At 72.3% G+C, this 55,155-nt stretch carries 54 protein-coding genes and 2 pseudogenes (1 of these 56 only partly in view); 30 read left to right on the top strand and 26 right to left on the bottom strand.

The features are described from left to right. A pseudogene (locus ACFYOB_RS15545) lies at positions 1–755 on the bottom strand (hypothetical protein); the annotation flags it as partial. Between the two features lie 163 nt (positions 756–918). Here ACFYOB_RS15545 and ACFYOB_RS15550 point away from each other — a divergent pair. The 3 genes from ACFYOB_RS15550 to ACFYOB_RS15560 all read left to right on the top strand — a co-directional run bounded on the left by ACFYOB_RS15550 (position 919) and on the right by ACFYOB_RS15560 (position 3,184). Then, complete coding sequence (locus ACFYOB_RS15550) at positions 919–1,653, top strand: GPP34 family phosphoprotein (RefSeq protein WP_328926181.1); 735 nt, start codon at positions 919–921, stop codon at positions 1,651–1,653. A gap of 223 nt (positions 1,654–1,876) precedes the next feature. Then, positions 1,877–2,761, top strand: coding sequence for a helix-turn-helix domain-containing protein (locus ACFYOB_RS15555; RefSeq protein ID WP_388560037.1), 885 nt, complete (start codon positions 1,877–1,879; stop codon positions 2,759–2,761). A gap of 213 nt (positions 2,762–2,974) precedes the next feature. Further along, complete coding sequence (locus tag ACFYOB_RS15560; RefSeq protein ID WP_328926183.1) at positions 2,975–3,184, top strand: DUF397 domain-containing protein; 210 nt, start codon at positions 2,975–2,977, stop codon at positions 3,182–3,184. Positions 3,185–3,331: 147 nt separating this feature from the next. Here ACFYOB_RS15560 and ACFYOB_RS15565 read toward each other — a convergent pair whose 3' ends face one another. Next, entirely contained in the window at positions 3,332–4,216 is an 885-nt protein-coding gene (locus tag ACFYOB_RS15565) for a hypothetical protein (RefSeq protein ID WP_388560040.1), read from the bottom strand. Between the two features lie 130 nt (positions 4,217–4,346). Between ACFYOB_RS15565 and ACFYOB_RS15570 the strand changes: the two genes are divergently transcribed. Continuing rightward, positions 4,347–5,573 (top strand): PLP-dependent aminotransferase family protein, encoded by a 1,227-nt coding sequence (locus ACFYOB_RS15570; RefSeq protein WP_388560041.1) that lies wholly within the window; start codon positions 4,347–4,349, stop codon positions 5,571–5,573. A gap of 25 nt (positions 5,574–5,598) precedes the next feature. Here the strand turns inward: ACFYOB_RS15570 and ACFYOB_RS15575 are convergent, their stop codons facing one another. Continuing rightward, positions 5,599–6,489: a CinY protein gene (locus tag ACFYOB_RS15575; RefSeq protein ID WP_388560043.1), complete on the bottom strand. Its 891-nt coding sequence runs from the start codon at positions 6,487–6,489 to the stop codon at positions 5,599–5,601. Positions 6,490–6,805: 316 nt separating this feature from the next. Next, positions 6,806–8,458, bottom strand: a complete 1,653-nt coding sequence (locus tag ACFYOB_RS15580; RefSeq protein WP_388560045.1) for an MFS transporter — start codon at positions 8,456–8,458, stop codon at positions 6,806–6,808. Positions 8,459–8,639: 181 nt separating this feature from the next. Between ACFYOB_RS15580 and ACFYOB_RS15585 the strand changes: the two genes are divergently transcribed. From ACFYOB_RS15585 to ACFYOB_RS15595, 3 genes are all read left to right on the top strand, one after another. Next, a complete protein-coding gene (locus tag ACFYOB_RS15585) occupies positions 8,640–9,422 on the top strand; it encodes an SDR family oxidoreductase (protein WP_388560047.1) in 783 nt (260 codons plus the stop codon). 51 nt (positions 9,423–9,473) lie between these two features. Further along, positions 9,474–12,050, top strand: coding sequence for a bifunctional FO biosynthesis protein CofGH (locus tag ACFYOB_RS15590; RefSeq protein ID WP_388560049.1), 2,577 nt, complete (start codon positions 9,474–9,476; stop codon positions 12,048–12,050). A gap of 549 nt (positions 12,051–12,599) precedes the next feature. After that, entirely contained in the window at positions 12,600–13,727 is a 1,128-nt protein-coding gene (locus tag ACFYOB_RS15595; RefSeq protein ID WP_388560247.1) for an ADP-ribosylglycohydrolase family protein, read from the top strand. Here ACFYOB_RS15595 and ACFYOB_RS15600 read toward each other — a convergent pair. Then, positions 13,724–13,897 (bottom strand): hypothetical protein, encoded by a 174-nt coding sequence (locus ACFYOB_RS15600; protein WP_388560051.1) that lies wholly within the window; start codon positions 13,895–13,897, stop codon positions 13,724–13,726. The genes ACFYOB_RS15595 and ACFYOB_RS15600 overlap by 4 nt on opposite strands. On the opposite strand from ACFYOB_RS15600, the gene ACFYOB_RS15605 reads away from it, so the two are divergent. After that, entirely contained in the window at positions 13,896–14,756 is an 861-nt protein-coding gene (locus tag ACFYOB_RS15605) for a TIGR03619 family F420-dependent LLM class oxidoreductase (protein ID WP_388560053.1), read from the top strand. The genes ACFYOB_RS15600 and ACFYOB_RS15605 overlap by 2 nt on opposite strands. Before the next feature lie 19 nt (positions 14,757–14,775). Here the strand turns inward: ACFYOB_RS15605 and ACFYOB_RS15610 are convergent, their stop codons facing one another. Next, positions 14,776–15,198: an ATP-binding protein gene (locus ACFYOB_RS15610; protein WP_388560055.1), complete on the bottom strand. Its 423-nt coding sequence runs from the start codon at positions 15,196–15,198 to the stop codon at positions 14,776–14,778. Between the two features lie 127 nt (positions 15,199–15,325). Here ACFYOB_RS15610 and ACFYOB_RS15615 point away from each other — a divergent pair, with 127 nt between their 5' ends. The 6 genes from ACFYOB_RS15615 to ACFYOB_RS15640 all read left to right on the top strand — a co-directional run bounded on the left by ACFYOB_RS15615 (position 15,326) and on the right by ACFYOB_RS15640 (position 18,537). Continuing rightward, the gene (locus ACFYOB_RS15615) at positions 15,326–16,159 is read left to right on the top strand and encodes a Scr1 family TA system antitoxin-like transcriptional regulator (RefSeq protein WP_388560057.1); all 834 of its coding nucleotides are present in this window, start codon (positions 15,326–15,328) and stop codon (positions 16,157–16,159) included. Beyond that, positions 16,156–16,407 carry a DUF397 domain-containing protein gene (locus ACFYOB_RS15620; RefSeq protein WP_388560059.1) on the top strand — a complete coding sequence of 84 codons (252 nt, stop codon included), beginning with the start codon at positions 16,156–16,158 and terminating at the stop codon, positions 16,405–16,407. The genes ACFYOB_RS15615 and ACFYOB_RS15620 overlap by 4 nt, the downstream gene beginning before the upstream one ends. Positions 16,408–16,520: 113 nt before the next feature. Then, positions 16,521–16,775, top strand: a complete 255-nt coding sequence (locus tag ACFYOB_RS15625) for a hypothetical protein (RefSeq protein ID WP_388560061.1) — start codon at positions 16,521–16,523, stop codon at positions 16,773–16,775. Positions 16,776–16,817: 42 nt separating this feature from the next. Further along, a complete protein-coding gene (locus tag ACFYOB_RS15630) occupies positions 16,818–17,513 on the top strand; it encodes a hypothetical protein (RefSeq protein ID WP_388560063.1) in 696 nt (231 codons plus the stop codon). 192 nt (positions 17,514–17,705) lie between these two features. Further along, a complete protein-coding gene (locus ACFYOB_RS15635) occupies positions 17,706–18,107 on the top strand; it encodes a hypothetical protein (RefSeq protein WP_388560065.1) in 402 nt (133 codons plus the stop codon). Positions 18,108–18,138: 31 nt separating this feature from the next. After that, positions 18,139–18,537: a VOC family protein gene (locus tag ACFYOB_RS15640; protein ID WP_388560067.1), complete on the top strand. Its 399-nt coding sequence runs from the start codon at positions 18,139–18,141 to the stop codon at positions 18,535–18,537. Here the strand turns inward: ACFYOB_RS15640 and ACFYOB_RS15645 are convergent. Together ACFYOB_RS15645 and ACFYOB_RS15650 are read right to left on the bottom strand one after the other, a co-directional pair. Next, positions 18,501–19,328: a DUF4239 domain-containing protein gene (locus ACFYOB_RS15645; RefSeq protein WP_388560069.1), complete on the bottom strand. Its 828-nt coding sequence runs from the start codon at positions 19,326–19,328 to the stop codon at positions 18,501–18,503. The two genes, ACFYOB_RS15640 and ACFYOB_RS15645, sit on opposite strands and share 37 nt — an antisense overlap. Before the next feature lie 90 nt (positions 19,329–19,418). Continuing rightward, positions 19,419–19,676, bottom strand: coding sequence for a hypothetical protein (locus ACFYOB_RS15650; RefSeq protein WP_388560071.1), 258 nt, complete (start codon positions 19,674–19,676; stop codon positions 19,419–19,421). Between the two features lie 63 nt (positions 19,677–19,739). On the opposite strand from ACFYOB_RS15650, the gene ACFYOB_RS15655 reads away from it, so the two are divergent. Further along, complete coding sequence (locus ACFYOB_RS15655) at positions 19,740–19,952, top strand: type II toxin-antitoxin system RelE/ParE family toxin (RefSeq protein WP_388560073.1); 213 nt, start codon at positions 19,740–19,742, stop codon at positions 19,950–19,952. 53 nt (positions 19,953–20,005) lie between these two features. Next, a pseudogene (locus ACFYOB_RS15660) lies at positions 20,006–20,167 on the top strand (helix-turn-helix domain-containing protein); the annotation flags it as partial. Positions 20,168–20,257: 90 nt separating this feature from the next. On the opposite strand, the gene ACFYOB_RS15665 reads toward ACFYOB_RS15660, so the two are convergent. Next, positions 20,258–21,829 carry an APC family permease gene (locus ACFYOB_RS15665; RefSeq protein ID WP_388560075.1) on the bottom strand — a complete coding sequence of 524 codons (1,572 nt, stop codon included), beginning with the start codon at positions 21,827–21,829 and terminating at the stop codon, positions 20,258–20,260. Positions 21,830–22,115: 286 nt separating this feature from the next. On the opposite strand from ACFYOB_RS15665, the gene ACFYOB_RS15670 reads away from it, so the two are divergent. After that, positions 22,116–22,742 carry a hypothetical protein gene (locus ACFYOB_RS15670; RefSeq protein ID WP_388560077.1) on the top strand — a complete coding sequence of 209 codons (627 nt, stop codon included), beginning with the start codon at positions 22,116–22,118 and terminating at the stop codon, positions 22,740–22,742. Positions 22,743–22,811: 69 nt separating this feature from the next. Here ACFYOB_RS15670 and ACFYOB_RS15675 read toward each other — a convergent pair whose 3' ends face one another. The 5 genes from ACFYOB_RS15675 to ACFYOB_RS15695 form a co-directional block, all read right to left on the bottom strand. Further along, positions 22,812–24,278 (bottom strand): aldehyde dehydrogenase family protein, encoded by a 1,467-nt coding sequence (locus tag ACFYOB_RS15675; protein ID WP_388560079.1) that lies wholly within the window; start codon positions 24,276–24,278, stop codon positions 22,812–22,814. Further along, positions 24,275–26,014, bottom strand: a complete 1,740-nt coding sequence (locus ACFYOB_RS15680; RefSeq protein WP_388560081.1) for an amidohydrolase family protein — start codon at positions 26,012–26,014, stop codon at positions 24,275–24,277. Before ACFYOB_RS15680 ends, ACFYOB_RS15675 begins: the two co-directional genes overlap by 4 nt. Positions 26,015–26,261: 247 nt before the next feature. Then, on the bottom strand, positions 26,262–27,383 hold the full coding sequence (locus tag ACFYOB_RS15685) for an LLM class flavin-dependent oxidoreductase (protein ID WP_388560083.1): 1,122 nt from the start codon (positions 27,381–27,383) through the stop codon (positions 26,262–26,264). Between the two features lie 116 nt (positions 27,384–27,499). Next, the gene (locus tag ACFYOB_RS15690; RefSeq protein WP_388560085.1) at positions 27,500–28,285 is read right to left on the bottom strand and encodes an SDR family NAD(P)-dependent oxidoreductase; all 786 of its coding nucleotides are present in this window, start codon (positions 28,283–28,285) and stop codon (positions 27,500–27,502) included. A gap of 11 nt (positions 28,286–28,296) precedes the next feature. Further along, complete coding sequence (locus tag ACFYOB_RS15695) at positions 28,297–29,244, bottom strand: LLM class F420-dependent oxidoreductase (protein ID WP_388560087.1); 948 nt, start codon at positions 29,242–29,244, stop codon at positions 28,297–28,299. Positions 29,245–29,414: 170 nt separating this feature from the next. Here ACFYOB_RS15695 and ACFYOB_RS15700 point away from each other — a divergent pair, with 170 nt between their 5' ends. Next, positions 29,415–30,329: a hypothetical protein gene (locus ACFYOB_RS15700; RefSeq protein ID WP_388560088.1), complete on the top strand. Its 915-nt coding sequence runs from the start codon at positions 29,415–29,417 to the stop codon at positions 30,327–30,329. A 10-nt stretch (positions 30,330–30,339) separates the two neighbouring features. Further along, positions 30,340–31,038 carry a hypothetical protein gene (locus ACFYOB_RS15705; RefSeq protein WP_388560090.1) on the top strand — a complete coding sequence of 233 codons (699 nt, stop codon included), beginning with the start codon at positions 30,340–30,342 and terminating at the stop codon, positions 31,036–31,038. On the opposite strand, the gene ACFYOB_RS15710 is transcribed toward ACFYOB_RS15705, so the two are convergent. After that, on the bottom strand, positions 31,010–31,846 hold the full coding sequence (locus tag ACFYOB_RS15710) for a hypothetical protein (protein ID WP_388560092.1): 837 nt from the start codon (positions 31,844–31,846) through the stop codon (positions 31,010–31,012). The genes ACFYOB_RS15705 and ACFYOB_RS15710 overlap by 29 nt on opposite strands. Next, positions 31,791–32,129 carry a sensor histidine kinase gene (locus ACFYOB_RS15715; protein WP_388560094.1) on the bottom strand — a complete coding sequence of 113 codons (339 nt, stop codon included), beginning with the start codon at positions 32,127–32,129 and terminating at the stop codon, positions 31,791–31,793. The genes ACFYOB_RS15710 and ACFYOB_RS15715 overlap by 56 nt, the downstream gene beginning before the upstream one ends. A gap of 204 nt (positions 32,130–32,333) precedes the next feature. On the opposite strand from ACFYOB_RS15715, the gene ACFYOB_RS15720 reads away from it, so the two are divergent. Further along, positions 32,334–32,774 carry an NUDIX hydrolase gene (locus ACFYOB_RS15720; protein ID WP_388560096.1) on the top strand — a complete coding sequence of 147 codons (441 nt, stop codon included), beginning with the start codon at positions 32,334–32,336 and terminating at the stop codon, positions 32,772–32,774. Between the two features lie 7 nt (positions 32,775–32,781). Here the strand turns inward: ACFYOB_RS15720 and ACFYOB_RS15725 are convergent, their stop codons facing one another. The 3 genes from ACFYOB_RS15725 to ACFYOB_RS15735 all read right to left on the bottom strand — a co-directional run bounded on the left by ACFYOB_RS15725 (position 32,782) and on the right by ACFYOB_RS15735 (position 35,944). Continuing rightward, positions 32,782–33,621 carry a nucleotidyltransferase domain-containing protein gene (locus ACFYOB_RS15725; protein ID WP_388560098.1) on the bottom strand — a complete coding sequence of 280 codons (840 nt, stop codon included), beginning with the start codon at positions 33,619–33,621 and terminating at the stop codon, positions 32,782–32,784. Between the two features lie 31 nt (positions 33,622–33,652). Next, positions 33,653–34,501 carry a trypsin-like serine peptidase gene (locus ACFYOB_RS15730; RefSeq protein WP_388560100.1) on the bottom strand — a complete coding sequence of 283 codons (849 nt, stop codon included), beginning with the start codon at positions 34,499–34,501 and terminating at the stop codon, positions 33,653–33,655. 216 nt (positions 34,502–34,717) lie between these two features. After that, positions 34,718–35,944, bottom strand: a complete 1,227-nt coding sequence (locus ACFYOB_RS15735) for an amidohydrolase family protein (RefSeq protein WP_388560102.1) — start codon at positions 35,942–35,944, stop codon at positions 34,718–34,720. Positions 35,945–36,076: 132 nt separating this feature from the next. On the opposite strand from ACFYOB_RS15735, the gene ACFYOB_RS15740 reads away from it, so the two are divergent. The 5 genes from ACFYOB_RS15740 to ACFYOB_RS15760 all read left to right on the top strand — a co-directional run bounded on the left by ACFYOB_RS15740 (position 36,077) and on the right by ACFYOB_RS15760 (position 41,853). Then, entirely contained in the window at positions 36,077–39,169 is a 3,093-nt protein-coding gene (locus ACFYOB_RS15740; protein WP_388560104.1) for a BTAD domain-containing putative transcriptional regulator, read from the top strand. 63 nt (positions 39,170–39,232) lie between these two features. Continuing rightward, positions 39,233–39,916 carry a formylglycine-generating enzyme family protein gene (locus ACFYOB_RS15745; protein ID WP_388560106.1) on the top strand — a complete coding sequence of 228 codons (684 nt, stop codon included), beginning with the start codon at positions 39,233–39,235 and terminating at the stop codon, positions 39,914–39,916. A 182-nt stretch (positions 39,917–40,098) separates the two neighbouring features. Next, complete coding sequence (locus ACFYOB_RS15750) at positions 40,099–40,323, top strand: hypothetical protein (RefSeq protein WP_328926217.1); 225 nt, start codon at positions 40,099–40,101, stop codon at positions 40,321–40,323. A 161-nt stretch (positions 40,324–40,484) separates the two neighbouring features. After that, positions 40,485–41,252: a class I SAM-dependent methyltransferase gene (locus ACFYOB_RS15755; protein WP_388560108.1), complete on the top strand. Its 768-nt coding sequence runs from the start codon at positions 40,485–40,487 to the stop codon at positions 41,250–41,252. 28 nt (positions 41,253–41,280) lie between these two features. Continuing rightward, positions 41,281–41,853, top strand: a complete 573-nt coding sequence (locus ACFYOB_RS15760) for a Uma2 family endonuclease (protein ID WP_388560110.1) — start codon at positions 41,281–41,283, stop codon at positions 41,851–41,853. Positions 41,854–41,877: 24 nt separating this feature from the next. Here the strand turns inward: ACFYOB_RS15760 and ACFYOB_RS15765 are convergent, their stop codons facing one another. Continuing rightward, positions 41,878–43,548, bottom strand: a complete 1,671-nt coding sequence (locus tag ACFYOB_RS15765; RefSeq protein ID WP_388560112.1) for a FadD3 family acyl-CoA ligase — start codon at positions 43,546–43,548, stop codon at positions 41,878–41,880. A gap of 92 nt (positions 43,549–43,640) precedes the next feature. Between ACFYOB_RS15765 and ACFYOB_RS15770 the strand changes: the two genes are divergently transcribed. From ACFYOB_RS15770 to ACFYOB_RS15780, 3 genes are read left to right on the top strand one after another with little or no spacing between them, the layout of a single operon-like run. Continuing rightward, complete coding sequence (locus ACFYOB_RS15770) at positions 43,641–44,792, top strand: lipid-transfer protein (RefSeq protein WP_388560114.1); 1,152 nt, start codon at positions 43,641–43,643, stop codon at positions 44,790–44,792. A gap of 11 nt (positions 44,793–44,803) precedes the next feature. Further along, positions 44,804–45,253 carry a Zn-ribbon domain-containing OB-fold protein gene (locus tag ACFYOB_RS15775; RefSeq protein ID WP_388560115.1) on the top strand — a complete coding sequence of 150 codons (450 nt, stop codon included), beginning with the start codon at positions 44,804–44,806 and terminating at the stop codon, positions 45,251–45,253. Then, complete coding sequence (locus tag ACFYOB_RS15780) at positions 45,250–46,026, top strand: enoyl-CoA hydratase/isomerase family protein (protein ID WP_388560117.1); 777 nt, start codon at positions 45,250–45,252, stop codon at positions 46,024–46,026. The genes ACFYOB_RS15775 and ACFYOB_RS15780 overlap by 4 nt, the downstream gene beginning before the upstream one ends. Before the next feature lie 214 nt (positions 46,027–46,240). Here ACFYOB_RS15780 and ACFYOB_RS15785 read toward each other — a convergent pair whose 3' ends face one another. From ACFYOB_RS15785 to ACFYOB_RS15800, 4 genes are all read right to left on the bottom strand, one after another. Continuing rightward, positions 46,241–46,723 (bottom strand): hypothetical protein, encoded by a 483-nt coding sequence (locus tag ACFYOB_RS15785; protein WP_388560119.1) that lies wholly within the window; start codon positions 46,721–46,723, stop codon positions 46,241–46,243. 401 nt (positions 46,724–47,124) lie between these two features. Further along, on the bottom strand, positions 47,125–47,622 hold the full coding sequence (locus ACFYOB_RS15790; protein WP_388560121.1) for a peptidylprolyl isomerase: 498 nt from the start codon (positions 47,620–47,622) through the stop codon (positions 47,125–47,127). Between the two features lie 67 nt (positions 47,623–47,689). After that, complete coding sequence (locus ACFYOB_RS15795) at positions 47,690–50,104, bottom strand: serine/threonine-protein kinase (RefSeq protein ID WP_388560122.1); 2,415 nt, start codon at positions 50,102–50,104, stop codon at positions 47,690–47,692. A gap of 261 nt (positions 50,105–50,365) precedes the next feature. Next, complete coding sequence (locus ACFYOB_RS15800) at positions 50,366–51,166, bottom strand: VOC family protein (protein WP_388560124.1); 801 nt, start codon at positions 51,164–51,166, stop codon at positions 50,366–50,368. Positions 51,167–51,497: 331 nt separating this feature from the next. Between ACFYOB_RS15800 and ACFYOB_RS15805 the strand changes: the two genes are divergently transcribed. Next, complete coding sequence (locus tag ACFYOB_RS15805; RefSeq protein ID WP_328926228.1) at positions 51,498–52,145, top strand: TetR family transcriptional regulator; 648 nt, start codon at positions 51,498–51,500, stop codon at positions 52,143–52,145. A gap of 53 nt (positions 52,146–52,198) precedes the next feature. Here the strand turns inward: ACFYOB_RS15805 and ACFYOB_RS15810 are convergent, their stop codons facing one another. After that, positions 52,199–52,690 (bottom strand): nitroreductase family deazaflavin-dependent oxidoreductase, encoded by a 492-nt coding sequence (locus tag ACFYOB_RS15810; RefSeq protein WP_388560126.1) that lies wholly within the window; start codon positions 52,688–52,690, stop codon positions 52,199–52,201. Further along, positions 52,690–53,895, bottom strand: coding sequence for an acyl-CoA dehydrogenase family protein (locus ACFYOB_RS15815; protein ID WP_388560128.1), 1,206 nt, complete (start codon positions 53,893–53,895; stop codon positions 52,690–52,692). The genes ACFYOB_RS15810 and ACFYOB_RS15815 overlap by 1 nt, the downstream gene beginning before the upstream one ends. A 155-nt stretch (positions 53,896–54,050) precedes the next feature. On the opposite strand from ACFYOB_RS15815, the gene ACFYOB_RS15820 reads away from it, so the two are divergent. After that, positions 54,051–55,155: the 5' portion of an acetyl-CoA acetyltransferase gene (locus tag ACFYOB_RS15820; RefSeq protein ID WP_388560130.1), read on the top strand. 125 nt of this gene lie beyond the right edge of the window; 1,105 of the gene's 1,230 nt are visible here — the first part of the coding sequence; it begins with the start codon at positions 54,051–54,053; its stop codon lies beyond the right edge, outside the window.

Here is a 55,155-nt window from a genome sequence, read left to right on the forward strand (position 1 = left end):
GCCCGGAAGACAGCAGTGCGCTCGCTGTCGGCCGACCCGTCGGCGGAAGCGGCCTTCGGCTCCGCCGAACCGGAATCAGCGGCCGGCTTCGGCTTCACCGCACGGAACACGGCGGTGCGCTCGCTGCCGGCCGACCCGTCGGCCCCGGCCGGCTTCGGCTCGGCCGAAGCGGAATCCGCGGGCCATGCGGCGGGGGCAGCCTTCTGAGCCGGGGTCTCCTTCGGATCAGCCGTGTCGGAGTCGGCCGGCTTCTCGACGGCGGCAGGCTTCTCGGCCGCCGGGGCGGCCTTCGGCTGCGCCGAAGCGGAATCGGCAGGCCGGTCGGCCGGGGCCGACTTCGGCTCGGCCGGGCCCGAACCGGAATCAGCGGGCTTCGGCCGCGCCGAACCCGAATCCGCCGCCTCGGCCTCACCCTCGGCCTCGCCGTCACCGTCCGAAGCCGAGGCCGGCTCCGCCCGTACGGAGGACCCGGAGGACCCGGCGGAGTCGGGGTCCGGCGTCGACGCCGCGGCCTCGCTCCCCGGTTCCGGGGCCCGGTCCTCCTCGGAGGCCTTCTCGTCGGACGTGGCGACCCACGCCGCCACCACGTCCCGCAGCGCATCCCGCTCAGCAGCGGGGGCCTCGGGATCCCGCGGCCGGAACACCGAAAGCCTCGGGTCACCCTCCGCGGAGGTCGACGCCGCCCCCGGCGTTCCTTCATCAACCGACTTGTCGGGGGACTCGCCCGCCACCAGTTCCTCCTCCATCGCCGCCACGTCCGGCTGTCCGAATGTCTAACAGTGTCCCGTCTAGGGGGCATCGCCCACGTGCTAGACGAGAACGACATAGCTGCGGGTTCCCCCACAAAGCGGCCACGCGCTCTCGACAGATGAATGTGAGAGGCGTCACCCTGTCACTCATCCACGCGGGGAGGCATGGATGGGCAGGAGCCGCAGAACAATTCCGGAGGAGCTTCTGTTGCTCGCTTTGGACCCGGCCACGGGTACCACGGCGCAGCCGCAGTCGCTCGACCTCGGCCTGGCCGGGGCACAGCTAGTGGAGCTGGCTCTGGCAGGACGGATAGCCCCTGACGGGGATCGTATCGCCGTGGTGATGCCACGGCCGACAGGAGATCCGACTCTGGACTCCGCACTGGAACTGCTGCGCAGGCGCGGCAGTCCGGTACGGGCCGTCCACTGGATCGGTGGACCCCGGCTGGGGCTCCGCCAGATTTACCTCGCCCACCTGGAGCGCTGCGGCATGGTCCACGCCGTCGCGGGACAGATGTGCGGGGTGCTGCCGACAACTCGCTACCAGGCGACGGACACGGCGATCAGCCGGGAGATCCGTGCCCGGCTCGACAGTGCGATCCGCACCGGCGTACCGCCGGACCCGCGGACCGCGGCGCTTGCCGCACTGGCCCACGCGGTCGGACTCGGCAAGCACCTGTACCCCGGCAACGAGGGGCGGTCGTCCAGGTCCCGGCTGCGGGACCTGATCCGGCACGACCCGATGGGCGGACTCGTGGCGCACGCCGTGATGGACGTCCAGAACGGCGTGGCCGCACAGCCGCGCCGTGACCGCGCACCGGCACCGCCGGCCCGTGCCACGGCGAGCAGCGTCCCGCTGCAGCCGCGCCGGACCGGCGCGATGGCCCGCGCGGCCGCGCACTGATCCACCCGCTCCATCGCATTGCCATCGCCGTAACCGACGTCCGCAAAGACCCGGTTCGGGAGCCGCCAGCGCGCGGGGTGACGTGGCCATTACACCGGCCGCGTCGCCCCGCGCGTTTGTTTTCCCGGCCGTTCCCCAGCGGTGGCGCCCGCTTCGGTGGCAGTCTGCTCGACATCAGACACGCAGAGAGACCACGACAGAAGAAGGCGGAGGTGCCGTTCACGTGGCGTCCAATGTCAATCCCACCGTCCGACGCCGCCGACTGGGCATGGAGTTGCGCAAGCTCCGCGAGGACAAGGGCATGACGGCCGAGCAGGTTGCCGAGCGCCTGCTCGTCTCCCAGTCCAAGATCAGCAGGCTGGAGAACGGCCGCCGTTCCATCAGCCAGCGCGACGTACGCGACCTGTGCGAGGTGTACGAGGTGGAGGACCTCCGGCTGGTGGACTCGCTCATGCAGATGGCCAAGGATTCCCGCCAGCAGGGCTGGTGGCACGCCTTCGGGGACATCCCGTACAGCGTCTACATCGGCCTGGAGACGGATGCCGCGAGCCTGCGCACGTACGAACCGCTCGTCATCCCGGGGCTGCTCCAGACCACGGAGTACGCACAGGCCCTCGTCCGCGGCGCATGGCCGGAGACCGCTCCGGCGGACGTGGAGAAGCGCGTCCAGGTCCGGATGCACCGCCAGAAGCGGCTCTCCGAGACGGACAACAACAACCCGGAGCTCGGGCCGCTGCGCCTGTGGGCGGTGATCGACGAGGCGGCGCTGCGCCGGCGCGTGGGTGACGCCCAGCTGATGACCCGGCAGCTCGAGTACTTGATAAAGCAGTCGGAGCAGCCCCACGTCACGGTGCAGGTGATGCCGTTCTCACTGGGGGCGCACCCCGGCGTCAACGGCCAGTACGCCATCCTGGAATTCCCGGACGCATCCGACTCGACCGTGGTCTACATCGAGGGCGTGACGAGCGACCTGTACCTGGAAAAGGCCAACGACGTGCAGAAGTACAGCGTGATGTACGAGCACCTGCGCGCCCAGGCCCTCAACGTCGACCAGACGCGGGAGTTCATCTCCGGGATCATCGACCACTACGCGGGCGAAGGCGAGTAAATCGCCAGGAAGCAGGGCGAGTCCGGGAGGGCGGAGCGGCGGGTCGGCACGGTACACCGTCACTCCCCGGCCACATAAGCCCTGACTGGAATATGCCACTCGGTCGGGTGAACGGCTACTTCACCTATCAGGAGCTGCGGGTAGCGTCGATCACGTCGGCCGGAACAAGTGGCCGACACGCCAGCAGAACTACTCGCTGAACCGGAGAGAAACATGGCTATTCGCCAGGGCGCCACGGACAACTGGACCAAGTCCTCCTATTCCGCCAACGGGGCCTGCGTCGAAGTCAAGTCCCCCGTCATGGAGGCCATCGCGGTCCGCGACTCGAAGGTGCAGGACGGCCCGTCCCTCACCTTCGCGCCCGGCTCCTGGACCTCGTTCGTAGACGGTGTCAGCGAGGGTCGGCTGGGACGCCTAGCCTGAACGTCACTGCAGGCGCCACAGCCGCCACGGATGCGCCGTCGGCACCACCTGGCCGTCCGAAATTCCGCAGCACTGACTAGAGCCCTCTCGACTGGCCGCCGTCCTGGCCGAGGGGGCTCGGCCATGTCCGGGTGCACCCGGGTGCGGTCACCTCAGCCGGTCGACGTACCGGTCCGTCCCCGGGACCGTGGGGATGAACGGCGCGACCAGCTCCACCCGCCCCAGCCCCGCCTCCGCGACCTCGGCGTCCAGCCCCTGGAAGTGGCTCCAGCAGGCCGGCTCCCGGGGGTCCTGCTCCAGGAACCACAGCAGCGTGAGGCGGGTGTCGACCCCCTCGACCTGCTTGACGTACGTCATCCGGTCGCCGGGCAGCGGCGTGGGCCGGAAGACCGTCACCATCGCGGCCGGAGAGCCGTGCAGCCGCCCGGGCAGGGCGCGTGCGCGCAGCCACTCCAGCAGTTCGGCCCGCTGCTCGGGGCCCTCGGCGTCGACGACCTGCACGACGAGGCCCGCGTACGGGTGGTCGAGGGCGTGGAAGTCGCGCGGGCCGGCGGCGCCGTCGCGGTAGACGGTGGCCTCGTGGTCCTGGAAGGCCGTGAACACGTGGGTGCGGTCCTGGTAGACCCGGCCGTCGCGGTTCAGGCGCTTGTTGATGCCGACGGTCCACTTCATGTGCTCGTCGTAGCGGCCCTCGGTGACCCAGTACGTGGATATGTAGCAGCCGGCGGTGACCGGCTGGGCGACGGCCGACTTCTCGGGGTAGCGCAGCTCCTGGAGCTCGCGGGTGGCCACCCAGCGGCGGCCCGCGTACATCCAGGGCATGGCCATCGCGCCTGCGTAGTAGTGGTCGTCCTCGTACCAGCGGTTGTACGCGTACTCGTGCCCCGGGTGCGGCTCCACCATGGTGATCAGCGCATGGCCGGGGCGGACGCCGTAGGGGCCGACGGCCGCGAGAGCGGCGTAGTCGTCGGCGCGGGTGTCCTGCTGCGGCTGCCGGTCCTGGGGCCGTCGGCCCCGTTCTCCTGTCGTCATGGGGAACGGTCTAGCTGATATACCGTCAGATGGGGAGGGGTCGGGGCCCGTTCGCGACGTGACATACATACGTGCCACCTGCATCTTTCCGGGGCTACGATGCGCGCACCCGACTCCCCAAGGAGCTCACGTGCCCGCTGAAGCCGCCCTCTCCGTCGTCTTGTCGCCGCAGCCCGCGTTCGCCGCGCGCGCCAACTCGGTGGGGGGTTCGTCCGTACGCGAGATCCTCGCGCTCACCGCACGCCCCGGGATCATCTCCTTCGCCGGCGGCCTCCCCGCCCCGGAGCTCTTCGACACCGAGGGGCTGCGGATCGCGTACGACGCCGCCTTCACGGCCTCCGCGCGGCGGGCGCTGCAGTACTCGACCACCGAGGGGGTGCCGGAGCTGCGCGCCGCCATCGCGCAGCGGGCGACGGCGCGGGGACTGGCGACGGAGGTGGACGACGTGATCGTCACCTCGGGCTCCCAGCAGGCCCTCACGCTCATCGCGAGCGCCCTGATAGAGCCCGGGGACGTGGTCCTCGTCGAGAACCCCACCTACCTGGCCGCGCTCCAGTGCTTCGCACTGGCCGGGGCGCGGGTGGTGGCCGTGCCCTGCGACGAGGAGGGCATCATCCCCGAGGCCCTGGCCGAGGCCGTCGTACGGGAACGCCCCAAGCTGCTCTACACGATCCCCACCTTCCAGAACCCGACGGGTCGCACCCTGCCGGGGGTTCGGCGGGCGGAGGTGGCGAGGACGGCGGCTCGCCTCGGGCTGTGGCTGGTCGAGGACGATCCGTACGGGGACCTGCGCTACGAGGGCGCGGAGGTCCCCTGGCTGGCCACCCACCCGGGGGCGGAGGACCGCACGGCGCTGCTCGGCAGCTTCTCCAAGATCATGGCACCGGGGCTGCGACTGGGCTGGCTGCGGGCCCCGGCGGCGCTGCGCCGGGCCGCGGTGATCGCGAAGCAGGCGGCCGACCTGCACACCTCGACGGTGGACCAGCTGGCCGCGGCCCACTACCTGGCAGCCAGCGACCTGGACGCCCACGTCGACACGGTCCGCGCCGCCTACCGGCCGCGCCGCGACGCCCTGTTGGCGGGCCTGTCCGACGTCCTCCCGGCGGGCTCCGCGTGGAACCGCCCGGAGGGCGGCATGTTCGTCTGGGCCCGCCTCCCGGAGGGCCACGACGCGACGGCCCTCCTGAAGACGGCCATCGCCCACGAGGTCGCCTTCGTGCCGGGCTCCCCCTTCTTCACGGGCACCCCGGACCCCCGCACCCTGCGCCTGTCGTTCACGACGCACACCCCGCAGGAGATCTCGCAGGGCGTGGCCCGCCTGGGCGCGGCGCTGACCGAGCACGGGGGCCGGTGGTAGCGGCCGCGGACCGTTCCCCACGCCGTCACCGGCAGACCGCGGCCGGGTCGTCGTGGACGAGGGCGCAGATCATCTGCGCCCCGCGCCCGTGACCGGGGTACGCGGCGAGAAGCTCGGCCTTGAAGTCGTTCCACTGGCGCCTGATCTCGGCGGTGGCCCCGGCAGTGGCGCGGAGGAAGTTGTCACCCGTCTTCGAGCGGGCGGAAGCGGCGGTGTCCTTGTTCAGGTCGCGGTGGGAGACGCGGCCGTCGCAGTCGGCGGGTTTGACGCCGGTGGAATCGAAGTCGGGGTAGCAGCCGGTGGCGAGGTCCGCGGGGATGTGCTCCCGCGCCTCCCGGGTCCAGTCGGCGTCCTCCATCGCGCTGTAGCGGCGGATGTCGAGGAACGGCGCCACGTCCGTACGCGCCAGGCCGGGCGGGTTGGCGGGGCCGACCGGGCCGGGGGCCGAGCGGTCGCTCCAGTTGGAGTGCGAGTAGAAGTCCTCGATCTGGTGCCAGCCGCGGCCGAGCTGTTCGATGAGGACGCACTTGGCCCGCCCGGGCTTCTCCTCCCACGTGCAGGGGGAGGACAGGTCGCTCTGGTCGGCGCGCACCGTGCCGTCGGCGTCGACGAGGCCGTCGGCGGCCCGGACCGCGCTCCGGAAGCGGGCGACCGAGGTGCGGACGCAGGCGAGGAGCTCGGTGGTGGCCTCGTCCCGGGTGCGGGGGTAGCCGGGGGCGTTACGGGGATCGAGGTAGTCGGCGTTGTCGCAGTGCAGGGGGCCGACGTCGAAGTAGGGACGGCGGTCGTTGGCGTTGATCGCCCCGTCGCGGGCGCCGGCCATCGCGGTCAGCGTGCTGGGCTGCCAGGGCAGTGCGGCCCGGGTGATGTCCTCGTGGTTGTCGCCGGTGAAGGCATGAGCGGGACCGGCCGGCACGAGGGCCAGAGCGGCCGCGAAGAAGGCCGCGACAGCCGCGAAGCGGCCTCGGGGAAGTGGGGTGCGTTTCCGCGTCGTCCGGTGTGGTGCATCGCAAGGCGGAGCAGCGCCCTTGTACTGGACGTACTCGGATGCTGCGACAACGCGGCGAGGTGCCGTACCGGGCGGCGCGGGGACGTGCCTCACGTCCCCGAGGCCGCTTAGGGCCGTCCGCGGCGGCCCGGGCAGCGGACGGCGGGACGTACGGGGCGCCGGTACGGCCATGCCTCCATGCTGCGCGCCCGGCCCTCGCCCCGCACCCCATGCGGGCAGCGGGCTACGACCCGGGCTCCGGCTCGGGCTCGGGCTCCGGCTCCGGCTCCGGCGAGCGCGGCTGGGTCGACGGGATCCGCTTCACGAAGAACAGGGCGACGATCGCGGCGAGGGCGAGGACGGCCAGTGCCACACGCAGGCCGTCGAGCCTGGCCTCGGCGTTCGCGTCCAGTGCCGCCTCGGAGACCGCCGCACTCACGCCGGCTTCGTCGAGGGCGGTCTGGAGCTGGGCGTCGGACAGGAACGGCGCGCCGCTCTGGAGCTGGACGGTCGCCTGGCTCTTGACGCTGTCCGGGACCGCCGGATTCGCCGTGATGCTGGTCAGGAAGGACGTGGCGAGCGCGGCGATCATGACCGAGCCGGCGAGTGCCGTACCGATCGAGGCACCGAGGTTGGTTACGGCGTTCTGTACGCCACCGACCTCCGCGCTCTGCGCCTGCGGCACCGCGGACACGGTGACCGACCCGAGCTGGGAGGCGAGTGCTCCCATGCCGAGCCCGATCAGCAGGAGCGGGACGGTGACGATTTCCGCGCCGGCGTCCAGGTCGAGGGCGGCCATCATGACCACCGCGCCCGCCAGCAGCGCGACGATCCCGAGCCACACCACCCGCCGTGGCGAGACGTTCGGGAGGTAGCGCGGGATCAGGGTCGCGGCCGCGAGCAGGCTCACCGAGAGCGGCAGGAGGCGGGCGCCGGTCTCCAGTGCCGACAGGCCCAGGGCGACGGACAGGTAGAGCGGGACGACGAAGAACACGCCCATCTGTACGAGGTACTGGAAGAAGAACATCGTCAGCCCGCCGCTGAGCTGCCTGTTGCGCAGCATGCCGGGATCGACGAGCGGATCCCCGCCCCGCTCCACGACCCTTGCCTCCCGGTGGAGGAAGAGCCTGATCAGCAGCAGGCCCGCCAGCATGAGCCACACCGTCAGGGAGATCCCGAGCCACGAGGGCGCGTCGGGCTTCGGCTTGAACCAGCCCCATTCGTCGGACCGGAGCACGCCGTAGACGAAGAGCCCGAGCCCGAGCGCGGAGAGGACGGCGCCGACGTAGTCGATGCTCCGGCGCTCGCCGGGCGGGGCGTCCGCGATGCGGCGCGCGAACACGAGGATGACGAGCACCACCAGGACCTCGCCTGCGAAGACCCACCGCCAGGAGAAGTACGTCGTCGCGATCCCGCCGATGAGCGGCCCGACCGCGATCGCCACGGCCCCTGCCGCCACGACGAGTCCGTAGGCGGCGGGGCGGCGTTCGACGGCGAAGTTGCCGGCGACGAGCGCCACGATCGCGGGCAGGATGAGCGACGCCCCGATTCCCTCCAGGAACGACCAGCCCAGCAGCAGCACGGGAAGGTTCGGTGCGAGCGCGGTGGTGAGGGAGCCGGCCCCGTAGATGCAGCAGCCGATCACGAACGCCCGTCTGCGGCCGAGAAGCGCCCCGACCTTGCCGCCGGGGATCATGAACATCGCCATCACGAGGGTGTAGGCGGTGATGGCGCCCTGGATGCCCGTCACGGTCGTGCCCACGTCCTCGGCCACCGTGGCGATGGAGACGTTCATGACGGAGCTGTCGAGGGCCATCAGGAACTGGCCTGCCGCGAGCGTCGCCAGAACCAGTCGCGCCTTGGCCGAACTCTCGGCCGTGCCTGCCCGGGATGCCATGGACGCATGCTTCCAGCCGTCCGTGGGGCCGCAGGGCCGACCCGCCCGGCAGTCAACCGGATGGAGGGGGCCGCCCCCGGCCTCCTCGGGGGGACCGCCGCCGCCCCTCCCCTTCACATCATCGCGCCGTCCCCGTAGCCTGACGGGCCGTCAGATCAGTGCGCCCGCCTGGAGGCTCGTCATGCTGCTGCAAGGGAAGACCGTCATCGTCTCCGGAGTCGGGGCCGGGCTCGGGCATCAAGTGGCCGCCGCCGTCGTGCGTGACGGCGGGAACGCCGTCCTCGGGGCGCGCACCGAGGCCAATCTGGCCAAGTCGGCCGCCGAGATCGACCCCGAGGGCGCGCACACCGCCCATCTGGCCACGGACATCGGCGACGAGCGGCAGTGCGAGGCCCTGGCGGAGCTGGCGCGGACGCGGTTCGGCCGGATCGACGCCGTCGTGCACGTCGCCGCCTTGGACTCGTACTTCGGTGGCCTCCAGGACGCCGACTTCGGGACCTGGCAGCAGGTCATCGACGTGAACCTGCTCGGGACCCTGCGCATGACCAGGGCCTGCCTGCCCGCGCTCAAGGAGCGCGGCGGATCCGTCGTGATCATCGGGACGCAGTCCGCGGTGGCCGCGCCGAACGAGGTCCAACAGGCCGCCTACGCCGCCTCCAAGGGGGCCCTGACCTCCGCCATGTACTCCATGGCACGCGAGCTCGGCCCCCACCGGATCCGGGTCAACACCGTGCTGCCCGGCTGGATGTGGGGGCCGCCGGTGCAGGCCTTCGTCACCTTCTCCGCCCACACCGAGGGCGTCCCCGAGGCCGAGGTCCACGCCCGCCTCACCGAGCGCATGGCACTGCCCGACCTCGCCACCGACGGGGACGTCGCCGACGCCGCCGTCTTCTTCGCCTCCGACCGGGCGCGGGCGATAACCGGCCAGTCATTGCTGGTCAACGCCGGTGAGCTGATGAGATGAGCCATCCCACAGCCGCCCCGCCCCGGGAACGTCGGATCGTATGCTCGGCCCATGACCACTCCGAGTGACGCTCCGACCGAAAACGCGATGCGCCGCGCGCTCCGGCGGGCCCGCGACGGCGTCGCGCTCGACGCGACCGAGGCGGCCGTACTCCTCCAGGCGCGCGGCGAGGCCCTCACGGACCTCGCCGCCTCCGCCGCACGGGTAAGGGACGCCGGGCTCGCCGCCGCCGGGCGGCCCGGTGTCATCACCTACTCCCGCAAGGTCTTCATCCCGCTCACCCGTCTCTGCCGCGACAAGTGCCACTACTGCACCTTCGTCACCGTCCCCGGAAAGCTGCGCAAGAGCGGGCACGGCCTGTACCTCTCCCCGGACGAGGTCCTCGACATCGCCCGCCAGGGCGCGGCCATGGGATGCAAGGAAGCCCTCTTCACCCTCGGCGACCGCCCGGAGGACCGCTGGCCCGAGGCCCGCGAGTGGCTCGACGCGCACGGCTACGACGACACCCTCGCCTACGTGCGCGCCATGGCCATCCGCGTGCTGGAGGAGACGGGCCTGCTGCCGCACCTCAACCCGGGCGTCATGACCTGGTCCGACCTCCAGCGCCTCAAGCCCGTCGCACCGTCCATGGGCATGATGCTGGAGACCACCGCCACCCGTCTGTGGTCCGAGCCGGGCGGCCCCCACCACGGCTCCCCCGACAAGGAGCCGGCGCTGCGGCTGCGGGTGCTGGAGGATGCCGGACGCTCGAACGTCCCCTTCACCACCGGCGTCCTCATCGGCATCGGCGAGTCCTACGAGGAGCGCGCCGACGCCTTCTTCGAGCTGCGCCGCATCCAGCGCAGCTACCACGGCATCCAGGAGGTCATCGTCCAGAACTTCCGCGCCAAGCCGGACACCGCCATGCGCGGCATGCCGGACGCGGAGCTGGAGGAACTGGCCGCGGCCATCGCCGTCGCCCGGCACATCCTGGGCCCGAGCGCCCGGATCCAGGCGCCGCCGAACCTGGTGGACGCCGAGTACGCGCTGCTCATCGGCGCGGGCATCGACGACTGGGGCGGGGTCTCCCCGCTCACCCCCGACCACGTCAACCCCGAGCGCCCCTGGCCGCACATCGAGGAGCTGGCCGAGCGCACCGCCGCCGCCGGCTTCGAGCTGCGCGAACGCCTGACGGTCTATCCCGAGTTCCTCCAGCGCGGCGAGCCCTGGCTCGACCCCCGGCTGCTGCCGCACGTACGCGCGCTGGCCGACGCACAGACCGGGCTCGCGGACGAGTCGGCGCAGGTCGTGGGGCGGCCGTGGCAGGAGCCCGACGAGGGCTTCACCGCGTACGGGCGCACCGATCTGCACGCCACCATCGACACCGAGGGCCGCACCGGTGACCGCCGGGAGGACTTCGACGACGTCTACGGCGACTGGGAGGCGCTGCGCGAGGCCGCGGCGCCGGGCATGGTGCCGGAGCGCATCGACACCGACGTACGGGCCGCCCTCGCGCAGGCCGCCGACGACCCGACGAAGCTGACGGACGCGCAGGCCCTGGCCCTGCTGCACGCGGACGGCCCGGCACTGGACGCCCTGTGCCGGATCGCGGACGACCTGCGGAAGTCGGTCGTGGGCGACGAGGTCACGTACATCGTCACGCGCAACATCAACTTCACCAACGTCTGCTACACCGGCTGCCGCTTCTGCGCCTTCGCGCAGCGCCGCACGGACGCCGACGCCTACACGCTCTCCCTGGACCAGGTCGCCGACCGCGCCGCGCAGGCCTGGGACGTCGGCGCGGTCGAGGTCTGCATGCAGGGCGGCATCCACCCGGACCTGCCCGGGACGGCGTACTTCGACATCGCGCGCGCGGTGAAGCAGCGCGTCCCCGGCATGCACGTGCACGCCTTCTCCCCGATGGAGGTCGTCAACGGCGCCACGCGTACGGGGATGTCCGTACGGGACTGGCTGACGGCGGCCAAGGAGGCCGGGCTGGACTCCATCCCGGGCACCGCGGCGGAGATCCTGGACGACGAGGTCCGCTGGGTGCTGACCAAGGGCAAGCTCCCGACGGCGGACTGGATCGAGGTCGTCACCACGGCGCACGAGCTGGGGATCCGCTCCTCGTCCACGATGATGTACGGGCACGTGGACCAGCCGCGGCACTGGCTCGGCCACTTCCGCACGCTGGCCCGGATCCAGCAACGGACGGGCGGCTTCACGGAGTTCGTGACCCTCCCGTTCATCCACACCAACGCCCCCGTGTACCTGGCGGGCATCGCCCGGCCCGGCCCCACGGTCCGCGACAACCGGGCGGTGACGGCGATGGCCCGCATCCTGCTCCACCCGCACATCCCCAACATCCAGACCAGCTGGGTCAAGCTCGGGGCGGAGGGCGCGGCCGAGATGCTCCGGTCCGGGGCCAACGACCTCGGAGGGACGCTGATGGAGGAGACGATCTCGCGGATGGCGGGGTCGAGTTACGGCTCGTACAAGTCGGTGCAGGACCTGATCGCCGTGGCGGAGGCGGCGGGGCGGCCCGCCAGGGCCCGTACGACGCTGTACGGGGAGGTGCCGCGGGAGCGCCAGGACGCGGCGCGCGCCTCGGACGGGCACCTCCCGGAGCTGCTGCCGCTGCTGGACTGACCGGGCCGGCGGGGCCGGGCGCTGCGCGCAGGAGCCCGCCGGGGGCGTCCCGGCCGGGCTCCTGCGCTGCGCCGGGCCGGTCAGCCGACGAGCAGGTCCTTGTGGGCGGGCACGGAGAACGCGGGATGAACGACGCGTGGCCGAAAACAGCCACTCCGAAGGCAAGTGGCAAAACGTGCCATCGGCCGGGGTGGCGGCCGGAAGTATTCGGGTTCCAGCCGTTCTGCGCTCTCATCCGGGCCGCTTGACGGACTCCCGCCGGACTCGGCCGAAGGCGTCCACTACAGTGCGCGCCAGTACTGTCGCGGGGACGGTGGCCCGCACGGGCGGGGGACGGTGGGGTCGGTGGACGAGTCGATCGGGGCTGGTGCGGTGGTCATCCATGGCGCGGCGGGCGGTGCGGACGCACCCGGCCGACCGGCCTTCGCGAGCCGGCCGGGCCCGCCGGGGCAGATGGTCCAGGCGGGGCTGATGCACCCGGCGGGGCAGATGAGCCAGGCCGGACAGATGAGCCAGGCCGGGCCTTCCGGGCCCACGGACGGCCGCGGCATGCGCACCGTCTCCTCGAACACCGGCCTGTGGGGCCGCGCCGAACAGCAGGACTTCCGCAGCCGCGTCCGCGGCACGCTCCTCGGCTCCGCCCTGGGCGACACCCTGGGCGCGCCCCTCGCGGGCCGCTCCCTCGACGCGATCCGCGAGACCCACGGCCCCCAGGGCCTGCTCCACCCCGTACCCGTGCACGGCCGCTGCGGCGCCGTCACCGCCGCCACCCAGCTCACCCTCTTCACCGTGGACGGCCTCATACGGGCCCACGTGCGCCGCGACACCGGCGCCTGGCACCCGCCCACCGACGTCCACCGCGCCTACCTCCGCTGGGCGGCCACCCAGCACGACTGGGGCCCAGACGAACGCCGTTCGGACAACGGCTGGCTCGCGCAGGAGGAGTGGCTCTACGCCCGCCGCGACCCGGCCCGCGCCTGCATGACGGGCTTCGCCGACGGCCTCCTCGGCACCCTCGCCCACCCGAAGAACCCCACCGCCCGGGACGCCGCCGCCACCGCCCGCTCGGCCCCCTTCGGGCTGCTGGTCGGCTGGGAGCCCGCCCTGGTCCTCCAGCTCGCCGTCGAATGCGCGACGCAGAGCCACGGCCACCCCACCGCGTACCTCTCGGCCGGGGCCTTCGCCGTGATCGTCCACGGCCTGACCCGAGGCGAATCCCTCGACTCCGCCGTCCAGCGCGCCCTCGGCCTCCTCGGCTCCCGCCCCGGCCACCAGCCCGTCACCGACGCCCTCCAGCACGCGCTGTCGGCGGTCACCCAGGGCGTGCCGGGCTCCCACGTCGTCGAGGCCCTCACCACCGGCGCCGGTCACGACGCCGAGGACGCCCTGGCCATCGCCGTCTACTGCGCCCTGGTCGCCGAGGACATCGCCCACGGCCTGCGCCTCGCCGTCAACCACGGCGGGGACTCCACCGCGGCCGGCGCCCTGTGCGGGGCGCTGCTCGGCGCCCTCCACGGCGAGACGGCCCTACCGGCCCCCTGGCTCGCCGACCTCGAAGGCCGCCCCACGGTCCTGGAGCTCGCCGACGACTTCGCCCTGGAGATGACCCAGGGCCCGGCCCTCCACGGCCCCTCCCTGGCATCCCCCGGCTGGCTGTCCCGCTACCCGCGCGGCTAGCCCGCGGCCAGGCCGCCGCTCGGCCGCCACTCAGCCGCCACTCGGCCCCACTCGGCCGCCCGGCCGAATTCGACCTCGATCCCGAGGACTTGGAGGCCGAGGCGCTCTGCCGTGCGCAGGGGGAACGCCGTACCTTGACTGTCCCACGTCTCGGAGGTGCCAGAAGCCATGCGGATCGCCACGACCATCTTCCTCACCGACCGCACCGTCTCGCCCGTGCGTCTCGCGCGGAGTCTGGAGGAGCGGGGGTTCTCCGGGCTGTATCTGCCCGAGCACACCCACATCCCCGTCTCCCGGGACACCGCCGCGCCGATGGGCGGTGAGCTCCCCGAGATGTACGGGCGCACCCTCGACCCCTTCGTGGCCCTCGGGCAGGCCGCCGCGGTGACCGAGCGGCTGCACGTCGGTACCGGCATCACGCTCGTCGCCCAGCACGACCCGATCGACCTCGCCAAGCAGGTCGCCACCCTGGACCACCTCTCGGGCGGCCGCGTCACCCTCGGCGTCGGCTACGGGTGGAACGTCGAGGAGGCCGCCGACCACGGCGTCGAGTGGCGCACGCGCCGCGAGCTCGTCCGGGACCGGATGGCGCTGATGCGCGCCCTGTGGGCGCCCGAGCCGACGGCGTACGTCGGCGAGTACTCCTCCGTCCAGGCCAGCCACGCCCACCCGAAGCCGGCCCAGGCGCCGCGCGAACTCGGCCCCGGCGTGCCCCTGTACGGCCCCCGGACGCTGATGGGCGGCCAGGCCGGCCCGAAACTGTTCGCCGCGGTCGCCGACCACGCCGACGGCTGGCTCCCCATCGGCGGCGGCGGCCTCACCGAGTCCCTGCCGGTGCTGCGCCAGGTCTGGGAGACCGCCGGGCGCGACCCGAAGACCCTCCAGGTGGTCCCGTACGCCGTCCAGCCCAACCCGGGCAAGATGGCCCACTACGCCGACCTCGGCATCGAGGAGGTCGTCCTCCAACTCCCCTCGGCCCGGGAGGCGGAGGTGCTGCGCGCGCTGGACGACTTCGCCCAGTACCTGTGAGCGGCCCTGAGGGCCGCGGCTACCGCCCCAGCTCGGCCCAGACCGTCTTGCCGATCACCCGGTCCACGACCCCCCAGTCGGCGGCGACGGCATCGACGATGCGCAGACCGTAGCCGGTTTCGGCCTGGTAGGCGTGCGGCTGCACGGCGGGACGGCGGTCACGGCGGCCGTCGGAGACCTCCACGCGCAGGACGCCCTCCAGCAGGGTCATCCGCAGCTCGAAGTCCCGGCTGGGGACGCGCCCGTGCGTGACCGCGTTGGCGGCGAGCTCCGCGACGAGGAGCCCGACGTCTGCGGAGAGCGCGGTGGACTCGGGGATCCCCCATGCGTGCAGCTCGATCAGGGCCAGCAGGCGGGCGAGCCGGGCCCCGCGGCGGGTGGAGCTGAAACGCTGAGTGAACGTGCGTACGAGGGCCGGGGTTGGTCCGGCAGGTGCGGTCATGATGCCAACATCCCGGCGGACCAGGCTCGTTCACCACCACGTGGACTCGTACAAGGCAACTGTACGAGTCCACTCCCTGGACAGTGGGGGTCACCGTGCGTGAGCATTCCTCCGGGAGGTGACCGCCATGGTGAGTGCCGACAGCGGTGACGGCGAGGTCGAACCGGATGACACCCTGCGCAGCTTCGGCGAGACGGTCAAGGCCTCGCGCAAACGCGCCGGCCTGACCCAGGAACAACTGGCCCCCCGGATCGGGTACTCGGTCCAGTACGTCGGCTCGGTCGAGCAGGGCCGCCGCCATCCGTCCCGGAACTTCATCAACAAGACCGAGGCGGTACTGGACAGCTTCGGCGTCATCGGCATCGCGGCGAGGCAGCTGGCGCGGAGGCGGGGGCTGGCGTCCTGGTTCCGGCGGTGGGCCGAGCTGGAGGAGGTGGCCGTCACCCTCAATACGTACGAGTGCCGGTCGATTCCGGGACTTCTTCAGCCCGAGTCGTACGCCCGCGCCCTCATAGGCAACGTGCCACCGCTGGCCACGCCCGAGCAGGCCGACGCCCGTGTGGCGGTGCGCATGGAGCGCCAGAAGCTGCTGCTCCGCACCCCGTACGTCCTCTTCAGCTTCGTCATCGAGCAGTCACTGATCGAGCGGCGGACGGGCGGCCCGGAGGTCACGCGGGAGCTGATCGACCGCCTGCTGGAGTGCGGGAAGCTCCCCAACGTCGACATCCAGATCATGCCGACGGTCAGCCCGGAACACGCGGGCACCGACGGCCCCTTCCGACTCCTCGAAACCGATGAACACGAGTGGCTGGGGTACACCGAGGGACAGGAGTCCGGCCATGTGATCTCGGACCCGAAAGCCATCAGCCTCCTCCACCAGCGGTATGCCAAACTTCGCATCCAGGCCCTCAATCCTGCGGACAGCGCGGGCCTGTTGATGCGAATGCGAGGATCCCTGTGAACAGCTCACCGTTGCGGTGGTTCAAGAGCAGCTACAGCGGCAGCCAGGGCGACGACTGCGTCGAGGTGGCCCTCTCCTGGCACAAGTCCACGTACAGCGGCAGCCAGGGCGACAGCTGCGTCGAGGTCGCAGCCTGCACGGATGCCGTCCACGTCCGGGACTCCAAGGTGACGGCCGGTCCCGAGCTGGCCGTCGCCCCCACGGCCTGGACCGCCTTCCTCGGCGGCGTCACGACCGCCCGGCGGTAGGCGACGGGGGGCGCCGTCGATCTTCGCAAGCTGCGGCCCAGTGTCAGGGGCTTCGCCCAGTACCTCTGAAACCCGCTCGACGGCGCGGCTCCTCCTCACCGACCATGGCCGGCATGCCAGGCCAGCGCAAACGCAAGCAGCGACGCCTCCGGGAAGAGACGGCCCGGCGGTCAATCGTGGAGGGACCGGGCCGGTGGGAGACGCTCCTTTCCACCGAGGACCACGAGGAGTTCCGGACCTTCGTCCACCGCATGTACGCGGAGGGCCTCGCCACCGACCCGCACCTCGTACGGCTGGACCAGTTCTGCGGCCGCCTGCAGCACCCGAACACCTACCGCGTCAGCGTCTTCGTCCCCGCGCCTGCATAGGGTGGGGGCGAATCGCACACGACGTGGGTGGAGGGTGCCGGGGTGGACGAAACCCGGACGGCCGAGCGCAGGAAGCAGGCTTTCGAGGGCCTTCCGCCGGGTCCGGCGCGGACCCGCAGCAGCCTGGTCTGGGCCGCGCTGATTCCGGTGACGGCCACGGTCGGCGGCTTCCTCGCCCAGTACCCGTACGGCCTGCTCTGGCTCGGCGTGCTCCTCGTGCTCGCCGCGGCCGGGATCGGCGCGGGCGTGGCGGGTACGGGCTGGAACCGGGCGGGAGTCGCCACGGTCGTCGGCTTCGGGACCATGGCACTGGGCGTCTTCGCCGGTCCCAGCCTGTACGAGGCCTACGCGACGCAGCTCGGCGAGCGGGTCGACGCGGTGGTCGTCGAAACCGGCGAGCGGCCCGGCCTCAAGGGTGACGCCCTGTCCTTCTGCCGCGTGGCCGACGCCTCGGGCACGGTCCGGGAGCTCGGCCAACAGCAGAACTGCTTCGGCAAGTTCGAGAAGGGCCAGCACGTCGTCCTGTTCGAGGACCCGCTCGGCATGCTCGACCCGAGGGTCGAGGCCACCGGCGACCGCACCTTCGACCCCCTCGGCCCGAGCATCAGCGCAGGCCTCTTCCTCCTGGTCGGCGCGTCCATGTTCTCGGGCGGCATGCGACGCCGCTCGGACCGGGACCTGTTGGAGGAACACCGCCGCAAGCACGGCCCGCCCTGGCGGTCCGGGGCATCGGCCTGACCGGTATGCCGAGGGGCCCGGCCGATCTCACGATCGTGGCGCGGCTCCGCCCGGACGCTGGGGGCGCGCGGTCGGGTCGTCGCGCGCTCCACGCGTTCCGAGCGCCCCCGAACGTGCCTTTCTGCTCCCCCTCGGGGCATGGCAACGTCAGCGCCCCCGGTGGGAGCCGGGGACCACAGGGGAGGAACTCATATGAACCGCAGCCTTCGGCTCAAGGCCGTCCTGTCGGCCGCCGTGCTCGCGGCCACCGCACTGGTGCCGCTCGCGGCGACATCGGCGCAGGCCTGGCCCACCAGCGGAAGCGTCCGCCTGCAGGGCAAGATCGGCTGCAACTACGCGGCGTCCAACACGGTCAAGTGGGCGTGGGTCTCGGGCAGCAACGGGGAGAGCGGCTGGGCGGCGCTGGGTTCGGGCGGCATGACCCGGCCCTACAGCTTCCAGTTCAACCGGGTGCCGACGTCCACCATGACGGTCACGGTGAAGTGGGGGTGCGCGACCGACGGCGAGCACAGCACCCAGTTCGGGCTGAACCGGCCCGCCACGGGAACGACCGCGACCCGCAACATCTGCTACTGGTCGCCCTGTTGGATCTGACGTCCGGCGCGGCCGCCGTAGGCTGCGACGCATGATCGATTCACATGCCCACGTACGCGTCGCCCGGCCGTCCCTCGACCTCAAGGCCGCCGAGCGGTTCTACGTGGACGGGCTCGGACTCGAAGTGCAGTGGCGCAGCGCCGCGAGCGCGCCCGGCGCGCACGACCTGTTGATGGTCGGGCCCGCCGGGGGCGCCTGGCACTTCGAGCTCACCCGGGACCCGCAGAACCCGGTGCTCCCCACGCCCACCGTCGACGACCTGTTCGTGATCTACCTCGGCGAGGAGCCCGACGAGGCCCTCGTGCGGCGGCTCGTCGAGCACGGCGGGACGCGCGTGGCCGCCCACAACCCGTACTGGGACGAGTGGGGGGTCACCGTCGAGGACCCCGACGGCTACCGGCTCGTGCTCTGCTCCCGCTCCTGGGGCTGAGGGGCGGCCCAGAACTGCGACAGGGCCGCCTCCTTGTAGGGCGCCGGGCTCACGCTCAGGTCGCCCGCGAAGGGGCGGTCCAGCGCCACCACCAGCAGCAGGCTGAAGCCGATCAGCCCCGCCACCGCCGACACGAACAGCAGCTGCATCTTCAGACTGCGCAGCCCGAACAGGAACGTCAGCGGCAGGATCACCAGTGCCCCGCCGTACACGAGCACTTGCAGCAGGACCGGCAGAGAGGTCTCGGCCATCGTGATGCGGGCCCGGCGCTGCGCGGCGACGTCGTTGAGGTGGGTGACCGCTTCGGCGTAGAAGGTCTCGGCGCGGGTGCCGGCCGGCTCGTACGCCTGGAGGGCCCGGTAGAGGTCGTGCGTCTGCGGCGCGGTCGCCTCGTAGCTCGGCCGGCCGTCGCGCATCAGCGGCCACTGCACCTCGACGACGGCGTGCGTGTACGCGCTCACCGCTTGATGCACCCGCGCGCGGTCGGCCGGCGGGAAGGTGTCGGCGCTGCGCACGACGAGGGCCAGGTCGGTGGCCTCGGTCGCGACGATGTTCTGGGTGTTCTCCAGCTGGGTCCAGAGGGTGACGACGACGAAGGCGAGGATGATGCCGTAGATCGCGCCGAACATGCCGAGCGCGACTCCGACCATCTCGTTGTGCTCGCCCTTGGCGAGGTGCGGGAAGCGGCGCCGGGCGGTCAGGCTCCCGGCCGCGGCAAGGCCCGTGAGACCGCCGACGAGGAGGACGGCGATGACCAGAGTGCTGACGTGATTGAGCAACCAGAGGATCATGCGCTGCTCAACGAGCGCCCCCACCCGAAAGCCCCGCCGACCCGGCGGTCACTCTCCGGGTCGGCCGTGAGATGCCCGTACCGGCTGGGGTCAGCCGACCTTGGGGGTCTTGGGGAGCCCGGACAGGGCCGTACCGGCGCCCGCCGTGGCGGAGCCGGCCGCCGCGGTCGTCGCGCCCACCGCCAGCTTCGTGTCCTGGACGGTCTGGGCCGGGTGGTCGACGATCTCGCCGAGGCGCTGGGCGATCGGGGGACCCTGGACGGCGGGCTCGTCGGCGTGGGCGGCGACGGGGGTGAGTGCGAGGGCGGCGCCGCCGGTGAGGACCAGGGCAGAAAGGGTTCGCTTCATGGCGTTCATGCCCGGCCCAACGACCCCGCCGCACCTCGGGTCACCGCTCACCCCCACCTCCGAGTGAGACCGCACCTGTTCACCCTCCAGGACCGCCCAACGCTCATCCAGATCAGCAAGGCCATCACGGCCCTGAGGCAAGAAGGCCCGGCGATGGGCCGCCCACTGGTGGACACCGTCAAGGGGTCCCGTCTGGCCAATCTCAAGGAACTGCGCCCCGGGTCGGCCGGCAGCAGCGAAGTCCGGCTGCTGTTCGTCTTCGACCCACTGAGGTGAGCAGTGTTCCTCGTCGGCGAAAACAAGGCCGGTGACTGGCAAGGCTGGTACCAGTGGCCGAGGCCATGGGCGTCACCCAGGCGCGGGTCTCGCGGATCGAGAACGGCGAGCTCCAACGCAGCGAGGTCGAGACGCTCGCCGCCTACGTGCGCGCCCTGGGCGGCAAGCTGAAGATCGTGGCCGAGTTCGGGGACGAGCAGTACGTCCTCGGGTGACGCGCGGTCGCGGCGGGAACGACCGAGGCCCCGGATCGGGGGTCCGATCCGGGGCCGCGGGGATGACTCGGCGGGTGGGGCGGGGGTGGGTCAGTCCTCGACCACCAGGGCCGGGGTGGACTTCGTCAGGACCTCGCCGCGGAAGAAGGCCGGGCTGCGGCGTTCGGTGACGAACATGACGGCCAGGCCGAGGGCCAGCAGGCCGACGCCGATGACGAAGACGTTGCCGACGCCCAGGCCGGGGATGGTGGAGCCGGAGCCGTAGGAAGGGTCCCAGGCGTCGTACAGGGTCTTGAAGAAGACCGCGGCCAGCAGCAGGCCGCCCAGGACCGGGAAGACGCCCTTGAAGAAGAGGTCGCGGGCGCTGCGGCGCAGGTCGCCGCGGAAGTACCAGGCGCAGGCGAAGGCCGTCAGCGAGTAGTAGAAGCAGATCATCAGACCGAGCGCGAAGATCGTGTCGGTCAGGACGTTCTCGCTGACCAGGCTCATGACGGTGTAGAAGGCGCCGGTGGCGATGCCCGCCACGACCGTGGCGCGGCCCGGGGTCTTGAAGCGCTCGTGGACCTTGGCGTACGAGGCCGGCAGCGCCTCGTAGGTCGACATGGCCAGGACCGTACGGGCCACCGGGATGAAGGTGGTCTGCAGGGAGGCGGCGGCCGAGGCGAGGACGGCGACGAAGAGCAGGATGCCGAGCAGCGGGCCCATGACGGGACCGGCGAGGGCGGCGAAGACGTTGCCGGAGGTCTCCTCGTTGGCGAGGCCGAGGCCCGCACCCCCGGCGCCGACGGCCATCTGGGCGGCGACGCCGGTGGCCAGGTAGGAGCCGACCAGGACGACCATCGCGATGAGGGAGGCGCGGCCCGGGGTCTTGGCGGAGCCGGTGGTCTCCTCGTTGGTGGCCAGGCACGCGTCCCAGCCCCAGTACATGAAGATCGAGAGCGAGAGTCCGGCGGTGAAGGCCGCCATGGACTCGACCGCGAAGGGGTTCATCCAGGACCAGGAGAAGTCCAGGCCGGTGTCGAAGGTGCCGGCGGAGGCCTTCTGGAGAGCCATCGCGACGAAGACGGCGAGGACCAGGAGCTGGAGCCCGACCAGCGCGTACTGGACGCCCTTGGTGGCCGTCATGCCGCGGTAGCTGATGGCGGTCGCGACGGCGATCAGGGTGAGGCAGGTGGCGATGTGGACGAGCTTGTTGTCGTCCAGGGCGGCGATCGACGGATCGCTCGTGATCTCGCCGGCCAGCAGCCAGAAGTAGGAGGTGGCGACGCCGGCCAGGTTGGAGAGCACGATGATCGTGGCGATCACCAGACCCCAGCCGCACATCCATCCGATCCGCGGGCCGAAGGCCTTGACGGTCCAGGTGAAGGAGGTGCCGCAGTCCGGCATGGCCTTGTTGAGCTCGCGGTACGCGAAGGCGACCAGCAGCATCGGGAGGAAGCCGGCCAGGAACACCGCCGGCATCCGGACGCCGACCTCACCCGCCGTGGAACCGAGGGTCGAGGTCAGGCAGTAGACGGGAGCGACGGTGGAGATGCCGATGACGGCGCTGCCCACCAGCCCGACGGACCCCTTGCCGAGGCCCTTGCCGCGCACGTCGCCCTCGCCCCGGGCGATGCCGTCCACCGTGTCTCCGGCCTGGGGCCGGACGTCCAGCTGAGTCATGTGCCAGGACGTTAGACGGTGCGTTTTCCACATATGGAGGACTTAAGTCCGCATCAGAAGAGCGCCGAACCCCTTGGAATCCGGAGGTGGATTCGGTTGATGAACGCGCAATACAAGGTTCCCTCGGAGATCCAGCCGCGGTTCAACAGGCACCGGACGCGGGGTTCCGTTATGCGGAAACCGTACCCTTGTCCGTTTCGCACCCTTTCAACTTTCCTGTGTGACCGCGGCCACTCCCCCTCCACCGGCTTGCCGTGCTCATGATCATCGCCCTAGAGTCCCAGCCGTGCGCATCAAGTCACTGGTCACCACGGTCACTGCCCTCACGGCTCTCCTCACCCTCACCGCCTGCGGAGGCGAGGGGAGCGACAACCCGGCGCTCGGCGGAATCAGCGGAGGTAACGACGGCGTCCCGCAGAAGAACGGCGGGGTCGACGGATCGGTCCCCAAGAGCGGGACGGGCTTCAAGGGGCTGCCCAAGGCGGGGTCCATGGCCGGCGCCGCCCGCCTCATCAACGGATTCACCAAGTGCGACCAGGTCAGCCCCGAGAAGAATTCGAGCGAGGCCCCGGACGCCAAGTACGGAGCGACCTTCTCGGTCACCGAGCGCGGCTACTGCGGACGACGCAACGTCACCTCCATCTTCATGATCAAGGACGCCAAGACCTTCCAGACCGCCTACAAGGCCGAGGTCGACAAGGGCAAAGAGGGCGGGAACGTCAACAGCGGGCCCATCATCGGCCAGGACTTCGCCGCCGGATCCGAGAGCGAGGAAGCCATGAGCGCCATGCTCTCCCCGCAGAGCGGACTGCTCATGCTGAACTGCCACGCGGAGTTCAACCCGCCGAGCGGCTACCGGAAGGAACCCGCCCTGGTGAAGGGCTGCGTCCTCACCGACTACTACAAGGACTGACGACGGCCCGGTCGGGGGAGAACGGCCCGGTCGGGGAGAGCGGACGAGCCCCCGACCCGGCCATCACCCTCAGCCGCTCCAGACGATCGACTGCATCTCGCTGTACGCGTGCAAGGCGTACGAGCCCACGTCCCGGCCCACGCCCGACCTCTTGAAGCCGCCGAACGGCGCCTCCATGTTCCGGCCGATGGTGTTGACGCCCACCCCGCCCGACCGCAGCCGCCGCGCCACGCGGAACGCGCGTGCGGAGTCGCCGGACCACACGTAGCTGAGCAGGCCGAAGTCGCTGTCGTTGGCCAGCTCGACGGCCTCGTCCTCGCCCCCGTCGAAGGGCACGACCACGACGACCGGGCCGAAGATCTCCTCCCGGACCACGCGCATGTCGTTCGTGCAGTCCACCAGCAGGGTCGGCGCCACGTAGAAACCGCGGCCGTCCCCGACGACCGGGCGCTCGCCGCCGTACGCGATCCGCGCCCCCTCCTTGCGGCCCAGCTCGACGTACGACTCCACGCGGTCCCGGTGCGCCGCCGAGATCACCGGGCCCACCACCGTGCCCTGCACCTTCGGGTCGCCGACCTTCATGAAGGCCAGGTAACCGGTCAGCTTCTCGACCAGCTGCTCGTAGACCGATCGGTGCACGATCACCCGCGTCGGAGCCGTGCAGATCTGCCCGGAGTAGAAGGAGAAGGTCGTCCCGATCCCCATCACCGCCGCGTCCAGGTCGGCGTCCTCCAGGACGACGGCCGCGCCCTTGCCGCCCAGCTCCATCAGCTGCCGCTTCATCGTCCGGCCGCAGACCTCCGCGATGCGCCGGCCGACGCCCGTGGAACCGGTGAAGGACACCATGTCCACGTACGGGGAGTCCACGGCGGCCTCGCCGACCTCCACCGCCTGCCCGCCGACCACGTTCACCACGCCCGCCGGAACCCCGGCCTCCGCGAGTGCCTCGGCCATCTTGAACACCGACAGCGGGTCCTGCGGGGCCGGTTTGACCACCACCGTGTTGCCCATGGCCAGGGCCGGGGCGACCTTGCCCGCCGGGTTGGCCCACGGGTTGTTGTACGAAGTGATGCAGGTGACCACGCCGACCGGCTGGCGCACCTCCAGCGCGCCCAGGATGGACGCCTTCCCCATCGGGCCGGCCTCCGTGACCTGCGGCGGCAGCCCGCGCTCGACCGGTTCCAGGGCCCCCTTCGCGTACCGCCGGAAGCGCGATACCCCGACGCCGACCTGCATCCCGCGCGCGATGCCCGTCGGCGCGCCCGTCTCCGCCCGGGCCAGGGCCGCCCACGGCTCGAACTCCCGCTGGATGATGTCCGCGGCCCGGTCGAGGATGGCCGCCCGCTCCTCCGGGCTCGTACGGGACCACGCGCCGAAGGCCTCGGCCGCGGCGCGCGCCGCCTGCTCGACCTGGGCTCGCGAGGCCTCGGGCGCGAGCCCGGCCACCGACTCGTCCGCCGGGTCGATCACCTCGTAGTGGCCGCCGTCGGGTTCCACCCACTCGCCGCCGATGAAGAGCCTCTGCGCTCCGGTCACCGTGTGCTCACCGTCCTCGTGTCCCGGCCCGACCGGAGCACGACGCCCGGAATCGCGCCCGTCACCTCGTCGTCGCGGATGGTCTCCACGCCGTTGACCCGTACCGAGACGATCCCGATGGCCCGCGCGTCCAGCCGCGGGCTGTCCCCGGGCAGGTCGTGGACCAGCGTCGCCGGTCCGGCATCGATGCGCGCCGGATCGAAGAGCACCAGGTCCGCGTGGTAGCCCTCGGATATGCGGCCGCGCTCGCGCAGCCCGAACAGCTGGGCCGGGTCGTCGGTGAGCATCCGCACCGCCTGCTCCAGCGGCACCAGCTTGCGGCCGCGCAGGCAGTCGCCGAGGAAACGGGTCGTGTACGGGGCTCCGCACATCCGGTCCAGGTGCGCGCCCGCGTCGGAGCCGCCGAGCATGACGTCCTCGTGCTGCCAGGTCTCGGCGCGCAGCGCCCAGCTGGCGGGGTCGTTGTCGGTGGGCATCGGCCACAGGACCGTACGGAGGTCGTCGTTGGCGCAGATCTCCACCAGGCAGTGGAACGGGTCCTGTCCGCGCTCGGCCGCGATGTCGCGCACGACGCGGCCGGAGAGGCCCTCGTTCTCCTTGCTGTACGTGTCGCCGATGACGTAGCGGCCGAAGTTGGCGAGGCGCCGGAAGACGCCGGCCTCCTTGCTGTCGGCGCGGCGCAGCATCTCGGCCCGCACGTCCGCGTCGCGCAGCTTCGCGATCCGCTCGGGGACGGGCAGGGCGAGGACCTCGCCCCAGCCGGGGATGAGATTGAGCGCGCAGAAGGTGCCCAGCGACATGTTCATGGGGGTGAGGATCGGCATCGTCAGCGCCACGATGCGGCCGCCGGCCTTGCGGGCGCGTTCGCTGGGGATCAGCTGGCGCGGGACCCTCTCGGGGACGGAGGCGTCGATGGTGAGGACGTTCCAGTTCAGGGGCCGTCCGGCGGCGGCGCTCATCTCGACGAAGAGGTCGATCTCCTCGTCGGAGAACTGGTCGAGGCAGCCCGCGACGATCGCCTCCAGCTGGGTGCCCTCGTGTTCGGCGACGGCCTTGGAGAGCGCGAGGAGTTCGCCGGGCCCGGCGTGCCGGGAGGCGACGGGGGCGCCGGCGCCGTCGGAGTGCGTGGAGGACTGGGTGGTGGACAGGCCCCAGGCGCCGGCGTCCATGGCGTCGTGGAAGAGGTCGATCATCTGCTGGAGCTGCTCGGGCGTGGGCTGCCCGCCGACCGCGTCCTCGCCCATGACGTGGCGGCGCAGTGCGCAGTGGCCGACCATGAAGCCGGCGTTGACGGCGATCCGGCCCTCCAGGGCGTCGAGGTACTCGCCGAAGGTGGACCAGGTCCAGTCGACGCCCTCCTCCAGGGCCTTGAGGGCCATGCCCTCGACCTTGCTCATCATGCGGCGGGTGTAGTCGGCGTCTTCCGGGCGGGCCGGGTTGAGCGGGGCCAGCGTGAAGCCGCAGTTCCCGCCGGCGACGGTGGTGACGCCGTGGTTCATGGAGGGGGTCGCGTACGGGTCCCAGAACAGCTGGGCGTCGTAGTGCGTGTGCGGGTCGACGAAGCCGGGGGTGAGGACGAGGCCGGTGGCGTCCTCACTGGTGCGGGCCTCTTCGGTGACGGTGCCGGGCGCCGCGATGACGGCGATCCGGCCGTCGCGCAGGCCGATGTCTGCGACGCGGGCGGGGGCGCCGGTGCCGTCCACGACGGTGGCGCCCTTGATCAGGTGGTCGAGCATGACGTCCCTTCGCACTTTGAGCCCCGCCGGCGTCTGAGGCGCGGGTCCGGGCAGAGCCCGATGCCCGGCGGAGCCGGGTTTCCTGGGGCTCCGCCCCAGACCCCGCGCCTCAAACGCCGGCGAGGCTGGATTGGGCTCGTGCCCCGGCCAGAGGCCGCCGGGCGACCGCGGCCTCGGCATGGCCTCCGGCCGGGGCCGGTGCGGGACGGCGGTCCGGGAAGACGCCGTCCCCGTTCTCCCCGCCGGGTCAGACGGCCTGGCGGAAGCGCGTCGTGCGGTGGACCGGGTCCGTGTCGATCTCCGGGATCACGTGCTCGCCGATGAGCTTGATCGTGGTCATCGTGTCCTCGTACGACACCCCGGTCGGCAGGCCGAAGGACAGCTGGTCCGCGCCCGCCTGTTCCCAGCGCTTGCACTGCTGGAGGACCTCCGACGGGTCACCGCAGATCAGCAGCTCCTCGGCGATCAGCAGCTCGATGATCTCCGCGTTGTACTCCGGCAGCAGCTCCGGCCACTGCGGGATGGCCTCCGGCCGCGGGAAGGTGTCGTGGTAGCGGAAGACCAGCGACTGGAAGCGGTTCATGTTGGCGTTGACCGCGATCTCGACCGCCTTGTCGTGGGTCTCGGCGCATATCGCGGTCGAGGTGACCATGACGTTGTCGTTGACGAAGGCGCCGATCGCCTTCGCCTCCTGGATCGCCGTCTTGTACTGATCCAGCACCCACTCCATGTCCGAGACCTTCTGGACGCTGAAGCCGAGGACCCCGAGCCCCTTCTTCGCAGCCATCGCGTACGAGGACGGGGACCCGGCGGCGTACCACATGGCCGGGTGCGCCTTGCCGTACGGCTTGGGGAAGACCTTCCGCGGCGGCAGCGACCAGTGCTTGCCCTGGAACCCCTCGTACTCCTCCTGGAGGAACATCTTGGGGAACTCCGCGATGGTCTCCTCCCAGATCTCCTTCGTGCCGTTCATGTCCTCGATGCCGGGCAGGAATCCGAGGATCTCGTGGCTGCCCGCGCCGCGGCCGGTGCCGAACTCGAAGCGGCCCTTGGAGAGGTGGTCGAGCATGGCGACCTTCTCGGCCACCTTCACCGGGTGGTTCACCGGCGCGAGCGGGTTGAAGATGCCGGAGCCGAGGTGGATCCGCTCGGTGGCGTGCGCGAGGTACCCGAGGAAGACCTCGTTCGCCGAGAGGTGCGAATACTCCTCCAGGAAGTGGTGCTCGGAGGCCCAGGCGTACTTGAAGCCCGACTTGTCTGCCTGGATGACGTAGTCGGTCTCCTCGATCAGCGCCTTGTGCTCTGCCTCGGGGTCGACCTTGGACCGTGACTCGGCCACGTATCCCTGCACGAAGAGCCCGAATTCCAAGGGGGTTCACCGTCCTTTGATTTCTGACGTTGCGTCAGATTCGATGTCTCGACTGTTCCATCGGCGGGGGCGGAGCGTCAATACCTGACGCTCCATCAGATATGGCTGGAGGGCGGCTAGAGGATGCTGACGCCGGCCATCCAGCCGCCGTCGATCACGAACGGCTGGCCGGTGATGTACGAGGAGTCCTCGCCGGTAAGGAAGAGGGCGAGCTTCGCGATCTCCTCCGGCTGCCCCACCCGCCCCATCGGGACGACCCGCTTGTACAGCTCCGCCATCGCGTCCCTGGCCTCGTCGGTCATGTTCGCCGGGTCCAGCAGGCCGGGATTGGCCATCGGGGTGTCCACGGCGCCAGGACACATCGCGTTGACCCGTATCCCCTTGCCGGCCAGCTCCAGCGCGGCCACCCGGGTCAGGCCGAGGATGGCCGCCTTGGTCGCGGCGTACGTGCCGACGTACGCCATGCCCGTCAGGCCCGTGTACGAGGAGGTGTTGACGATGGTGCCGCCGCCGGCGGCCTCGATCTCGGGGGCGACCGACTTGATACCGAGGAAGGCACCCACCTGGTTGACCTGGACCACCTGCTGGAACTCCTCCAGCGGGGTCGCGGTCAGCTCGTTGAAGCGCAGGATGCCCGCGTTGTTGACCAGGCCGTCGACCGGGCCGAAGGCCTCCTTCGCGGCGGCGACCGCCCCGGCCCAGTCCTCCTCGCGGCTCACGTCGAGGCGTACGTACCGGGCCCGGTCCTCGCCAATCTCCTTGGCCACGGCGGCGCCCTGCTCGTCCAGCACGTCACCGAGGAGCACCTTGGCCCCCTCGGCGGCGAAGAGGCGGGCCTCCTGCTCGCCCTGGCCCCGTGCGGCGCCGGTGATGATCACGACGCGCCCGTCCAGCTTGCCCATGGTCACGACTCCTAGTCGTTGAGAAGCGGGGCCACCTCGGCCCCGAAAGCGGTGATCTGGTCGACGAGTTCGGCGCGGTCGCGATTGCGGAACCGGACCTGGATCTGGTCGACGCCGAGCGCCTTGTACTCCCGCAGGGACTCGGCGAGCGCCTCCGCCTTGCCGGTGAGGGCGCGGCGGCCGGTGTCCCAGCCGGGCTCGCCGACGTACAGCGGCTCGGTGATCGCGCCGATCTCGACGGGTGCGGTGACTCCGGCCGCCTCGCGGAGCTCCTTGATACGGGCGATCTGCGCCGGAAGCCTGTCGCGCGGGTCGCCCTGCGGGAGCCAGCCGTCGCCGCGGACGGCGGCCCTGCGCACGGCGGCGGGCGAGGAGCCGCCCACCCAGACGGGGATCCGCTCCTGGGCGGGCCGAGGCAGCTGGCCGAGGTCCTTGAAGGAGAACAGTTCGCCCTCGAACTCCGGGTACTCCTCGGGCCCCAGCGCCGCCCGCAGCGCGTCGAGCGTCTCGTCGAGGACGGCCCCGCGGCGGGCGAAGTCCACGCCGAGGATCTCGAACTCCTCCTGCACGTGCCCGGCGCCGACGCCGAGGATCAGCCGTCCGCCGGAGAGGTGGTCGAGGGTGGCGTACTGCTTGGCGCTGATCAGCGGGTGGCGCAGGCCGAGGATCGCGACGTGGCTGAGCAGCCGCACGTGCTCGGTGATGCCGGCGAGGAAGGACAGGGTGGCCACCGGGTCGTACCAGACGGTGCTCATGGGTCCGGCGAGCCGGCGCGGGACGGCGACGTGGTCGCAGGTGGCGACGTAGCCGAAGCCGGCCCGGTCGGCGGCCCGCGCCACCTCGGCGAGATCGGCGGCGGTGGCCGACGCCTCCCAGGGCTCGGCGTAGATGGTGCTCTGCGACTGGACCGGGAGCTGCATCCCGTGGACCAGCCGACCTTCCGGAAACACGCGCGCCATGGCGGACCCGCCTCGCCTTCGACTAGTCGTCTGCTTCGTCGGCTTCGACTGCTGCGTCTGCCGATTCGTCATTCGGTGCCGGGCCATCGTCGTAGCTGACGGACCGTCAGGCAAGGGGTCCGACCGGCCCGGCCCCGCCGATGTCGGTGGCGTCCGGTTCAATGCCCGTCATGGACGAACAGGAAGAACTCCTCTCGGCCGTCCACCACCTGCTCTGGCCGGGTACGGGCGATCTGGCGTGTGACGAGGCAGGACATCCGGCGGGACACGTGTGCCTGGCGCTCTCGGACGAGAACGACCTCGCCGCGCTCCAGGAGGCGCTCAGCGGGCGGTACGGACAGCCGCGCGACCTCGCCACGGGCGGGTACGCCGATCCGACCGTGAGCGTGCGGACCGGGCTGCCGCTGCTGGCCCCGTTCGGCGAGCGGATCGTGGAGATGCGCGCGTGGGCACACGCGGGCCGGTGGATCGGCTGCGGCGCCGCCCGCTTCGACGACCGGGTGCGGCTCGTGGCGCTGGTCGCGAAACGGGAGGACCCGGCGGCGGACCTGGCGGAGGTGACGTCCTGGGTGGACGGGGTCGTCGCCGTCACGGGATGGGACACGACGCGCGCGCGTACGGTCGACTGGGCGGCGGTCGAGGCCCGGATCGGGACCGCGCTGCCCGGCGACTACAAGCAGCTCGCCGAGCTGTTCGGGTACGGCGCCTTCGACGGATACCTCCGGCTCCACATACCCGACGCCCCTTTCAGGAGCGACGACATCGCCTTGCACACACAGTTCCTGGGCGAGTGGGCCAAGGCGCACGACAGCGGTCTGTGGGAACCGTACGAGGTGTACCCGGCCCCCGGCGGGCTGCTGGAGTGGGCGTCCTCCGAGCAGGCCGACCAGTTCTTCTGGCTCACCGAGGACCCGGACCCCGACCGGTGGCCCATCCTCATGAAGGAGGACGTCCCCGACTCGTGGCGGCGGTTCGACGGGACGACCGCCGAGTTCGTCCACCGCCTGCTCACCGACCGGCGGCACCCCTTCGCGACGGCCCGGTACTTCGATACCCACTGGTTCCAGAGCTACGAGACCGCCTAGGGTGCGGCGGATGGACCTCATTCTCACGCTGGTCAGCGGGATCGCCTGGACCGTCGTGTACGTGGAGGCGATCCGCGTCGGGCTGCGCGACCGGACGTACTCGATGCCGCTGGCCGCCCTCGCGCTGAACTTCGCCTGGGAGTCGGTCTACGCGGTCCGCGATCTCGCGACCGGGGTCTCCCCGCAGGGCGTGGTGAACGTGGTGTGGGCGGCCGCCGACATCGTGATCATCGCCACGTATCTGCGGTTCGGGCGGGCCGAACTGCCGCGGTTCGTGACCCGGCCGCTCTTCGCCGCCTGGTCGATCCTGGTGTTCGGTACCGGGTTCGCCGTGCAGGGGCTGCTCCTCGCCCACTTCGGGGCGCACGACGCCTCCCGCTACTCGGCGTTCCTGCAGAACCTGCTGATGTCGGGTCTGTTCATCGGCCTCTACGCCGCCCGGCAAGGGCCGCGCGGACAGTCCCCGACCATCGCCGTCGCCAAGTGGCTGGGCACGCTGGCCCCGACCCTGCTGTTCGGCGTGCTGGAGCACTCGCCCTTCATCCTCGGGCTCGGTCTCCTGTGCAGCGTCTTCGACCTGGTCTACATCGGGCTGCTGCTCAGCGGCCGCCGCCGACCGGACCGGACGGGGACAGGGGCAGGGACAGGGGCAGGGGCCGCGGATCCGGCACCCGCTCCGGTCAGAAGCCTTCCGGACCCATCACGATGACCGGCTTCGCCGCCGGATCGAGGGTCTCCAGGACCTTCTTCATCGCCTCCTTCGGGATGCCGACGCACCCCTGGGAGGGACCGTCGTGGTCCACGTGGAGCCAGATGTTGCCGCCCTTCTCCTCGCCCTCGGGCTTGGCCTGGTCCAGGGGCGAGCGGCCCGGCCGACGGTTGAAGTCGATGGCGACGACGTAGTCGAAGGACCCCGCCAGGGACTCGCCGTTCACCCCGCGCCCCGAGGCGACGAAGGCGCGGTCCTTGTCGTAGGGGAGCCGGGTGCCGGGCGGCGGCGCCAGCAGGCCGCCCGCCTCGGTCAGCGCGAACACGCCCTGCGGAGAGGTCAGGTCGCCGTACGTGCGCTCCGCGGTCGTGGACCAGCCCTTCGCACCGTTGCGGGCCGGCCAGCTCTCGGCTCGCGCCCAGTCGGCGCCGGCCGCGGGGCGGGTGTAGAGCGTGGCGGTGGACTCCGAGGAGTCCGGGGCCTTGCCGGTGACCAGGACGAGCTGACGGGACTCGGCCGGGATCTGCGCCCGTGTCTGCTCGCTGATGCCGGTCAGGCCCTGGAGGGCGTCGCGGGGGATGTCGCGGTGGGCGTCGCGCGCCGCGCGGTCCGCCGCCGGCGGCCGGTGGTCCGCCCACGCCTGCGGCGCGCTGCCGACTGCCTTCTGGTCGACGGTGTATACCCAGCCCGCGGCGAAGGTCACCAGGCCGAGGGTGGCGGCGAGGACCACCCGGCGGGACGAGCCCGACGTCTTACGGGGTCGGGCGGGCGTGCGGGTACGGGAGCGGGCTCGGCGGTGCTTGCTCATTGAACCGACCGTACATCAGCAGGTCTTCCGTGCGGCTGAACGCTGCCCTGCCGTATCGGGCGTTTCCCACCGGGAATCCGACCCGTACCGTCAGGCCGCCGCCCGGCGCCGGGTTGGCCCGTGCGGTCAGCTCCGCCCCGTGCGCCCGCGCGGTCGAGGCGGTGATCGAGAGCCCCAACCCGGCGGCCTCGCCTGCGGCGTGCTGCCGCTGCGCGCGCCGCCGGAAGGGCTCCAGGAGCCTCGGCGCACCGGCCGGATCGATCACCGGGCCGGTGTCCGACACCGTCAGCCCCCCTTCTCGGCGGAAGCGGCCCGGGCGAGCCGGCCGCCCGCGCGGTTGTGACGCACGGCATTGATCGGCAGGTTCCGGAACAGGTGACTCCAGCCCCTCCTCCGCCACCGTGAGGAGGGCAGCGACCCGATCGGGTGCTCGTCGGCGTCCGCGCAGGGCATGCCCCTGGGAGGATCACCGGCGTACGCTGATTCGATGCGAACTCCACGTCACGCAGCGCGTGTTGTCATCCTGTCCCCCGTCGGGTCGGTGTTCCTCTTCCGCGAGGACAACGTGGAGGTCGGCATCCACTGGCTGCCGCCCGGCGGCGGGATGGACCCAGGCGAGAGCCCCGAGGAGTGCGTACGCCGCGAACTCCGCGAGGAGACCGGCTGGACCGACCTGGAGCCCGGGCGGCTGCTGTGCACCTGGGAGCACGACTTCACGCACCAGGGGATCCCCGTCCGCCAGCACGAGCACATCTACCTCACGACGGGCCCGCGCCGCGAGCCGGTGCTGGAGTACCCCGGCATCCACTGGCAGTGGCTGTCCCAGGAGCGCCTGGCCACCCTCGGCGAACCGCTTTGGCCGCCGAGCCTGCCTGACCTCCTGGCGAACGCACCGGCGGATCCGGTCCACTTGGGGCTGCTCGCGTAGGGGTGGCTCAGGTGGCGGTCGAGGGAGCGGCTTCGGGGGTGGCGCGGCCCCGTAGTGCGGCGACGGTCTCCTCGGCCAGGAGCCGCGCCTCGGCCACCGTCGCCACCAGCTGCTCGGCCGTCGCGCCGGGCGCCCCCAGCAGGGCGCGGACCCGCGGGCCGAAGCCGGGCGGCGCGCCCGGCAGCGTCTCGGCTACGGCCAGCGCGCCCTTCTCGTTGAGGCACCAGCGCCGGTCCTCGGCATACAGCGCCTGCACCAGGACGCCCACCGCCCGGGACAGGCAGAGCGAGACGTGGAGCACGTCCGCCCGGGCCGCCCCCTTCGCCGCGGCGGCGACCAGGAACTCCGCCTCCCAGGCACCCGCCGTGAGCGCCTGCCGCAGCGCCTCGGGGTAGTCCGCGGTCCGCCGCCGGAGGTCCGTCAGCTCACCGCCCGGGTCGGCCAGTACCCGGCCGAGCGCCACCTCACCCGCGTAGCAGGGCGACCAGAACCCGAGCGGATGCCCCGCCTGCACGCCCACCTCGTACCGGCCCTCGCGGCAGTCCTCCCAGACCCGCGCGACCCGGTCCGCATCCCGCAGGATCCAGTCCACCGCCACCCCGTCGACCGTCAGCCACGCGCCGCCGTTGACCCACGGCCCCCAGCCGCCCGGTCCGGCCACCTCCACCCCGGGCCCGGCGAGGGCGCCGAGCGCGGCGAGATCGAGCTCGCCGCGGTAGTAGACGCCGAGATCCCAGTCTGAGTCCGGCCGGTGCTCCCCGCGCGCCCGGCTGCCGCCGAGCAGCACGGCGACGACCCCGGGCACCTCGGCCAGGCGGCGGGCCATGTCCTCGATCTTCTTCTGCATGCGGACGATTCTGCCGAGTGGATGCCCGGGGTCAGCGCTTGGCGCCGGTGGCCTTGGCGTACAGCGCGGCCGCGTAGTCACCGAGGACGGTGCTGGTCGACACGTCGTCGGTGTCGCCGCCCGTCAGGATGCCGATGATCTTTCCGTCGCGGGCGATCCACGCGCTGCCGCTGGTGCCGCCCGGGAAGTCCGCGCAGTCGAAGCGCTGTTCGGTCTCACTCTCGCGGACGGCGACCGCCGTGCAGGTACGGGGAACCTTGCGGTCGGCGGGGTAGCCGGTGACGGTGACCTCCTCGCCCGCGCGGCCGCTGGTGTCCAGCACGGCCGCACCGGTCACGCTCTCGATGCTGCGGCCCTTGGCGTCGGGAGCCAGGCGGGCGAAGGCGAGGTCGTAGTCGTCGTCCGTACCCTCGGCCCACCGGCCGTCCTCGAAGACTTCCTCCAGCTTCCATGTGCCGTACGGGGCCTGGCCATTCGCGTACGCAGGTGCGAAGACGGCCGTGCCGTTGCCCTGTTGTCCGTCGAGCAGACAGTGCCCGGCGGTGACGATCAGGTTCCGGCCCGGGCTGTGCACCACCGTGGCCGTGCAGAAGTGATCACTGTCCAGACCGTCCGTGAAGAGAGCGCCGGTGAAGGCCGCGGGCCCACCGGGCGGGGGCGTGACGGCAGGCGGCAACGCACCCCCGGGCGGGGTGGAGAGCTGAGGCTTTGCCGCTTGCGAACGCGACGGCGTGGTCGGTGAACCCGTCGGCCCCGCCTTCACCCGCACGGACTGGGCCCCGTCGGGCGGCGGCACCAGCTCGGCCACCGCGGCGGAGGCTCCCAGAGCCGCCGCAGCACACAGCACCGCTGTCACCAGGGTCCGCTTGTCCACCGGCATGATGATCCTTCCGCTTTGCCCCGGCGAAGCATGCCCCGGAGGCGGGTGCGGTTGCAAGGGGCCCGGCAGCCGATCGCCGCCTCCAGGTGCGCCGACGGGCCGTGGCCGAGTCGGCCGGGGAACAGGGCCGCGACACCGGCGCCCCACCGGAAGTGGGGCGCCGCGTACCTCAGGGCCGGTGCCGGCCGCTCCGCCCGGGCTGCCCGGGCTGCCCGGTCACGCCCCCGGCCCCGCCCACAGGCCCTCCGGCGTCAGGCCCAGCAGGTCGATCGCGTTGCCGCGCACGATGCGGTCGATCACGTCCGGGGGCAGGTGGCCCATCTGGGCCTCGCCGACCTCGCGGGACTTCGGCCAGGTCGAGTCCGAGTGCGGGTAGTCCGTCTCGTAGAGGACGTTGCCGACGCCGATCGAGTCCAGGTTCTTCAGGCCGAAGGCGTCGTCGAAGAAGCAGCCGAAGACGTGCTCCGCGAAGAGCTCCGACGGCGGCCGGTGGACCTTGTCGGCCACTCCGCCCCAGCCGCGGTTCTCCTCCCAGACCACGTTCGCGCGCTCCAGGATGTACGGGATCCAGCCGATCTGGCCCTCCGCGTACATGATCTTCAGGTTGGGAAAGCGCTCGAACTTGCCGCTCATCAGCCAGTCGACCATCGAGAAGCAGCAGTTGGCGAAGGTGATGGTGGATCCGACCGCCGGCGGGGCGTCCGCCGAGGTGGACGGCATGCGGGACGAGGAGCCGATGTGCATGGCGATGACCGTGCCGGTCTCGTCGCACGCCTGGAGGAACGGGTCCCACTCGTCCGTGTGGATGGACGGGAGGCCCAGGTGCGGGGGTATCTCCGAGAAGGCGACCGCCCGGACGCCGCGCGCCGCGTTGCGCCGGACCTCGGCCGCGGCGAGGCGCGCGTCCCACAGGGGGATGAGGGTCAGCGGGATCAGCCGGCCCCGCGCGTCCGGGCCGCACCACTCCTCGACCATCCAGTCGTTGTACGCCCGTACGCCCAGCAGCCCGAGCTCACGGTCGGCGGCCTCGGTGAAGGTCTGGCCGCAGAAGCGGGGGAAGGTGGGGAAGCAGAGCGCCGACTGGACGTGGTTGACGTCCATGTCCGCGAGACGGTCGGGAACCGAGAACGACCCCGGGCGCATCTGCTCGTAGGTGATGACTTCCAGTTTGATCTCGTCGCGGTCGTACCCGACGGCGGTGTCGAGGCGGGTGAGGGGCCGGTGCAGGTCCTCGTACACCCACCAGTCGCCGATCGGGCCGTCGTCACCCTTGGCCCCCATGACAGGAGCGAACTTGCCGCCCAGGAAGGTCATTTCCTTCAAGGGGGCGCGGACGACCCGCGGGCCGGTGTCCTTGTACTTGGACGGGAGCCGGTCCCGCCAGACGTGGGGGGGCTCCACCGTGTGGTCGTCCACCGAGATGATCTTCGGGAAGGTCTCCATGACTCATACGGTAGCGCCGATCTGACGAACCGTCAGCTAGTTGGGGGCCGATCGGCCCGGGACGGGCTGACGTGTACGCGCGAGACAGGGCAGACTGACCATTACACCGACGGAAGGCAGGGGGGACGACAGATGGACGGCGTACCGGCCATCCCGCACCCGCGGAACCCGCGGAACCACCCCGAGGCATCCCGGACCACCCGCAAGAGCGCAGCCCCCGCACGCGCGGCCGCCCCCACGGACCCGGCAGCCCTCGCGAAACCGGCCGCCACATTCCCCGACGACCCCTCCACGGCCGCGGCCGCGGCCCCCGCCCCCGCAGGGTCCCGCTTCGCCGTCCTCGGCCCCATCCGCGCCTGGCGCGGCGCCGACGCCCTGCCCTCCGGCACCCCCCAGCAGCGGGCCCTGCTCGCGACGCTCCTGCTGCGCGACGGCCGCACCGCCACCGCGCCCGAGCTCATCGACGCCATCTGGGGCGAGGACCCGCCGCAGCAGGCCCTCGCCACCATCCGGACGTACGCCTCCCGCCTGCGCAAGGTCCTCGACCCCGGGCTGCTCGTCACCGAGTCCGGCGGGTACGCCATCCGGCTGCGCTCCACCGCCACCCTCGACCTCGGCGTCGCCCGCAGCCTCGTCACCGACGCCGAGACGGCGCGCGAAGCCGGTGACCGCGCCCTCGCCCGTACGCTCCTGGCCCGCGCCCTGGACCTGTGGGACGGCGAACCCCTCGCCGGAGTCCCCGGCCCCGCGGCCGCCACCGAGCGCACCCGGCTCGCCGAGTGGCACCTGCAACTGCTGGAGACCCGCCTCGACCTCGACCTGGAGGTCGGCCACCACGCCGAGGCCGTCTCCGAGCTCACCGCGCTCACCGCCGCCCACCCGCTGCGCGAGCGCCTGCGCGAGCTGCTCATGCTCGCCCTCTACCGCAGCGGCCGGCAGGCCGAGGCCCTCGCCGTCTACGCCGACACCCGCCGGCTCCTCGCCGACGAGCTCGGCGTGGACCCGCGCCCCGAACTCGCCGCCCTCCAGCAGCGCATCCTCAACGCCGACGCCGACCTGGCCCGCGCCGAGGACCCGGCCCCGGCGGCCGCCGCCGTCCATGTGAGGCCGGCCCAGCTGCCCGCCACCGTGCCCGACTTCACGGGCCGCACCAGCTTCGTCGACGAACTCGGCGCCATCCTCTCCGGCGGCGCCGAGGGCCAGGTCATGGCCGTCTCCGCGCTCGCCGGGATCGGCGGCGTCGGCAAGACCACCCTCGCCGTGCACGTCGCGCACGCCGCCCGCCCGCACTTCCCGGACGGCCAGCTCTACGTGGACCTCCAGGGCACCGAGGCCCGCCCCGCCGAACCGGAGGCCGTCCTCGGCTCGTTCCTGCGCGCGCTGGGCACCCCCGACACCGCCATCCCCGACTCCCCCGCCGACCGCGCCGCGCTCTACCGATCCACCCTCGACGGCCGCCGCGTCCTGGTCCTGCTCGACAACGCCCGCGACGCCGCCCAGGTCCGCCCGCTGCTGCCGGGCACGGCGGGCTGCGCCGCGCTGGTCACCAGCCGGGTCCGCATGGCGGGCCTCGCCGGGGCCCATCTCGTCGACCTCGACGTGATGAGCCCCGAGGAGGCCCTCCAGCTCTTCACCCGGATCGTCGGGGCCGAGCGCGTAGGAGCCGAACGGAAGGCCGCCCTCGACGTCGTCGGCGCCTGCGGGTTCCTGCCGCTCGCCATCCGGATCGCCGCCTCCCGCCTCGCCGCCCGCCGCACCTGGACCGTGTCGATCCTCGCCGCCAAGCTGGCCGACGAACGCCGCCGCCTCGACGAGCTCCAGACCGGCGACCTCGCCGTCAAGGCCACCTTCGAGCTCGGCTACGGCCAGCTGGAGCCGGCCCAGCAGCGCGCCTTCCGCCTCCTCGGCCTCGCCGACGGCCCCGACATCTCCCTCTCGGCGGCCGCCGCCGTACTGGACCTGCCCGAGTACGACACCGAGGACCTCCTCGAAGCCTTAGTGGACTGTTCCCTCCTCGAATCGGCCGCCCCCGGCCGCTACCGCTTCCACGACCTCGTACGCCTCTACGCGCGTGCGTGCGCCGAACGCGACGAGCAGCCGCCGGGCGGGCGCGACGCCGCCCTGGACCGGCTGCTGGACTTCTACCTGGCCACCGCCTCCGGGGTCTACGCCCTGGAACGCCCCGGCGACCGCCTCCCCGCGCACCTGTCCGACACCAACTACCCCGGGCTGGTCTTCGGCGAGCCCCGCGCTGCCCTGGACTGGCTGTACGCCGAGGCCGACCCGCTGCTGGCGTGCGTACGGCAGGCCGCCGCGCGCACCGACGAGACCGAGGTCCTGCGCCGGGCCGTGGACCTGCTGTGGGCGGCCAAGGACCTCGCCGAGTCGGGGGCCAACTCCAAGCAGTACGAGTCGGCCGCCATGGCCCTGCGCGACGCCGCACACGCCGCGCAGGACCCGCGCTCGGAGGGGCGGGCCCGTACCACCCTCACCATGGTCCACCTCTTCACCGGCCGTTTCACCGAGGCCGACGACGAGGCCCGCCAGGCCACGGTGCTCGCCCGCGAGGCCGGCGACCCGCTGCCCCGCTGCTGGGCGCCCAACGACCGCGGGATCATCGCCCTCTACCAGGGCCGGCACGCGGACGGCGAGCGGTACCTGCTGGAGGCCATCGAGAACTTCCGCGCCGACGGCAACAACATCGGCGAGGCCAGCGCGCTGTGCAACCTCTCCCGCATCCACGTGGAGCTGGGCCGCCTCGCCAGCGCGATAGACCTCGCCCAGCAGGGCATCGCCATCTACGACCGGATGGGGCTGACCCTGCGCCTGGCCAACGGCCGCTACGCGCTCGGCATCGCCCTCACCCAGGCGGGCCGGCTCGGCGAGGCACTGGCGCAGCTCGCCGAGGCGCTGTCGCTGTTCCACGACAACCGCCAGCCCCTGTGGGAGGGCGTGACCCACTTCCGCCTCGCCGAGGCCCATCTGGCCGCGCGCCGGCCGACCCTGGCCGCCTCGCACGCCGAACAGGCCATCGCGCTGCGCGGGATCGGCGGCGAGTGGCGGCGGGCGACCGTACTGACGGTGCTGGGCAGGGCGCTGCGGCAGCTGGGGCAGACGGACCGGGCACGGGCGTGCTGGCGTGAGGCGGAGACGGTGTTCAGGCAGCTGGGGTCGGCCGAACTGGCGGAAGTCCAGGCCCTGCTGGCCTCGGAGCTCGCGGCCTGACCCTTGGGCACCGGCACGAACACGAGCACCAGCCCGAGCACGAGCCCGAGCACGAGGAACGAGATGAACGAGTTGATCGCCGTCCCGCCGGGGCGGGTGACGCTGTCGGACCGGCGGACACAGCGGAGCTGGACGGTCGAGGTCCTGCCGTACCGGCTGGCGGCGTTCCCGGTCACCCAGTCTTTGTACGCGCAGGTCACCGGGGAGCGGCCGGGCAGCGGGCAGGGGGACCGGCTGCCGGTCGAGGGCGTTTCCTGGTGGGACGCGGTCCGGTTCTGCAACGCCCTCTCCCGGCAGGACGGGTTCACGCCCGCGTACCGGCTCGATGCCGAGGGCGAGGGCGAAGGCATCGGAGCCGGCGCCGGCGTCGAGTGGGACGCGTCCGCCGACGGGTACCGGCTGCCGACCGAAGCCGAGTGGGAGCACGCCTGCCGTGCCGGTACGACCGGACCGCACTACGGACCGCTCGACGAGATCGCCTGGTACCGGGGCAACTCGCAGGAGCGCATCCACGAGGTGGGCGGCAAGCGGCCCAACGCGTGGGGCTTCCACGACATGCTCGGCAACGTCTGGGACTGGTGCTGGGACGTCTACGACCCCGAGGTCTACGGCACCTACCGGGTGCTGCGCGGCGGCGGCTGGTTCGACGAGCACTGGAGCTGCCGGGCCTCGGCGCGGCGCCGCAGCCACCCCACCTTCCGGGTCGACGACGTGGGCTTCCGCCTGGCGCGCTCCGCAGGGCGCTGACCTGCGACGGAGCAGGTCGACGCCCGATGAATGAGGCGTTCATCGTTCGTTTATCGCCACACGACAGTATTAGTGCATCGACCCGGCGCGTCGGGGGGCATCCGGGTCGGTTGGAGGACTACCCGTTCGGCGATCCTCGGGGGAATCGCCGAACGGGCCCGACCCATCCATCAGGAGATCCGATGACGACGAACGAGAACATCCTGCCGACCGACGGCGACATCAAGCCGCTCGACAACCACGCCTCGGGCATCGAGATCAAGCCGCTGGAGAGCCCTGCTCCGGGCGTCGACATCACGCCGATGGACAACCACGCCTCCGGCATCGAGATCAAGCCGCTCGACAACCACGCTTCGGGCGAGGAGATCCAGACGCTGGACAACCACGCGTCCGGCCCGCGCCCGTAGGACGTACACGGCACGACGTACGACCCACAGCGCAAGACGTACGGGGGATCAGCGGGGGGAAGCACGGGGGAAGTAACGGGGGAACGGCGGCCGCGGTGGCCTGGAGGGGGAGCCACCGCGGCCGCCGCACGCGTGCGTCCGCGTGCCCATACGCTGGGTGTGTGTTCACCACCCAAGGGCCGAGCGTCCGAGAACTCGCCGTGCAGGGCCTCTCCTCCGTCGAGCGGGGCTACGACCTGCTGGCGCCGAAGTTCGACCTCACGCCGTTCCGCACCCCGGACCGGATGCTCGACGCCGTCGAGGAGACCCTCGCCCAGCGGGAGGGCTCCTTCGGCGCCGGGCTGGACGTGTGCTGCGGCACCGGAGCAGCGATCGGGATGCTGCGGCGGCTGTGCCGGGAGCGCGTCACCGGGGTGGACCTGAGCCAGGGCATGCTGGCCGAGGCCGCGCGGGCGTACCCGGACGAGCGCGTGGACTTCGTACGGGCGGACGCGCGGGCCCTGCCGCCCGCGCTCGGGGACTCGTACGACCTGGCCGTGAGCTTCGGGGCATTCGGCCACTTCCTGCCGGCCGAGCGGCCCGCCCTCTTCTCCGGGATCCACGGCGCGCTGCGCGAGGGCGGGGTCTTCGCCTTCCCGATCGGCGCCCCGATCCCGCCGAGCTCACCGCTGTGGTGGGCGGTGGCCGGTTTCGACGCGGTGATGCGGGTACGCAACGCGGTGTGGCGGCCGCCCTTCGTCATGTACTACCGGACCTTCCCGCTGGGCGGGGTCCGCGCCGACCTGCGGGCGGCCGGCTTCACCGTGGAGACCGTGCCGCTGGAGCACTTCGGCCGCACCCCCCAGGGCGCACCCCGCTGGCGGCTGGTCCTGGCCCGGAGAGCCGAGCAGCCCCGCCAAGCGCCCGTCCACCAGGGCGCGGACGAGTAGGCTGGCTCAGCACCCTCTGGAGGGCACCATGGCCGCCGAGCTCCCCGAATGGATGATCCCGCCCCGCCCGAGCGGGTGGGAAGCAGACGACCTCGATCACCTGCCCCAGGCTCCCCGGCACACGGAACTCATCGGCGGAGCGCTGATCTTCAGGGTGTCCCCGCAGCGGTCCTGGCACTCCCGGCTCGTGGAGAACCTCACCTTCAGCCTGCGGCAGGCCGCGCCCGACGGCATCGAGGTCTCACGGGAAATGACCGTCCGCCTCGACAAGAGGAGCCGGCCCGAGCCGGCCATCTTGGCTGCGGCAGTCACCTACGACCCCGACCGCACCCGCTACCTCCCGGACGAGGTCGCCCTGGTGATCGAAGTGGTGTCCGAGGAGTCAGCCGACCGCGACCGCTCCATCAAGCCCTTCAAGTACGCCCAGGCCGGGATCCCCCACTTCTGGCGCGTCGAGGACGAGGCGAGCGGACCCGCGGTCCACGTCTACGAGCTGGACGCGGTCACCCGGTCGTACGTCGCCACCGGGATCCACCGTGAGTGGCTCAAGGTGGCGGTCCCCTTCCCCGTGGCCATCGACCTGGGCGCGCTCCTCCCCTGATCGGCCTGTTCCGGACGGCGGGCCTCAACGCGCGCGCAGCTCCCGCTTGAGGACCTTCCCGCTCGCGTTGCGCGGCAGTTCGGTGACGAACTCCACCTCGCGCGGCACCTTGTAGTTGGCCATCTCCCGCCGGGACCAGGCGATCAGGTCGTCGGCGGTGAGGGTGGAGCCGGGGCGGCGGACCGCGTACGCCTTGCCGACCTCGCCGAGCCGCGGGTCCGGGACGCCGACCACGGCCACGTCCGCGATGTCCGGGTGGAGGCCGATGAGCTGCTCGATCTCGGCGGGGTAGGCGTTGAACCCGCCGACGATGAACATGTCCTTGATCCGGTCGGTGATGCGCAGGTTGCCGCCCTCGTCGAGCACTCCGACGTCGCCGGTGCGCAGCCAGCCCTCCGCGGTGACGGCCGCGGCGGTCTCGGCCGGGTCCTCGAAGTAGCCCCGCATGACGTGGTGGCCCCGGACCCACACCTCGCCGGCCGTGCCGGCGGGCAGGGCGCCGCCTTCGGGTCCGGCGATGCGGACCTCGGTGCCGGGGATGGGCCGGCCCGAGGTGGCGGCGATGACCTCCGCCGGGTCGCCGCGCCGGCACATGGTGACGATGCCGCTGGCCTCGGAGAGCCCGTACGCGGTGAGGACGGTGGCGATGTGCAGCTCGCCGCGGAGCCGTTCGACGAGCCTGAGCGGGACCACGGCCGCGCCGGTGACCACCAGGCGCAGGGCGGTCAGGTCGTGGTGGTCGCGCTGGGGGTGGTCGAGGAGTGACTGGTGGAGGGTGGGCGGGCCCGGGAGTACGGAGATCCGCTCGGCGGCGATGTTGGCGAGGACGGTGTCCACGTTGAAGACGGGCTGGGGGACCATCGTGGCGCCGCGCATCAGGCAGGCGATGATCCCGGCCTTGTAGCCGAAGGTGTGGAAGAAGGGGTTCACGATCAGGTAGCGGTCGCCCTCGCGCAGTCCGGCGAGCTCGCTCCAGACGGCGTAGCAGCGCAGGGACTGGGCGTGGGTGATGACGGCGCCCTTGGGGCTGCCGGTGGTGCCGGAGGTGAAGATGATGTCGGAGGGGTCGTCGGGCCGGATCCCTTCGGCGCGTTCGCGGACGGCTTCCGCCGGTACGGGGTCCCCGCCCGCGAGGAAGTCCTTCCAGGTGCGGAAGGACTCGGGGGCGTCCTCGGCGAGGACGACGACCTGCTCCAGGTGCGGCAGCCCTGGCAGCGGCCCGGTGCCGGGGCCCTCGGCCGCGGCACGGCGCAGGGAGGCGACGTACGAGGTGCCGAGGAAGGTGCCGGTGACGAAGAGGAGCCTGGCGCGGCTGCGCCGCAGGACGTACGCGGCTTCGGTGCCCTTGAAACGGGTGTTGAGGGGGACGAGGACCGCGCCCGCGGAGACGGCGCCGAGCGCGGAGACGATCCACTCCAGGGTGTTGGGGGCCCAGACGGCGACCCGGTCGCCGGGCCCGACCCCGGCGGCGAGGCAGGCGGCCGCGGCGCGCTCGACGCGCTCGCCGAGCTGCGCGTAACTGATCCGGACGCGGCCGTCGACGACGGCCTCGCGCTCGGCGTACCGTGCCGCCGACGCCCGGACCAGTCCGGCGATGCTGCCCCAGCGCAGGTCCCCGCGAGGGTCGTCGTGCTCGTCCTCGCGCCGCACCTCGCGTGCGTCCCCGTGTATGTCCCCGTGCGCGTCCTCGTCCATCGTCCGCCCCTCCCCGGCACCAGTAGCTGACTATCCGTCAGATTAGCTGTAGCCTTCGCGGCTGTCAGTACTGGCGCACCCCGGAGGTGGCGATGGCGGCAACGCTCAAGGACGCTACGGCGATAGTCGGCATCGGCCAGACCGCCTTTGCCAGACACTTGCCCCAGTCCGAGAAAGAACTGGCCTGCCGGGCCGTCCTGGCGGCCCTCGCCGACGCGGGCATCGAACCGTCCGAGGTCGACGCCTTCGCCTCGTACACCATGGAGGAGACCGACGAGGTCGAGGTCGCCAAGGCCATCGGCGCCGGCGACGTCACATTCTTCTCCAAGGTCGGCTACGGAGGAGGCGGCTCCTGCGCCACCGTCGGCCACCTCGCCACCGCCGTCGCAACCGGCCAGGCCACCGTCGGCGTCGCCTGGCGCTCCCGCAAGCGCGGCTCCGGCCCCCGCCCCTGGAAGAACACCGCCGTCCAGCTGCCCACCCCCGGACAGTGGACCCGCCCCTTCGGCCTGCTGCGCCCCGCCGACGAGATCGGCATGCTGGCCCGCCGCTACATGCACGAGTACGGCGCCACCCGCGACCACCTCTTCAACGTGGCGATGGCCTGCCGCAACCGGGCCAACGAGAACCCGGCCGCGATGATGTACGAGCGCCCGCTGACCCGCGAGATGTACATGAGCTCCCGCATGATCAGCGACCCGCTCTGCCTCTTCGACAACTGCCTGGAGACCGACGGGGCGCTGGCCTGCGTGATCGTCTCCGCGGAGCGGGCCCGGGACTGCCGCCAGAAGCCCGTGTACGTGCACTCCGTCGCCCAGGGCCTGCCCGCCCAGCACCACGGCATGGTCAACTACTGGAACGACGACCCGCTGTCCGGGCCCGCCTGGACCGCGGCCCGGCACCTGTGGAAGCGGGCCGACTTCGGGCCCCAGGACGTGGACGTCGCGCAGATCTACGACGCCTTCACCCCGCTGATCCCGCTCTCCCTGGAGGGCTACGGCTTCTGCGGGCGCGGCGAGGGGGCCGCCTTCACCGAGGGCGGGGCCCTGGAGATGGGCGGCCGGCTCCCGATCAACACGGGCGGCGGCGGCCTCAGCGAGGCCTACGTGCACGGCTTCAACCTGATCAACGAGGGCGTCAAGCAGCTGCGCGGCGTCTCCACCGCCCAGGTGCCCGACGCCGCCACCTGCCTGGTGACGGCGGGCGAGGGCGTCCCGACGTCCGCGATCCTGCTGCGAGCCTGAGGAGCCGACCGATGACCGCACCCACCACCGACGATCTGCTGCTCCCGGTCCCCGACGAGGACGGCGCCCCCTTCTGGGAGTACGCCGCCCGGGGCGAACTCCGCGTCCAGGCATGCGCCGCCTGCGGCAGACTCCGCTTCCCGCCGCGCCCCTGCTGCCCGCACTGCCGGTCCTTCGACTCCGAGTGGCGCCTGATGTCCGGCCGCGGCCGGATCTGGTCCTACGTACGGCCGCACCCGCCGCTGCTGCCCGCGTACGCCGCGCAGGCCCCGTACAACGTGATCCTCGTGGAGCTCGCCGAAGCCCCGCACATCCGGCTGGCCGGGAACCTGGTGGCCTCGGCGGACGCCCCGCTGAACTCGGTCGACCCGGCCCGGCTGCGCATCGGCGCGCGCGTGCAGGTGGTCTTCACCGGGACGGGCGGCATGGCCGTGCCGCGCTGGATCCTGGAGCGGTCATGACCCTGCGGGTGGAGCGGGACAAGGCGACCGGGGTCGCGGTCGTCACCCTGGACCGGGAACGCAGGCACAACGCCGTCGACCTGGAGACCGCGGCCGAACTGAGCGAGGCGTGGCGGGAGTTCCGCTTCGCCGACGACGTACGGGCGGTGGTGCTGACGGGAGCCGGGACGGCGGCCTTCTGCACCGGCATCGACCGCGGCGTGGACGTCCCCCAGCCGGGCTCCCCGTACTCGGCCGACGATCCGCTGCTCTCCATCGGCCCGAAGGCGGGCGACCTGTGGAAGCCGGTGATCGCGGCCGTGAACGGCATGGCGTGCGGCGGGGCCTTCTACCTGCTGGGCGAGGCGGAGTTCATCATCTCGTCCACGTCCGCGACGTATTTCGACCCGCACACCTCGTACGGGATGGTCAGCGCCTACGAGGCCGTCTACATGGCGCAGCGGATGCCCTTCGGGGAGGCCGCCCGGATGTCCCTGATGGGGACGGCGGAACGGCTCTCCGCGCAGCGGGCCTACGACATCGGCCTGGTGTCGGAGCTGACCGAGCCCGGGGACCTGCTCCCGGCGGCGCTGCGCGCGGCGCAGACGCTGGCCGGCTTCCCGACGGAGGCCGTGCAGGGCACCGTACGGGCCCTGTGGTCGGCGAAGCAGGCAGCGCTGCAGCAGGCGCTGGCCCAGGCTCCGGCGCTGATCGCACTGGGGAACCTGGCGCCGGAGCGGCAGGCGGAACTGTTCGCGGGGCGGCGGCGGGCGCCGGAGCCGCGGGTGCGGTGAGGGCCCCGGCCGAGCGCGAGAAGGCCTAGGGGTGTCTGACGGATCAGGGTCGGATAGCCCGGGTCGGCTGGTGCCGTGGATTGCAAGGCGGAGGAGGGAGTCGACGCGGTGGGGGCACCTCCCAGCGGTAGCTGGGGGACGTCGGCGACCGACGACAACGCAGCAAGCCGCGGTTGCCGGGCGAGCCGGGCCCGGCCCTGATCCGTCAGACACCCTAGGAGCGGGTGATCCGGCCGAGCCGGCAGTTCTTGACCTCGGCCGCCTTGTCCGTCTGCGTCATCGAGACGGTGACGGTCCGGGTCTCGTTGGCCTTGAGGGTGAGCCGGATGGTGTTGCGGTCGACCGCGGCGCCGTTCGTCCCCTCGAACACCACCGGCACCTCCACCGCGCGCTCGGTGTTCATGTCGGAGGTGACCTTGAGGGTCGCTTCCTGCTTCCCGGCGCCGGCGCAGCTGACGACCTCGGCGTGCGCGGGGGCGGTGCTGCTGGGCGAGGGCGTCGGGCTGGCCGAGCTGCCGTTGCCGCTGCTGTGGGACTTCTTCTTCGTCTTGGAGCTGGAGCAGCCGCCACCGCCGCTGCTCTTGCTCTTGCCGCTGCTTCCGCTGCTGCTGCTCCCGCCGTGCGACGAGAACCCGGTCAGCGCGAACACGACGGCGACGAGCACCGCGGTGAATCTGATTCGACGTCCAGCCACCATGGCCCTGACCCCTCCCGTTGGACAGACGGCGCGTCACGCTACCAGGCGCCCCCTGGACAGGCACCAGCCTTGCGGCCCGGCGGCCCGGGAGGAGGGGCTGCCGCTGAACCGCGAGCCGGACGCGGCCTCGGACGCGTCCCCGCGTGCGCGGGCCGGAGCCCGGGCGTAGCGTCGGGACCGAGGCCCACAGTGGAGGGCCGGGCATGTCCGCGACGGCGTACGCGGCCCGCCGATGGGTCTCATCGAAGCGGCGGCCGCCGTCCGAGCCCCTTCCGTGCCTTGCACGACGGCCGTCCCACGGACGCCCGCCCGGACGCACGCCCGGCCGCACGCCGGAAACGGCGGCGGCCCCGGCCCCCGGGGAGGGGCGGGGCCGACCGGCCGTACTGGCGGAGAGGTGATCAGGCGGCGTCGACGACGCCCGAGGCCGCGATCTCGATCTTGGCGCGGGTGGCGCCGGACTGGGAGCCCAGGGACTCGATCTTCTTGACCAGGTCCGAACCCTCGACGACCTCGCCGAAGACGACGTGCTTGCCGTCGAGCCACGGGGTCGGGATGGTCGTGATGAAGAACTGCGAGCCGTTGGTGTTGCGGCCGGCGTTCGCCATCGACAGCAGGAACGGGCGGTCGTGCTTCAGCTGGAAGTTCTCGTCGGCGAACTTCTCGCCGTAGATGCTCTTGCCGCCGGTGCCGTTCTGGTTGGTGAAGTCGCCGCCCTGGAGCATGAACTCGGGGATGACGCGGTGGAACGGCGAGCCCGCGTAGCCGAAGCCGTGCACGCCGGTGGCCAGCTCGCGGAAGTTCTGGGCGGTCTTCGGGACGACGTCGTCGAAGAGGTTGAAGACGATGCGGCCCGCGGCCTCGCCGTTGATGTTGATGTCGAAGTAGACGTTGCTCATGGGGTCCATCCTGTCACTCCCCGTCCGGTGCGCTACCCGGCGGGGCCGCAGCCCCGCCCCGGACAGGTCAGCCGCTCGTACGGGTGCCGGTGCCCTTGGCCGCGTCCAGGGCGTACACGCAGCGGTCCTTGCTGCACGCGTAGACCACGCCCGCCTCGGCGACGGGGGCACCCGTGATCTCACCGCCCGTGGCCAGCTTCCAGCGCAGCTGCCCGCCCGCCGCGTCCAGCGTGTACAGGCAGTGGTCGGCCGAGCCGAAGTGCACCCGGCCGTCCGCGACCGCGGGCAGGCCGGTGATCTCGCCACCCGCCGCGAACCGCCACTTGGGGGTGCCGGTGACCGCGTCGAGCGTGTACAGCGCGCTGCCCGCGCCCAGGTGGACGTTGCCGTTCGCCACCAGCACCGGGTCCGCGGACGAGCGCGCCTCCGTCGCGATCCGCCAGCGGTCCTGCCCGGTGGCCGCGTCCAGCGCGTACACGGTGCCCAGATAGTCGGCGAGGTAGACCCCGCCGCCCGTGACGGCGGCGCCCGGCGCGAAGGCGGGCGGCGCCAGGAAGACCGCGGGGGCCTCGAAGTGCCAGCGGACCCGCCCCGACGCCCGGTCCACGGACAGCACCCGGGTGCCGGCCGCGACGTAGACGTTGCCGTCCGGCGCCGGGGTGACCCGTACGGGGACGTTCCCGCAGGAGGCGGCGTCGCCGACCGGGTACGACCAGGACTCGCGGCCGCTGCGTGCGTCGAGCGCGCGCAGCCGGGCGTCCGCCCACACGTACACCGTGCCGTCGTGCAGGACGGGGGCCGCCTCCGGGGTCTCGAAGTCGGTCTGCGCGCCGGTCAGCTCCCAGAGCTTCTGGCCGTTGGACGCCTCCCAGCCCTGTACGCCGCCACCGCGGGTGGCGGTGACGACCGTGCCGCGCTCCGCGCGCAGGGCGTACACCCAGGCGTCGGACGCCAGCCGCCACCGCTCGGAGCCGTCGGAGGCGTCGAGCGCGAAGAGGGAGGGGCCGTCGGAGGCGTGGATGCGGCCGTCGGCGACGGCCATGGACCAGGCGACGTCCCGGGTCTTGAACTGGCGGCGGCCGCTCGCCACGTCCAGGGCGTGCACCTCGAAGGAGGTGACGTAGAGCAGGTCGCCGGCGACGGTCGGGGTGCCCCAGACCTCGTTGGACATGCGGAAGCGCCACGGGCGCCAGCGGCCGCTGTCCGGGGCCGGACCGGGGCCCGGTACGGACGCCACGGCGGAGCCGGACGGGGTGGCGGCCGCCGCGCCGCCGGGCGGGCGGACCCAGCCGGTCGCCGAGTCCACGGAGACGTGCGCGGCGGGCGCCGCGGCGCTCGCGCGCGGCCCGGGGCCGATCGGCACCGGGGAGCCGCCCAGCCGGACGGGCTCGCCCGAGGGCGCCGGGGACATCGGCGGGTGGTGCGGGCGCTGCGGAACGGCCTGGCCGGTGCGCGGGTCCACCCACGCCTCGGCGCCGCGCTGGCGGCGGTGCGTGGCGGGTCCGGAACCCGGCCCGCGGGAGGCGCCGGAGCCGCTCCCGCCGTCCCGGCCGGGGCCGGGCGCGGGCACCACGGCGGCGGCCGGCGTACGGTTGCCCGCCCGCCGGGCCTCGATCATCGCGACGGCCCGCCCGGGCAGCCACGCCGAGGCGGTCCCGCTGTCGTCGCCGCCGTCGAACAGGTGCGGGGCGAGCTGCGCCTGCAGGTCGGCCGGGGTCGGCCGCAGCGTGGCGTCCATCTGCATGCAGGAGTCGATCAGCGGCCGCAGCTCCTCGGGCAGCCCCTCCAGGTTGGGTCCCTCGCGCAGCAGCATGAAGACCGTCTCCACCGGGTTGGCCCCGTGGTACGGCGGATGCCCGGTCGCGGCGAAGACCAGCGTCGAACCGAGCGAGAAGACGTCGCTGGCGCCCTTGACGCTGCGCGAGTCCTTCGCCTGCTCGGGCGACATGTACGCGGGGGTGCCGACGGCGACGTTCGTCATGGTCAGGCGGGTGTTGGAGACCCCGCTCGCGATGCCGAAGTCGATCACGCGCGGCCCGTCCTCGACGACGAGGACGTTGGACGGCTTCAGGTCGCGGTGGACCAGGCCGGCGCCGTGGATGGACTGCAGCGCCTCGGCGATGCCGGCCGCGAGCCACCGTACGGCCTGGGCGGGCATGGGCCCGCACTCGTTGACGATCTCCTCCAGGGAGGGCGCCGGGACGTAGGCGGTGGCCAGCCACGGCACGGCGGCACGGGGGTCGGCGTCGACCACGGCCGCGGTGTAGAAGCCGGACACGGCGCGGGCCGCCTCCACCTCGCGGGTGAAGCGGACCCGGAACAGCTGGTCCTCGGCGAGCTCGGTGCGCACCGTCTTGATCGCGACCCGCCGTCCGGACGCGGACCGCGCGAGATAGACCAGCCCCATGCCGCCGGCGCCGAGCCGTCCCAGCACCTCGAAGGGGCCGATCCGTCTCGGGTCGTGCTGCGTCAGCTGCTCCACCACTCGCCTCCACACCTCCCCGTACGAGCCCTCGCCGGGCCCGCTTCCACCAGTGCGCGCACCGGTACGGGGCCCTGGTCGTGCCCCGTGCAGCGTCTCACCCCCGGACGCCGCCCGGGTCGCGCACCCCGATTCTGTCAGGCCCGCGCCCGGTCCGGCCCCGGCACGGCGGACGCCGGGTCCTGTCGTCTAGGTCACGCTCGCGTCCGGCGCCGGCCGGGCATGGCCCGGGCGCGGCCCGGGGCACGGTTCAGGCGTGGTTCAGGACTGGTCCGCCAGCTCGGTGCCGGGTTCCGACAGCAGCCCGAAGACGGCCCCCTGATTGTCGGCGACGACCGCGATCCTCCCGTACGGGGTGTCGAAGGGGTCGGCGGTGACCCGGCCGCCGAGCCGCTGCACCGCGGCCACGGACCGGTCGCAGTCCGGGACGGCGAAGTACACGAGGAAGTGGGCCGGCATGATCTCCGGGAACGCGTCGGTGATCAGGCTGCGGCCCATGACGGCGGTGTCGGTGCCGGGGGCGCTGCCGGGCGGGGACCAGACGCGGTACTCCACGCCCGCGTCGTCCTGGTCCTGCGGGACGTAGCCGAAGACCTTGGCGTAGAAGACGTCCACGGCGTCGCGGGCGCGCGTGTAGACCTCGGTCCAGCAGTACGTGTACGGCTCCTGCTGGGCCTCGAAGCCGTGGTGGGTGCCGGGCTGCCACAGGCCGAAGACGGCCCCGCCGGGATCGGCGGCCATGGCTGCGGTCCCGTACGGGCCGACCGGCATGGGGTCCATCACCATCTGGCCCCCGGCGGCGCGGATGCGCTGGGCACAGGCGTAGGCGTCGCGGGTGTAGAGGTAGATCCCCCATACGGTGGGCATACGGCCGTCGGGCTTGGGGGCGAGCGCGGCGACGTTGCGACCGCGGCTGTAGGCCTGCGTGTAGTGGCCGTACTCGGCGCCCGCACCCTGGGAGAAGGTCCACCCGAAGAGCTCACCGTAGAAGCGCTTGCCCGCCTCGACGTCCGGGAGCGAGGCGTCCACCCAGCAGGGTGCGCCTTCCGCGAATGCCGCCATGGGCCCGGTTCCTTCCGTTGTGCGGGGGTGTGTACCCTCTCACCTCTCCAAGCCATGATCCGCCCGAAAACTTGTCCACAGCCTGTTGATAAGACTAATCGGGGGAAACGCTGAGGAACCGGGCGACACGCCCGGACCGGGCCCCGCAGCCGGTCGCGCGGGCGCACCGCGGTCGCACCACGGCCGGACAGCGGCCGGATCACGGCTGGATCGTGGCCGGATTTCGCCGCCGCGACCGCACGGGATCTACTTCCGCCCAGGCCAGGGACCCCGTAACCCCATTTGCAGGCGGCCGAATAGCGCGCCCATCACCCCTCGGTAAGCTGACGGCATGACAGGACAAGTACGCACCGTCGACGGGCGTGTCGCAGGCCGGCGCGGCCAGGCGACGCGGCAGAAGCTGCTCGACTGCCTCGGCGAGATGCTCAGCTCCTCGCCGTACCGCGACGTCAAGGTGATCGATGTCGCACGCAAGGCCGGCACCTCCCCCGCGACCTTCTACCAGTACTTCCCGGACGTCGAAGGCGCCGTCCTGGAGATCGCCGAACAAATGGCCACCGAAGGTGCCCAGTTGACGGCACTGGTCGAGGGCCGGAACTGGGTCGGCAAGGCCGGCTGGGCCGCCGCGGAGGAACTCGTCGAGGGCTTCCTGGAGTTCTGGCGGCGCAACGACGCGATCCTGCGGGTCGTCGACCTCGGCGCGGCCGAGGGCGACAAGCGCTTCTACAAGATCCGCATGAAGATCCTGAACTCGGTCACCAACTCCCTCACGGAGTCGGTGAAGGAGCTCCAGTCCAAGGGCAAGGTCGACAAGGACATCAGCCCGGCGGCGATGGCCGGTTCGCTGGTCGCGATGCTGGCCGCGGTCGCCTCGCACCAGAAGGGCTTCCAGACCTGGGGCGTCAAGCAGGCCGAACTCAAGCCGAACCTGGCGCTGCTGGTCCACCTCGGCATCACGGGCAAGAAGCCCACCAAGTAGCGGCGGGCCCCTCCAGGGTCCGCCGCCCCGGTACTGCTTCCGTACGCCTGCGATCAGCGACGCTCCAGGCGGAACAGCCGGATCTCGCGCTCGATGCGCGCCTGGTACGTCGCGTACGGCGGCCAGAACCCCAGCACCGCCTGCCACGCCGCAGCGCGCTCGTCACCTGCCAGCAGCCGGGCCCGTACGGCGATGTCCTGGCCCTTCCAGCTCACGGACGCGTCCGGGTGCTTGAGCAGGTTCCCGGTCCACGCCGGGTGCCCGGGCCGCCCGAAGTTGGAGCCGATCAGCAGCCAGCTCGCGCCGTCGTGCTCCGGCATGCAGGCGAGCGGGGTGGTGCGCGGCTCGCCGGTCCTGGCGCCCTTGGCGGTGAGGATCACGCCCGGCAGCATCTGGGCGCTGAGCATGACCTTGCCGCGGGTCAGTTTGTGCACCGCCTTGTCCATGGCGGGGATGAAGTGCGGTGCGATCTTGGCGAACAGCATGGTCGAGGAGACCTTCTGCATCAGCTTGACGCCGGGGGGCACCCGGTCGGTGCGAGCCATCAGACGGCCACCTTCACTTGTGCGGTCGGGGACGCGAACAGGCCCGCGCGGTCGGCGGCGTGCGCCCGCAGCCGGTGGACAGGGCCGAACAGCAGCTCGTCGGCCGCCGCCCGCTTGAAGTAGAGGTGCGCGTCGTGCTCCCAGGTGAAGCCGATGCCGCCGTGCAGCTGGATCGCCTCGCCCGCGGTCACGCGCAGCGCCTCCAGGGCCTGGGCGAGGGCGAGGCCGCCCTGCCGCGGGTCCCAGGCGGCGTAGTAGGCCGCCGAGCGGGCCGCCTGCACCTGTACGTAGAGGTCGGCGAGGCGGTGCTTGACCGCCTGGAAGGAGCCGATCGCCCGGCCGAACTGCTCTCGCTGCTGTACGTACTCCACGGTGCGGGCGAGCGCCTGGGCGGCGGCGCCGACCGCCTCGGCGGCGAGCACGGCGCTGGCGGTGGCGCCGGTGGCGGCGAGGGCGCCCGGTACGCCGGCACCGTCGTCGGCGCCCGCCTCGCCCAGCAACTCGGCCGGGGAGTCCCTCAGCTGGATCCGGGCCTGGGGGCGGGTCTCGTCCAAGGTGGCCTGCCTCGACCGGACGAGTCCGGGCGCGTCCTCCCGTACGAGGAACAGCAGCGTACGGCTGCGCGCGAAACCGCCCGTGTGCGCGGCGACCAGCAGCAGCGAGGCACTGTGCCCGTCGAGCACCTGGGCGGCCTCCCCGTACAGCCGCCAGCCGTCGCCGTCCGCGTCGGGGCGGGCCTGGACCCCGCCCGCGCGGCCGCCGCCGGACCACGGGCCGACGGTGTTGTCGCCGGTCAGCGCGAGGGCGGTGGCCAGCGCCGGGCCGGGGACGGCGAGGGCGGCGGTCAGGCCGCCGGCGGCCAGCGGCGGGAGCAGCGCGGAGCGCTGGGCGGCGGTGCCGAGCGCGATGATCAGCGGCACGCAGAGCGCGGCGGTGGCGAACAGCGGCGAGGGCAGCAGCGCCCGCCCGGTCTCCTCGCAGGCCAGGGCCAGGTCGGCGGGCGTACAGCCGACGCCGCCGTACTCCTCGGCGACGGCGAGGCCCGGCAGTCCGAGCCGCTGGGAGAGCTGCTGCCACAGCTCGCGGTCGTGTCCGCAGGCGGTGCGGACGGCGGCTTTGACCTCGTCCGGACCGCAGCGTTTGCCCAGGATCTCGCGCAGGGTACGGCGCATCTCTTCCTGCTCCGCGGTGAAGGCGGCATCCATCGTCGGGCTCCTCCCGAGGGCACCTCCCAGCGACAGCCGGGGGTATCTGACGGGCCGTCATGTTAGGGCGGGCGGCGTCAGATGCACAGGGGGCGGACGGAACGGGCCGCGTCGCGGGCTAGCTTCTGACGATGCGTCAGATGTACCGTCCCCTCATGCCTGGACTCACACCCGGACCCCTTTCCGGACCCGCATCCGGACCCGTCCCCGGCCGTGCACCCCGCCCGCGCCGGAGGGTCGCGGTGGTCGGCGTCGCGCTCTCGGACTGCGGGCGGGTGGACGGACCCACCCCATACGCCCTGCACGCGCAGGCCGCCCGCCGCGCCCTGGCCGACTCCGGCCTGGACCGCTCGGTCATCGACGGCTTCGCCTCCGCCGGCCTCGGCACGCTCGCGCCGGTCGAGGTGGCCGAGTACCTGGGCCTGCGCCCCACCTGGGTCGACTCCACCTCGGTGGGCGGCTCCACCTGGGAGGTCATGGCCGCCCACGCGGCGGACGCGATCGCCGCAGGGCACGCCAACGCCGTCCTGCTGGTCTACGGATCCACGGCCCGCGCGGACATCAAGGCCCGGCGGCGGACCTCGAACCTCTCCTTCGGGGCGCGGGGACCGCTGCAGTTCGAGGTCCCGTACGGGCACACGCTGGTCTCCAAGTACGCGATGGCCGCCCGCCGCCACATGCACGAGTACGGGACGACGCTGGAACAGCTCGCCGCGGTGGCCGTGCAGGCCCGCGCGAACGCGGCCACGAACCCGGACGCGATGTTCCGCGACCCGATCACGGTGGACGATGTCCTGTCGGGCGAGATGATCGCGGACCCGTTCACGAAGCTGCACTGCTGCATCCGCTCGGACGGCGGCTGCGCGGTGCTGCTGGCGGCGGAGGACTACGTACCGGACACGGCGAAGGCACCGGTCTGGATCCTGGGGACGGGGACCTCGGTGTCCCACACCACGATGTCGGAGTGGGAGGACTTCACGGTGTCCCCGGCGGCGGTCTCGGGCCGGACCGCCTTCGAGCGGGCGGGCCTGACGCCGGCGGACGTGGATGTGGCCGAGATCTACGACGCCTTCACGTACATGACCCTGGTGACCCTGGAGGACCTCGGCTTCTGCGCGAAGGGCGAGGGCGGGGCCTTCGTGGAGAAGGGCCGCCTGCTGCGCGGGGGGGAGCTCCCGGTCAACACGGACGGCGGCGGCCTCTCCGCCTGCCACCCGGGCATGCGGGGCCTGTTCCTGCTCGTCGAGGCGGTCCGCCAAC

Source organism: Streptomyces sp. NPDC006463, from assembly GCF_042870715.1.
Taxonomy (GTDB): domain Bacteria; phylum Actinomycetota; class Actinomycetes; order Streptomycetales; family Streptomycetaceae; genus Streptomyces.

Coding starts and splice junctions, on each gene's coding strand:
- ACFYOB_RS15565 (WP_388560040.1), bottom strand. CDS start 4,216: ATGACGACAGGAGAACGGGGCCGACGGCCCCAGGACCGGCAGCCGCAG.
- ACFYOB_RS15600 (WP_388560051.1), bottom strand. CDS start 13,897: ATGGCTTCTGGCACCTCCGAGACGTGGGACAGTCAAGGTACGGCGTTC.
- ACFYOB_RS15815 (WP_388560128.1), bottom strand. CDS start 53,895: ATGGATGCCGCCTTCACCGCGGAGCAGGAAGAGATGCGCCGTACCCTG.
- ACFYOB_RS15650 (WP_388560071.1), bottom strand. CDS start 19,676: ATGAAGCGAACCCTTTCTGCCCTGGTCCTCACCGGCGGCGCCGCCCTC.
- ACFYOB_RS15615 (WP_388560057.1), top strand. CDS start 15,326: ATGGTGAGTGCCGACAGCGGTGACGGCGAGGTCGAACCGGATGACACC.
- ACFYOB_RS15770 (WP_388560114.1), top strand. CDS start 43,641: ATGGCGGCAACGCTCAAGGACGCTACGGCGATAGTCGGCATCGGCCAG.
- ACFYOB_RS15805 (WP_328926228.1), top strand. CDS start 51,498: ATGACAGGACAAGTACGCACCGTCGACGGGCGTGTCGCAGGCCGGCGC.
- ACFYOB_RS15740 (WP_388560104.1), top strand. CDS start 36,077: ATGGACGGCGTACCGGCCATCCCGCACCCGCGGAACCCGCGGAACCAC.
- ACFYOB_RS15625 (WP_388560061.1), top strand. CDS start 16,521: ATGCCAGGCCAGCGCAAACGCAAGCAGCGACGCCTCCGGGAAGAGACG.
- ACFYOB_RS15745 (WP_388560106.1), top strand. CDS start 39,233: ATGAACGAGTTGATCGCCGTCCCGCCGGGGCGGGTGACGCTGTCGGAC.
- ACFYOB_RS15735 (WP_388560102.1), bottom strand. CDS start 35,944: ATGGAGACCTTCCCGAAGATCATCTCGGTGGACGACCACACGGTGGAG.
- ACFYOB_RS15560 (WP_328926183.1), top strand. CDS start 2,975: ATGGCTATTCGCCAGGGCGCCACGGACAACTGGACCAAGTCCTCCTAT.
- ACFYOB_RS15720 (WP_388560096.1), top strand. CDS start 32,334: ATGCGAACTCCACGTCACGCAGCGCGTGTTGTCATCCTGTCCCCCGTC.
- ACFYOB_RS15810 (WP_388560126.1), bottom strand. CDS start 52,690: ATGGCTCGCACCGACCGGGTGCCCCCCGGCGTCAAGCTGATGCAGAAG.
- ACFYOB_RS15550 (WP_328926181.1), top strand. CDS start 919: ATGGGCAGGAGCCGCAGAACAATTCCGGAGGAGCTTCTGTTGCTCGCT.
- ACFYOB_RS15765 (WP_388560112.1), bottom strand. CDS start 43,548: ATGGACGAGGACGCGCACGGGGACATACACGGGGACGCACGCGAGGTG.
- ACFYOB_RS15785 (WP_388560119.1), bottom strand. CDS start 46,723: ATGGTGGCTGGACGTCGAATCAGATTCACCGCGGTGCTCGTCGCCGTC.
- ACFYOB_RS15760 (WP_388560110.1), top strand. CDS start 41,281: ATGGCCGCCGAGCTCCCCGAATGGATGATCCCGCCCCGCCCGAGCGGG.
- ACFYOB_RS15750 (WP_328926217.1), top strand. CDS start 40,099: ATGACGACGAACGAGAACATCCTGCCGACCGACGGCGACATCAAGCCG.
- ACFYOB_RS15610 (WP_388560055.1), bottom strand. CDS start 15,198: ATGACCGCACCTGCCGGACCAACCCCGGCCCTCGTACGCACGTTCACT.
- ACFYOB_RS15595 (WP_388560247.1), top strand. CDS start 12,600: ATGCGCACCGTCTCCTCGAACACCGGCCTGTGGGGCCGCGCCGAACAG.
- ACFYOB_RS15645 (WP_388560069.1), bottom strand. CDS start 19,328: ATGATCCTCTGGTTGCTCAATCACGTCAGCACTCTGGTCATCGCCGTC.
- ACFYOB_RS15800 (WP_388560124.1), bottom strand. CDS start 51,166: ATGGCGGCATTCGCGGAAGGCGCACCCTGCTGGGTGGACGCCTCGCTC.
- ACFYOB_RS15780 (WP_388560117.1), top strand. CDS start 45,250: ATGACCCTGCGGGTGGAGCGGGACAAGGCGACCGGGGTCGCGGTCGTC.
- ACFYOB_RS15605 (WP_388560053.1), top strand. CDS start 13,896: ATGCGGATCGCCACGACCATCTTCCTCACCGACCGCACCGTCTCGCCC.
- ACFYOB_RS15700 (WP_388560088.1), top strand. CDS start 29,415: ATGGACGAACAGGAAGAACTCCTCTCGGCCGTCCACCACCTGCTCTGG.
- ACFYOB_RS15665 (WP_388560075.1), bottom strand. CDS start 21,829: ATGACTCAGCTGGACGTCCGGCCCCAGGCCGGAGACACGGTGGACGGC.
- ACFYOB_RS15710 (WP_388560092.1), bottom strand. CDS start 31,846: ATGAGCAAGCACCGCCGAGCCCGCTCCCGTACCCGCACGCCCGCCCGA.
- ACFYOB_RS15635 (WP_388560065.1), top strand. CDS start 17,706: ATGAACCGCAGCCTTCGGCTCAAGGCCGTCCTGTCGGCCGCCGTGCTC.
- ACFYOB_RS15585 (WP_388560047.1), top strand. CDS start 8,640: ATGCTGCTGCAAGGGAAGACCGTCATCGTCTCCGGAGTCGGGGCCGGG.
- ACFYOB_RS15775 (WP_388560115.1), top strand. CDS start 44,804: ATGACCGCACCCACCACCGACGATCTGCTGCTCCCGGTCCCCGACGAG.
- ACFYOB_RS15580 (WP_388560045.1), bottom strand. CDS start 8,458: ATGGCATCCCGGGCAGGCACGGCCGAGAGTTCGGCCAAGGCGCGACTG.
- ACFYOB_RS15695 (WP_388560087.1), bottom strand. CDS start 29,244: ATGGCGCGCGTGTTTCCGGAAGGTCGGCTGGTCCACGGGATGCAGCTC.
- ACFYOB_RS15680 (WP_388560081.1), bottom strand. CDS start 26,014: ATGCTCGACCACCTGATCAAGGGCGCCACCGTCGTGGACGGCACCGGC.
- ACFYOB_RS15725 (WP_388560098.1), bottom strand. CDS start 33,621: ATGCAGAAGAAGATCGAGGACATGGCCCGCCGCCTGGCCGAGGTGCCC.
- ACFYOB_RS15690 (WP_388560085.1), bottom strand. CDS start 28,285: ATGGGCAAGCTGGACGGGCGCGTCGTGATCATCACCGGCGCCGCACGG.
- ACFYOB_RS15790 (WP_388560121.1), bottom strand. CDS start 47,622: ATGAGCAACGTCTACTTCGACATCAACATCAACGGCGAGGCCGCGGGC.
- ACFYOB_RS15590 (WP_388560049.1), top strand. CDS start 9,474: ATGACCACTCCGAGTGACGCTCCGACCGAAAACGCGATGCGCCGCGCG.
- ACFYOB_RS15705 (WP_388560090.1), top strand. CDS start 30,340: ATGGACCTCATTCTCACGCTGGTCAGCGGGATCGCCTGGACCGTCGTG.
- ACFYOB_RS15730 (WP_388560100.1), bottom strand. CDS start 34,501: ATGCCGGTGGACAAGCGGACCCTGGTGACAGCGGTGCTGTGTGCTGCG.
- ACFYOB_RS15640 (WP_388560067.1), top strand. CDS start 18,139: ATGATCGATTCACATGCCCACGTACGCGTCGCCCGGCCGTCCCTCGAC.